Origin of the sequence: Polaromonas sp., assembly GCF_029945925.1 — a bacterium.
Lineage (GTDB): Bacteria > Pseudomonadota > Gammaproteobacteria > Burkholderiales > Burkholderiaceae_C > Polaromonas.
Genome location: NZ_JAQSDN010000062.1, coordinates 55937 through 111666 on the forward strand (window position 1 = coordinate 55937; position 55730 = coordinate 111666).

Consider the following 55730-nt stretch of genomic DNA (forward strand, 5'->3'; position numbering starts at 1 on the left):
TCAACCCGAATGACCCTTCCTCCTGGCCGGCGTTTCCTCGTTTTCTCCTGTATGTGTTTGTGACCGTCGCCGTAGTGGTTGCGCTGTGGTTTGTATGGCTCAGCGATTCTGACGAGGAACTCAAGGCAGAACAGGCCAAGGAAGTGCAGCTGAGGGAAGATTTCAGGAAGAAGCTGGCGCAAGCGGTCAACCTGGAAGCCCTGAAAAAGCAGCGTGAGCAGGTCCAGCAGTACGTGACCCAATTGGAGAAACAACTACCCAGCAAGGCCGAAATGGATGCTTTGCTATCAGACATCAACCAGGCCGGATTGGGCCGAAGTCTGCAGTTTGAGCTGTTTCGGCCCGGACAGGTCAGCGTCAAGGAGTATTACGCGGAGCTGCCGATTGCGATCAAGGTGTCTGGGCGTTATCACGATATCGGGGCTTTTGCAGCCGATATTGCCAATCTGTCGCGCATTGTGACACTCAACAACATGACGATTGCTCCGGTCAAGGACGGAATGATGAGCATGGACACGACCGCCAAGACATTCCGCTACCTCGATCCTGAAGAAGTTGCCTTGCAGCGTAAAGCGGCGCCCGCGAAAGGCCCCAAAAAATGAAGCGGACAGCTATCCAAAAGACGTTCATGCTGGTGTCCATAGCCGTGGTCGGCCTGAGTCTGACGGCCTGCAGTTCTTCCGAGCAAGAGGAATTACAGCAGTGGATGGCCGAGCAACGCAATCTGACAAAGCCCAGGATCGAACCCTTGCCTGAGCCCACCAGGTTTTCGCCGCAGGCTTATACCCAGGAGGGCGCTGTCGAGCCGTTCAGCCCCCAGAAATTGACCCAGGCGCTGAACCGCGACTCCAATCGGGCGACTGCCAATGCAGCCCTGATTGCGCCTGAGTTGAGCCGTCGCAAGGAGCCGCTGGAAGCGATGCCGCTCGATGCGGTCGCAATGGTGGGCAGCCTGACAAAGCAGGGGCAGCCGGTGGCGCTGGTGCGGGTGGACAACCTGCTTTACCAGGTGCGCGTTGGCAACTACCTGGGCCAGAACTACGGGCGCATAACGAAAATTTCTGAGACTGAGGTCGCCCTGCGGGAAATTGTGCAGGACGCTGCAGGCGAATGGTTAGAGCGGACAGCGACTTTACAGCTTCAAGAGGGGTCAAAATGAACAAGAATGCATGGACGATGCAGGCAGTCTCGGCACGGGGTGCATGGTCGCGGATATCGGCTGGCCTGGCCATCGGTACGGCATGGGTGACGCTCGCGTTGGCAGCGCAAGCATGGGCCCAGGCGCCCAATGCGATCGAGGCAGTGTCGGGTTCCGTCCAGGGAGGCTCCGAAGTCATTCGTATCGACCTGAAAGAAGCGTTGACCGCAGTTCCCACTGGCTTCACGATCCAGACGCCCGCGCGGATTGCGCTCGATTTCCCCGGTGTCAGCAATTCCATGGGCCGCTCGGCTCTTGAACTGAATCTGGGCAATCTGCGTTCTGCCAACGTGGTCCAGGCGGGTGAAAGAACGCGCGTTGTCCTCAATCTCAAGGCTTCGACGGCCTACACGGCGCAGATTCAGGGGAAATCCCTGCTGATCACGCTGGACCCGGTGGCCGTTGCCACGCCCTCACCCGTCGTTGCACCTGTGTTTGCCGAAAATCGCAACCGAGACACCTTGCCGCTGAAAGACATCGATTTCCGGCGGGGGACGGACGCTTCGGGCCGGATTGTGGTCGATCTTGCCAATAACCAGGTGGGCGTCGACATCCGACAGCAGGGGCAGACCCTGGTGGTGGAATTCCTGAAAACCGCCTTGCCCGAAGGCTTGCGTCGCCGGCTGGACGTGTCCGACTTCGGCACGCCGGTTCAAAGCGTGACCACTTCCCAGCTGGGTGACAAGGTCCGCATGGTTGTTGAACCCAAAGGTTCGTGGGAACACAGCGCTTATCAGAGCGACAACCAGTTTGTGCTGGAAGTCCGGCAGCAAAAAGTGGACGAATCCAAGCTGTCGCAGGGGCCCGGCTACACCGGTGAAAAACTGTCCCTGAACTTCCAGAATATCGAGACACGGTCCCTGCTGCAAGTCATTGCCGACTTCACCAATTTCAATATCGTCACCTCCGACAGTGTGTCGGGGGCCGTGACCCTGCGCCTCAAGGATGTGCCATGGGATCAGGCTCTGGACATTATTTTGCAGGCCAAAGGCCTGGGGATGCGGAAAACAGGCAATGTGTTGCTGATTGCACCCAAGGACGAACTGGCCGCGAAAGACAAGCTCGATCTGGAGTCGCGCAATGCGATCCAGTCCCTGGAGTCGGTACGCACGCAATCTTTCCAGATCAACTATGCGAAAGCAGCGGATATCGGTGCCCAGATCACGGCGGGCGGCACCGGTCCGACCAGTGCCCGCATCCTGTCCAATCGCGGCAGTGCGATTGCCGAGGCCAGAACGAACCAGCTGTTTGTGACCGACATTCCCTCCAAGCTGGAACAAGTGCAGAGCTTCATTGCGAAAATAGATATTCCCGTGCGGCAGGTCCTGATTGAGGCGCGCATTGTGGAAGCCTCGGATACATTTGGGAAATCATTGGGTGTTCGACTAGGTGGGCGGCCGTTTTCGCTCAACGGCGCAAGTAATGCGTCGTTCGGCCCGACTTACATCAATCCAGGTACCACACCCGGAGCTCCGGTTCAGGGCGTGAACTACGGAACTACTACAGGCGACTTTCTAAACCTTCCCGGGGTCGGCCAAAACGGATTCAGTGCTGCTACCTTTGCAGTTTCACTCTTTTCGTCGGGCGCCACTCGGTTGCTCAATCTTGAAATTTCAGCCATGGAAGCCGATGGCAAAGGCAAGATTGTGTCGAGCCCGCGCATCGTGACGGCCGACCAGGTCAAGGCCCTGATCGAGCAAGGTACCGAGTTGCCTTACCAGCAAGCGACCTCCAGCGGCGCAACCTCCATCGCCTTCCGCAAGGCCAACCTGAAACTGGAAGTGACCCCGCAAATCACGCCTGAAGGAAACATCATCCTGAATGTTGACGTGAACAAGGACAGTGTGGGCAGGTCGACGACCAACGGTTTTGCGATCGATACCAAACACATACAGACCCAGGTGCTGGTTGAAAACGGCGGCACGGTGGTAATTGGCGGTATTTTTGAGCAGAACGAGCGTGAGGACGTAACCAAGGTTCCCTTGCTGGGCGATCTGCCTGGGGTGGGCAACCTGTTTAAGACCAAGACGCGGACGGCCAACAAGTCCGAGTTGCTGGTCTTTATCTCGCCCAAAATGATTTCCAACGGCGCGGCCCTGCGCTGAGCGTTGGCTGCGCGACGCGAAGCTGGAATGGCCTTCCGGCTCGTCTTGCGGGCTGGCGGTTCTCCGAGGGCTACGGTGTCTGCGAGCCCTGTTCAGGCCCTGTCCGCGGCAGAGATGTTCAACAACACCTTCTTTCTTATTTGTTTGTTGCCGTGATTCACTCTGACAGGAGAAGCTGATGAGCGGGCCTGCTCATGTAGCACTGGTCGGTCTTCCCGGATCCGGCAAGTCGACCATCGGACGTCAACTGGCCCGACGTCTCGGCCGACCATTCATCGACACCGACCATGTCATCGAGCAGCGCGTCGGTTTGTCCATTCGCGAGTTTTTTGAGCGGGAGGGCGAGGAGTCCTTTCGTGACCTTGAACAAAGCGTGATCGACGAATTGACGTTGGGGGAGCCCTGCGTGTTATCGACGGGTGGCGGGGCGGTGTTGCGGCCGGCCAATCGCCAGCATTTGAAGCAGCGTACTCAGGCGATTTACCTGCACTCGGCGCCCGAAGAGGTTTTTCGCCGGCTGCGGCACGACCGGAATCGGCCACTGTTGCAGGTGCCTGACCCGCTGGCGCGCTTGCGCGAGCTGTATACGCTGCGTGACCCGCTGTACCGCGAAAGCGCCCGATTTGTGGTGGAAACGGGGCGGCCTTCGGTGGCGACGCTGGTCAACATGGTGGTGACCCAGCTTGAACTGGCGGGTGTTCTTCCCGCGTCTGACGCCTGACACGCGATCTGCTGAAGACGCCAGCCCGATTCAATGCGCTAAGGCGGCGGAAGCGCCGTGATGCGGGCCACAGAGCGCCGTACGGGCCGGCAGAGCCTCTACACTTGTGTCATGGCTTCAAATTCTCCCCCGGCGACGCAGCAGGTTTTCATTGACCTGGGCGAGCGCAGCTACCCCATCACCATTGGTGCCGGCCTGCTGGGTGACCCCGGCGCTTACCTGAATCTGCCGGCCGCAAGCACCGCGCTGATTGTGTCGAATGACACGGTGGCCCCTCTTTATGCCCGCTCCTTGCAGCTGGCACTGCAGGTGCATTATAAAAAAGTGCTGCAAGTGATTCTGCCCGATGGTGAGGCTCACAAGGACTGGCCCACCCTGCAACTGATTTTCGATGCCCTGCTGGCCAACGGCTGTGACCGCAAGACCGTGCTTTTTGCCCTGGGCGGCGGCGTGGTGGGCGACATGACGGGATTTGCGGCAGCTTGCTACATGCGCGGTGTGCCGTTTGTGCAGGTACCCACCACCTTGCTGGCGCAAGTGGATTCTTCGGTTGGTGGGAAAACGGCCATCAATCACCCGCTGGGAAAAAACATGGTGGGCGCGTTTTACCAGCCGGAGCGCGTGATCTGCGACCTGGACGTGCTCCAGACCTTGCCCCCGCGCGAGTTGAGCGCCGGACTTGCGGAGATCATCAAGTACGGGCCGATTGCCGACATGGCTTTTCTTGACTGGATCGAGGTAAACATCGGGGCCCTGCTCGCGCGTGAACCGGCGGCGCTGGCACACGCCGTCCGGCGCAGCTGCGAGATCAAGGCCGCGGTGGTGGGGCAGGATGAACGTGAGGCCGGGCTGCGCGCCATCCTGAATTTCGGACACACCTTCGGACATGCGATCGAGTCGGGGCTGGGTTACGGCCAATGGCTGCATGGCGAAGGTGTGGGCTGCGGCATGGTGATGGCTGCCCGGCTCTCGCAAAGGCTGGGTCTCGTCGACGTGGCGTTTGTTGATCGCCTGCGTGTGCTTGTCCAACGCGCCGGGCTGCCGGTGGTCGGCCCCAGGCTGTCTGCCACCGACAACGCGGGGCGCTATCTGGAACTGATGCGTGTGGATAAAAAGGCGGAAGCTGGTGAAATCAGATTTGTCGTGATCAACGGCCCCGGCCACGCCACTGTGCGCAGTGCGCCGGATGCACTGGTGCGCGAGGTGATCGACGCATGCTGCGAATGAATGCTTCACCGATTGATTGCTATCAAAATAATAGCTATCTGCGCACGTATTAAAAGGGCTGAAGCCCGATTGGATGCTTGATTCATGACTGCACTGGCTCCCTATGCCTGCGATCCGGCCCAGTCGCGTGGCCGTCGCTACCCCGAGCCCGCTGCGCCGACCCGTTCGGCCTTCCAGCGCGACCGCGACCGGATTGTGCATTCCACAGCATTTCGCCGCCTGGTCTACAAGACCCAGGTATTTTTGAACCATGAAGGCGATTTGTTCCGTACCCGCCTGACCCATTCGCTCGAAGTCGCGCAGCTTGGCCGTTCCATCGCCCGCACGCTGCAATTGAACGAAGACCTGGTCGAAGCCATCGCGCTGGCTCATGATCTCGGCCACACGCCGTTTGGCCACGCCGGTCAGGATGCGCTCAATATCTGCCTGAAAAGACACAACCCGGACAGCGCCGGCTTCGAACACAACCTGCAAAGCCTGCGTGTGGTGGACACGCTCGAGGAACGTTACCCGGATTACGACGGGCTGAACCTTTCCTTTGAAACCCGGGAAGGCATTCTCAAGCATTGCTCCCGCCGCAACGCCCGGCGGATGGAAGGGCGCGAACCCGGCGGCGTGGCGCAGCGCTTCCTGGAATCCTCCGGCGACGGCCCGCACGCGCAGCAGCCCAGCCTTGAGGCCCAGCTTGCCAATCTCGCCGATGAGATCGCCTACAACGCCCATGACATTGACGATGGCGTGCGCTCCGGTCTGCTCAGCCTGGAGCAGCTCATGGAGGTCGACTTGTTTGAGGCGTACCACCGGGAAACGCTCGCCAGGTACCCAGGTTTGCTGGGACGGCGATTGTTGTTTGAAACCATACGCCGCATGCTCAGTGCCCAGGTTTACGACGTGATGGACGCCACGGGCGCCGCCTTGCGGGCTGCGATGCCGGCCGATGTGCAGGCTGTGCGCCAGCATCCGCCGCTGGTCTGCTTCAGTGATGAAATGGCCATGAAGTCCTCGTCCCTCAAGCGTTTCCTGCTGCAAAATTTATACCGCCATCCGCAGGTGGTCGAGACCACACAGACGGCCCAGCAGGTGGTGCGCGACCTGTTTGCCGCTTACATGGCCGATCCGGCGCAGATGCCGCAGGCGCACAGCGACAGGTTCGACCAACTGGGCAGCAGGCCGTCCGGCAGTGCAAGACACCAGGCCAGGCCCGAGCGCGTGGTGGCCGACTACATCGCCGGCATGACAGACCGGTTTGCCGCCAAGGAACACGAGCGCCTGAACGGACGCGTGGTGTTTCCTGTTTGAGGACCGTTCATCCCGCGAGCCTGGTGATCGCCGCCGGCGTGGTGGCGGCGCTGCATGTGGGCAAGCTGCCGCCAGCGTTGCCGGCGCTGCAGCAGGTGCTGGGTGTGTCCCTGGTACAGGCGGGTTTTCTACTGGCGCTGTTTCAGCTCGCCGGGATGACGCTGGGTCTGCCGGCCGGGTTGCTGATTCAGCGCTACGGTCCGCGGCGCAGCATGCTCGCCGGCTTGCTGGTGCTCGGCCTGGCCAGCGCCCTGGGCGGTGCAGCGCAGGGTACGGCCTGGCTGCTTGCAAGCCGCGTCTTTGAAGGACTGGGGTTTTTATGTGTGGTTTTGCCCGCGCCGGGGCTGCTGCGTGCACTGGTGCCCGCCGGGTGTTTGAGCCGCGCGCTGGGTGCATGGGGGGCCTACATGCCGCTGGGCGCAGCACTGGCCATGCTCGTGGGGCCGTGGGTGATGGCGCAGGCCGATGTCGACTGGGGATGGCGAATTTTGTGGTGGCTCCTGTCCGCCTTGTCCGTTTTGCTCGCCATCGTGTTGTATCGCAGCGTCCCTGCGGACCAGCCTCTGGGAGAGAAGCCATCGCGAACCCCATCCCCTGCGGCGGCGCTTTTTTCCGGTAGCCGTGGCCTTCTAAGCCTGACGCTGCGTTCACGCGGGGTCTGGCTGGTGGCTCTGTGCTTTTCAATGTATTCAGGGCAGTGGCTGGCTGTAGTCGGATTTTTGCCGTCGATTTATGCTCAGGCCGGATTGCCCCCCGGCGTCGCCGCCTGGCTCACCGCACTGGCGGCGGCCGTCAACATCATCGGCAACCTCGCGGCTGGCCGCTTGCTGCACCTGCGTGTCCCTCCGCTGGCCTTGCTTGTTGCAGGGTTTGCCGCCATGGGCGGGGGTGCCTTGCTGGCCTTTGGGGTGGATGCCAGCCCCTGGGTACGGTATCTGGCGGTGCTGGCTTTCTCAATGCTGGGGGGTCTGATCCCGGGGACGCTGTTCAGCCTCGCGGTTCGTCTGGCACCGAGCATGGCCACTGTGCCCACCACAGTGGGCTGGATGCAGCAATGGTCGGCCTTTGGCCAGTTCTGTGGACCGCCGCTGGTGGCGTGGGTGGCTGGTCTGGCGGGACACTGGCAGCTGACCTGGACGGTGACCGGTGCCTGCGCGCTGGCCGGCATGGGGCTGGCCTGGCAGATTCACGGCCTGCTGGAGCGCGCGCCCTAAGTTCGTACCGGCATCGACTCCCCGGCCCGCCACTGCGAAGTGGTCATGCCATGCGCCGTGGCTTTGCCGGGTTTACCCATGGCCGGGGACTCGCCCTTGCATAGCCTTATGACGTGTTGGCATTCTCCAACCGCCTTTTTCCATTCTGAACGTGGTCCGCTAAGCGAAGCACGCCGAATCGATAAGTGCATCCAGGCAGGCGGGTTCCCCTATGATGGCGTTGAACCACAGCGCACATTGTCATGGCCCGCCTTCCCCGTCTGAGCCTTCCCGGCTACCCGCACCACGTCATCCTGCGCGGCAACAACCGGCAGGCCATTTTTTCGTGTCCCGCCGATTACCAGACCTTGCTGGACCTGATTGAGGAACACGCCAGAAAATCAGGCGTCGCCGTGCATGCCTATGTGCTGATGAGCAACCACGTTCATTTGCTGGTCACGCCGGAGGCCGCCGATTCCCTGCCACGCATGATGCAGGCCGTGGGCAGGCGGTATGTGCGCTATTTCAACGACAGGCAGGGGCGATCGGGCACCCTGTGGGAGGGGCGCTACCGCTCCACGCCGATCCAGACAGAGGCCTATCTGCTGGCCTGCATGGCCTATATCGATCTCAATCCGGTGCGGGCGGGGCTGGTCGCCGAGGCGCGCGACTACCCCTGGTCCAGCCACGGCCACTACGTCGGAATGCGCAGCGACAGACTGGTAACGCCACATCCCCTGTTCTGGACTTTGGGGAACACACCTTTTGCGCGCGAAGCCGCCTACGCCGACATGGTGCGCGTGGGTGTGTCCGCCAGTCAGCAGGCAGCACTGACAGAATCGGCCCTGAGCGGCTGGGCGCTGGGGAATGCTGATTTCCTGGCGGACCTGCAAAAACGCACGGAACGCCGGCTCGTCAAAACGCGGGTTGGACGCCCGGCGCGAAAACCAGACAGCCCCTGAGCGGCCTTCCACTCTGGCGCTGTCAAGTTGATCATCGTCTTTAATCTGTCCCTATTTAAAACCATCAGATGTCGTAATTGTTTTAATTAGAATCTGACCCCAATTTTTCCGCTTGGCATTGTTGTTGCACTGCACTATGCTGTCGTTCCTTGCGACCCATTACGAAACTTGGGGGACAGGCTGGTGTGCAACGCGCACTCCGGCGCTGTTCTCCCTTACCGACCAGGAGTAAGCCATGACCACGGCTGCTGAAATCACGCATTTTGAACAAAACGGTCTTTACAGCCCGGCCAACGAGCATGACGCTTGCGGCGTCGGCTTTGTGGCCCACATCAAGGGTCACAAAAGCCATGCCATCGTGCAGCAGGGCCTGAAGATTCTCGAGAACCTGGACCATCGTGGCGCGGTGGGCGCTGACAAACTGATGGGCGACGGCGCCGGCATCCTGATCCAGCTGCCGGATGCGCTTTACCGTGAGGAGATGGCCAGGCAGGGCGTCAATCTTCCGCCTCCGGGCGAATACGGCGTGGGCATGGTGTTCCTGCCCAAAGAGCATGCCTCGCGGCTGGCCTGCGAACAGGCACTCGAGCGTGCTGTGCGCATGGAGGGCCAGGTGCTGCTGGGCTGGCGCGATGTGCCCGTCAATCGCGAGATGCCGATGTCGCCGACGGTGCGCGAGAAAGAACCCATCTTGCGCCAGATTTTCATTGGCCGCGGCAATGATGTGATCGTGCAGGACGCGCTGGAGCGCAAGCTCTACGTGATCCGCAAGACCGCCAGTGCCGCGATCCAGCGCCTGAAGCTCACCCACAGCAAGGAATATTACGTCCCCAGCATGTCCAGCCGCACCGTGGTCTACAAGGGCCTGCTGCTGGCCGACCAGGTGGGCACCTATTACCTGGACCTGCAGGATCCGCGATGCGTGTCCGCGCTGGGCCTGGTGCACCAGCGGTTTTCGACCAACACCTTTCCCGAGTGGCCGCTGGCCCACCCCTACCGTTATGTCGCCCACAACGGAGAGATCAACACCGTCAAGGGCAACTACAACTGGATGAAGGCGCGCGAAGGCGTGATGTCCTCGCCGGTGCTGGGCGCCGACCTGCAAAAGCTCTACCCGATCAGCTTTTCCGACCAGTCCGACACTGCGACCTTCGACAACTGCCTCGAGTTGCTGACCATGGCCGGTTACCCGATCAGCCAGGCCGTGATGATGATGATTCCCGAGCCCTGGGAGCAGCACACCACCATGGACGAGCGCCGCAAGGCCTTCTATGAGTACCACGCCGCCATGCTGGAGCCCTGGGATGGTCCGGCGTCCATCGTGTTCACCGACGGGCGCCAGATCGGCGCGACGCTGGACCGCAATGGCTTGCGTCCATCCCGTTATTGCGTGACCGACGACGACCTGGTCATCATGGCGTCCGAATCGGGCGTGCTCCCGATTCCGGAAAACAAGATCGTGCGCAAATGGCGCCTGCAGCCAGGCAAGATGTTCCTGATCGACCTGGAACAGGGACGCATGATCGACGATGAAGAGATCAAGGCCACGCTGGCCCACAGCAAGCCCTACAAACAATGGATTGAAAACCTGCGCATCCGGCTCGATGATGTGCAGGCGACGACGGTGCCTGCGCCGACGGACGGCCTGAAGATGGGTTCCGACGAAGCGAGCGCGACCTCGGCGTCGAGCTCCGGCCTGACCGAGTCGCACGCCTTGCTGGACCGTCAGCAGGCCTTCGGTTACACCCAGGAAGACATCAAGTTCCTGATGTCGCCCATGGCCGTCAATGGCGAGGAAGGCACCGGCTCCATGGGCAACGACAGCCCGTTGGCCGTGCTGTCCAACAAGAACAAGCCGCTGTACAACTACTTCAAGCAGCTGTTCGCGCAGGTCACCAACCCGCCCATCGACCCGATTCGCGAGGCGATTGTGATGTCGCTGGTGTCCTTTGTGGGCCCCAAGCCCAACCTGCTCGATATCAACCAGGTCAACCCGCCGATGCGGCTGGAAGTCGGGCAGCCGGTGCTCAATGTCGCCGACATGCGCAAGCTGCGCGACATCGAAACGCACACCCAGGGAAAATTCAAAAGCTATACGCTGGACATCACCTATCCGCTGGCCTGGGGCCACGAAGGGGTTGAAGCCAAGCTCGCCTCGCTGTGTGCGGAAGCGGTCGACGCGATCAAGAGCGGCAAGAACATCCTGATCGTCAGCGACCGTGGCATCAGCCCGACCCAGGTCGCGATTCCGGCCTTGCTCGCGTTGTCGGCCATTCACCAGCACCTGGTCAAGGAGGGCCTGCGCACGACGGCAGGTCTGGTGGTCGAAACCGGCTCGGCCCGTGAAGTCCATCATTTTGCCGTGCTCGCCGGTTATGGCGCGGAAGCCGTGCACCCGTATCTGGCGATGGAAACGCTGGTCGAACTCGCCAGGGATTTGCCCGGGGACCTGAGTGCCGACAAGGCGATCTACAACTACACCAAGGCGGTTGGCAAGGGCCTGTCCAAGATCATGTCCAAGATGGGCGTGTCCACCTACATGAGTTATTGCGGTGCCCAGCTGTTCGAGGCGATCGGCCTGAACCGTGCCACCATCGACAAGTTCTTTACCGGTACTGCCAGCCAGGTCGAAGGCATGGGCGTGTTTGAAATCGCCGAAGAAGCGCTGCGCATGCACAAGGCCGCATTCGGCAATGATCCGGTGCTGGCCAACATGCTGGACGCTGGCGGCGAGTACGCCTGGCGCGTGCGTGGTGAAGACCATATGTGGACACCGGATGCGATTGCCAAGCTGCAGCATTCGACACGTTCGAACAACTGGAACACCTACAAGGAATACGCCCAGCTGATCAACGACCAGAACCGCCGCCACATGACCCTGCGTGGCCTGTTCGAGTTCAGGATCGATCCGTCCAGAGCCATCCCGATCGACGAGGTCGAGCCGGCCAGGGAAATCGTCAAGCGCTTCGCCACCGGCGCGATGTCGCTGGGTTCCATCAGCACCGAGGCGCATGCCACGCTGGCCGTGGCCATGAACCGCATCGGCGGCAAGAGCAATACCGGGGAGGGCGGCGAAGATCCGAACCGCTACCGTCAAGAGCTCAAGGGCATCCCGATCAAAAAGGGCGAGACGCTCAAGAGCGTGATTGGCGAAAGCGTGGTTGAGGTTGACCTGCCGCTACAGGACGGGGATTCACTGCGTTCGCGCATCAAACAGGTGGCTTCGGGACGTTTCGGCGTCACGGCCGAATACCTGGTGTCGGCCGACCAGATCCAGATCAAGATGGCGCAGGGTGCCAAGCCGGGTGAGGGTGGCCAGTTGCCGGGCGGCAAGGTCAGCGAGTACATCGGCCAGCTGCGTTACTCCGTGCCGGGTGTGGGCCTGATCTCGCCTCCGCCGCACCACGACATTTATTCCATCGAGGATCTGGCGCAACTGATTCATGACCTGAAAAACGTCAATCCGCGCGCCAGCATCAGCGTCAAGCTGGTCAGCGAGGTCGGGGTCGGCACCATTGCCGCCGGTGTGGCGAAAGCCAAGTCCGACCACGTGGTGATCGCCGGCCACGACGGCGGCACCGGCGCATCGCCCTGGTCCTCGATCAAGCATGCGGGCTCGCCTTGGGAAATCGGCCTGGCCGAAACCCAGCAGACGCTGGTGCTCAACCGCCTGCGCGGCCGCATCCGGGTGCAGGCCGACGGCCAGATGAAAACCGGCCGCGACGTGGTGATTGGTGCCTTGCTCGGCGCCGACGAGTTCGGTTTCGCGACCGCACCGCTGGTGGTCGAAGGCTGCATCATGATGCGCAAGTGCCACCTGAACACCTGCCCGGTGGGTGTGGCCACACAGGACCCGGTGCTGCGCCAGAAATTCAGCGGCAAGCCCGAACATGTCGTCAACTACTTCTTCTTTGTCGCCGAAGAGGCGCGCCAGCTGATGGCACAACTGGGCATACGCACCTTCGACGAGCTGATCGGTCGCGCCGACCTGCTCGACACCCAAAAGGGCATCGAACACTGGAAGGCCGGCGGGCTGGACTTCTCGCGCCTGTTCTACCAGCCCAACGTGCCGGCCGATGTGCCGCGCAAACATGTCATGGAGCAGGACCACGCGCTGGAAAAAGCGCTGGACGTGCGCCTGATCGAGAAATCGAAAGCAGCTCTCGAAAAGGGTGAAAAAGTCCAGTTCATCGAGGTGGCACGCAACGTCAATCGCACCGTCGGCGCGATGTTGTCCGGCGAGCTGACGCGGCGTCACCCGGAGGGCCTGCCGGACGACACCTTGCGCATCCAGCTCGAGGGAACGGGCGGCCAGTCTTTCGGCGCTTTCCTGGCCAAAGGCATCACCATGTACCTGATCGGCGATGCCAACGATTACACCGGCAAGGGCCTGTCAGGTGGGCGCATCGTGGTGCGGCCCAGCATCGATTTCCGGGGTGACGCGGTCAAGAACACCATCGTCGGCAACACCGTGCTTTATGGCGCGACCACCGGCGAAGCCTTCTTCAGCGGCGTGGCCGGCGAACGTTTTGCGGTGCGCCTGTCGGGCGCCACGGCGGTCGTCGAGGGCACGGGTGACCACGGCTGCGAATACATGACCGGCGGCACCGTGGTGGTGCTTGGAAAAACCGGGCGCAACTTCGCAGCCGGCATGAGCGGTGGCGTGGCTTACGTGTACGACGAGGACGGCCAGTTTGCCAAGCGCTGCAACACGGCCATGGTGTCGCTGGAGAAAGTCCAGCCTGCTGCCCAGCAGGAGGCCGGGTCCGACCACGCCTTGTGGCACGGCGGCAAGACCGATGAAGCGCAACTGAAGAAGCTGCTGGAAGACCACAACCGCTGGACCGGCAGCAAGCGTGCCCGCGAGTTGCTGGACAACTGGGCGGAAGCGCGCGGCAAGTTCGTCAAGGTGTTCCCGTTGGAATACAAGCGGGCACTCGGCGAAATGGCGGCCAGGAAGCTCACCGCAGCCGCACCCGCCAAAGCGGCGTCCAACCCGGCCGGCGAAAAAGCCGCCAAAGCCGCAGCCTAAACAAGAAGTATCTGGAGTAGCCTCATGGGAAAAGTCACCGGTTTCATGGAATACGAGCGCATCGAGGAAGGCTACAAGCCTGTGCCCGAGCGGCTGAAAAACTACAAGGAGTTTGTGATCGGGCTCGACGATGCGCAGGCCAACAAACAGGCCGCGCGTTGCATGGACTGCGGCACGCCGTTTTGCAACAGCGGCTGCCCCGTCAACAACATCATTCCGGATTTCAATGACATGGTGTTTCGGGGCAACTGGAAAAGTGCGATGGACACCCTGCACAGCACCAACAACTTCCCGGAGTTCACGGGCCGGATTTGCCCCGCACCCTGCGAGGCAGCCTGCACGCTCAACGTGAACGACGACGCGGTGGGCATCAAGTCCATCGAACACGCCATCATCGATCGCGCCTGGGCCGAGGGCTGGGTCCAGCCCCAGCCGCCTGCCCATCGGACCGGGAAAAAGGTGGCCGTGGTGGGTTCGGGCCCTGCGGGCATGGCTGCGGCACAGCAACTGGCGCGGGCCGGCCACGATGTGACGCTGTTCGAGAAAAACGACCGCATCGGCGGCCTGCTGCGTTACGGCATTCCCGACTTCAAGATGGAAAAAACCCATATTGATCGCCGTGTGACGCAAATGCAGGCCGAAGGCGTGGCCTTTCGTACCGGCGTCATGGTCGGAAGGGCGAAAGACGCGCTGGGCAAGGACTCGAAAGTCATCAACTGGGCCAAGGAAACCATCACGCCCGAACAGCTGCAGAAGGATTTTGACGCCATCGTGCTGTCAGGGGGTGCAGAGCAGTCGCGTGACCTGCCCGTTCCGGGTCGGGAACTCGCCGGCATCCATTTCGCGATGGAATTCCTGCCGCAGCAGAACAAGGTCAACGCCGGCGACAAGGTCAAGGACCAGTTGCGCGCCGATGGCAAACACGTGATCGTGATCGGCGGCGGTGACACCGGCTCGGATTGTGTCGGCACGAGCAATCGTCATGGCGCGGCCAGTGTCACGCAGTTCGAACTGCTGCCGCAACCTCCTGAAGAAGAAAACCGCCCCATGACCTGGCCCTACTGGCCCATCAAGCTGCGCACCAGTTCCAGCCATGAAGAGGGCTGCGAGCGTGAGTTCGCCATTTCCACCAAGGAATTCATCGGCGACAAGGGCAAGGTCACCGGTCTGAAAACAGTGCGCGTTGAGTGGAAAGACGGCAAGATGCAGGAAGTGCCAGGCTCCGAGCAGTTGCTGAAAGCCGACCTGGTGCTTCTGGCCATGGGTTTTGTGGCGCCGGTTGCACCGGTGCTGGACGCCTTTGGGGTCGAGAAAGATGCACGCGGGAACGCCAAGGCGACTACCGACTTCACGGGCGGTTATGCCACCAATGTCCCCAAGGTCTTTGCGGCGGGCGACATGCGGCGTGGCCAGAGTCTGGTGGTCTGGGCGATTCGCGAGGGTCGCCAGGTGGCCCGCTCGGTCGACGAGTTCCTGATGGGCTTCAGCGACCTGCCGCGCTGACAGCTGCAGCCCCTCGCGGATGCCCGCGAGGGTGCCTTGCCTCGACCTGTCGCGCGAAACAGCAAACTTTCCTCCATTTTTTTTGCAGGCAGCAGGAAAATCAGGTTGCCAGGCTGAGTTGGGCATCTTTTCCAGGCGATTCCTGTGAAAAATGAACGATTCCGAACGCCCGCGCGGGTCAGAGTAATCCCTTATGATCAATAAGCCGGATAACCGGCTTTTGTCTTTTTATGGCCTCCTCTTCCAATTCATCCCTTGTCGAACTGCGTCACCTTACCTTTGGTTACGGTGAGCGGGTCATCCTGGACGACATTTCCCTGTCGGTACCGCGCGGCAAGGTGACGGCATTGATGGGGGCTTCCGGTGGCGGTAAAACGACCATTTTGCGGCTCATTGGTGGTCAGATTCGTGCCCAGTCCGGCGAATTGCTGTTCGATGACCAGGATGTCACCCGGATGGATCAGGAGCAGATCTATGCGGCGCGCCGTCGCATGGGCATGCTTTTCCAGTTCGGAGCCCTGTTTGCCGACCTGAGCGTTTACGAGAATGTGGCATTTCCGCTGCACGAACACACCGACCTGCCCGAAGCCCTGATTCGCGACATTGTGCTCATGAAGCTCAACGCGGTCGGCCTGCGCGGCGCGCGCGATCTCATGCCCAGTGAGGTGTCCGGCGGCATGGCGCGGCGTATCGCACTTGCCCGCGCCATCGCGCTGGACCCGGAGCTGGTGATGTATGACGAGCCTTTTTCCGGCCTGGACCCGATCTCACTGGGAACAGCGGCGCGGCTGATCCGTCACTTGAACGACGCCATGGGTCTGACCAGTATTTTTGTCTCGCACGAGCTCGAGCAGACGTTTGCCGTGGCCGACCATGTGATCATCCTGGCCAACGGAAAAATTGCGACCGAGGGTACGCCCGAACAAGTCCGGCAAAGCACCGATCCGCTGGTGTACCAGTATGTCAACGCCCTGCCGGACGGCCCGGTTCAGTTCCACTATCCCGGCCTGTCGGTTGAGGAAGATTTTGGCCCCGGCCCCACGCCCGTTGCCCGGCAGCCAGGAGCCGCAGCATGAGCTGGTACAAACCTTCGGATGTCGGCTTTGCCACCCGCAGCAAACTCGCCAACCTGGGTCTGGGCGCGCGCCTATTCTTTCGGCTTCTTCTCTCTCTGCCTTCGACTTTCCGTCGTTTTGGCCTGGTGCGCGACCAGATCCATTTCCTGGGCAACTATTCGCTGGTCATCATTGCGGTGTCCGGCCTGTTTGTCGGCTTCGTGTTCGGCCTGCAGGGTTATTACACGCTGCAGCGGTTTGGCTCGTCGGATGCGCTGGGCTTGCTCGTGACCCTGACCCTGGTGCGCGAACTCGGGCCGGTGGTGACAGCCTTGTTGTTCGCGGGGCGGGCCGGCACCTCACTGACCGCAGAAATCGGCCTCATGAAGGCCGGCGAGCAGATCAGCGTCATGGAAATGATGGCTATCGATCCGGTGCAGCGCATCCTGGCGCCACGCTTCTGGGCCGGCGTGATTGTCATGCCCCTGCTGGCTGCCGTGTTCAGCGCGATGGGCGTGATCGGCGGGTGGGCCGTTGGTGTGGTCATGATCGGGGTCGATGCAGGGTCTTTCTGGAGCCAGATTCAAGGGGGGGTCGATGTCTGGAAAGATGTGGGCAACGGTGTGATCAAGAGTGTTGTTTTCGGCTTTACCGTCACCTTCATCGCCCTGTTGCAGGGGTTTGAGGCGCAACCCACGCCGGAAGGCGTGGCCAGCGCCACGACGCGCACGGTGGTGGTGGCGTCCCTGTCGGTTCTGGGTCTGGATTTCATCCTGACCGCGATGATGTTTACCTGAGGAGGGTGTTGTGCAACGCTCAAAAAATGATGTGTGGGTTGGTCTTTTTGTCATGATCGGCGCTGTGGCCATCCTGTTTCTGGCGCTGCAGGCCGCCAATCTGCTGAACCTGAGTTTTCAGTCCACCTACCGGGTCACGGCCAAATTTGACAACGTCGGCGGCCTCAAACCCAAGGGCGCGGTGCGCAGCGGCGGTGTGGTGGTCGGTCGCGTGGAGTCGCTGGTGTTTGACGACAAATCTTTCCAGGCGCGGGTCACGCTGGCCATGGAGAGTCGTTATGCTTTCCCCAAGGACAGTTCGCTGAAGATCCTCACCAGTGGTTTGCTCGGTGAGCAGTACATCGGCATTGAAGCAGGATCGGACGACAAGAACCTGGTGGCGGGCGACACCATCTCCAGCACGCAATCAGCGGTTGTGCTGGAAAATCTCATCGGCCAGTTTTTGTACAGCAAGGCGGCGGACAGCAGTACTGGCTCGGTGACTGCACCGCCGACAGGGAGTAACGAAAAAAAATGAAACCACGAATCACAATGAACCGGACCGGTCTGTGGGCTGGACTGCTGGCGCTAGCATTGCTGCAAGGCTGCGCCGTCGGCTCCAACCCGCGCGACCCGTTCGAGCCCTTCAACCGCAGCGTGACCCGTTTCAACGACGGCCTCGACGAAGCCATCGTCAAGCCGGTGGCGCAGGTTTACCAGGATACGGTGCCCTCGCCGGTGCGCACTGGCGTCAACAACTTCTTCGGCAACCTGTCGGACGCCTGGTCTTTCGTCAACAACGTGCTCCAGGCCAAGCCGCAAGCGGCCGTCGACAGCTTCATGCGTGTCAGCGTCAACACGCTGATCGGCCTGGGCGGCGTGCTGGACTGGGCCACGCCCATGGGGATAGAGCGTCATCGTGAGGATTTCGGCAAGACGCTGGGTCGCTGGGGTGTGGCCACCGGCCCCTACCTGGTGCTGCCGGTGCTGGGCCCCTCCACGGTTCGCGATGCGGCCGCACGTGTGGTCGACGCCAAAGGCGACCTGGTGTTGCAGATCGACAATGTGCCTGTCCGCAATTCGCTGTATGTCCTGCGCGCGGTAGACCTTCGCGCCAGCCTGCTGCGTGCCGGGGAGGTGCTTGATCAGGCGGCCCTGGACAAATACAGTTTCACGCGCGACGCCTACCTGCAGCGCCGCGGTGTGGTGATAGACACCAACGGCGATACCGAGGAGCGGTATGACCTGCCAGAATCGCCTTCGCCGGCACCGGCGAAGTAAAGAACACTTACACGCAGTGCCATAACTTCACTGAACCGCGTGAACCAAAGCCGGAAAACGCTGTCAAATCAAGGACTTGCCTGTCAGTTGTGCCAAAGGGACATCCGCCCGGCCCGGCAGGCCTGTGTTCCGAACCGAAAGAAAGCCATGAATCGTCGAATTTTTAGCCATGTCGTGGGGGCCTGCCTCGCAGGTGTTCTGCTGGCTGCCGGCCCTGTCGCAGGTGCCGTCGAAGAGGCGCCGGACGCGCTGATCAAGCGTACCTCCACCGAAGTGCTGGACATCATCAAGGCCGACAAGGCCATCCAGGCCGGCGACACCGGGAAGGTCATTGCGCTGGTCGATGGCAAGGTCATGCCCCATGTGAATTTCACGCGCATGACGGCTGCGACCGTGGGCCGGAACTGGCGCCAGGCCACCCCCGAGCAGCAAAAGCGCCTGCAGGAAGAGTTCAAGACTTTGCTGGTTCGCACCTATTCCGGGGCGCTGGCCCAGGTCAAGGATCAGACCGTCAGCGTCAAGCCGCTGCGGGCCGCGCCAACGGACAACGAGGTGATCGTGCGTACCGAGGTGATAGGTCGCAGCGAACCGATCCAGCTGGATTATCGCATGGAAAAAACGCCCACGGGCTGGAAAATCTACGACCTGAACGTCCTGGGCATCTGGATGGTGGAAACCTACCGTACCCAGTTCGCGCAGGAAATCTCGGCCAAGGGTGTGGATGGGCTGATCGCCGCACTGTCCCAGCGCAACAAGTCGAACGCGGGCGAGAAAAAGTCCTGAACGGAAAAGCTGCCGTGCTGACGCTTCCTCCTGTCCTGACCCATGCCGTGGCGGCTGGTTTTGCCCGCGGCCTGAAGCCCGAGCTGTTTGCCGCCGGGCCCGCGGAGGTGGTGGCCGACGCCGGTGCGCTGCAGCAGTTTGACTCCTCTGCGCTGGCGGTCCTGTTGGAGTGCCGCCGCCATGCGCTGGCCGCAGGCAGGCACTTTTCGGTGCGCGGAGCCCCGGCGCGACTGCGGGAGCTGGCCGAGCTGTATGGCGTTGCGGAGTTGATTCCGCCAGCAGCGGTTGCCGCGGCCTGAACCTTAAGGCCTGAAGGCGGGCGGGTTCGGGGTTTTTGGCCCCGCTTGGGTGCAGGGCTGGGGGCATTTGCGCTGCCGGGCCGGAAGAAACAGGCGCCAGCCCTTAAAATAGCGCGCTCATGCCCGCCATCTCATTCCAGTCCGTCTCCAAAATCTACCCATCGACACGCAGCCAGACTGGTCCCGGCGTCCGGGCGCTGGACAATGTCAGCTTTGATATCCAGCAGGGCGAGTTTTTCGGCCTGCTGGGCCCCAACGGCGCCGGCAAAACCTCGCTGATCAGCATTCTGGCGGGCCTCTCGCGGGCCAGCAGAGGCCGCGTGCTGGTGCATGGCAGCGATGTGGTGAGCGACTACGCCGCGGCCCGCCGCAAGCTCGGCATCGTGCCGCAGGAGCTCGTGTTTGATCCCTTTTTCACGGTGCGTGAGGCGCTGCGCATTCAATCCGGCTATTTCGGCGTCAAAAACAACGATGGCTGGATAGACGAGTTGCTGCTCAGTCTGGGGCTGGCCGACAAGGCGGACGCCAATATGCGGCAGCTGTCGGGCGGCATGAAGCGCCGCGTGCTGGTGGCGCAGGCGCTGGTGCACAAACCCCAGGTCATCGTGCTGGACGAACCCACCGCCGGCGTGGATGTGGAGCTGCGTCAGACACTCTGGCAGTTTGTCGCCAAACTCAACAAGCAGGGCAGCACCGTGCTGCTGACGACGCACTACCTCGAAGAGGCCGAGGCGCTGTGCAGCCGGATTGCCATGCTCAAGCAGGGCCGCATGGTGGCGTTGGCCACCACTTCCGAGTTGCTCAAGACGGCCTCCTCGAATGTGCTCAGGTTCAAGATCGACAGCGAACTGCCGAAGGCGCTGGCCGACAAGGCCCGCATCACCGGCCGCATCGTGCAACTGCCCGCGCACAATGCCAACGAGATCGAGCACTACCTCAGCGCGATCCGCGAGGCCGGCCTGGTGGCCGAGGACGTCGAGATTCGCAAGGCTGACCTCGAAGACGTCTTTCTCGAGGTGATGGCCGAGAAAATCGGGGTGACCGCATGACCGGCTGGCAAACGCTTTTCTACAAGGAAGTGCTGCGCTTCTGGAAAGTTGGCTTCCAGACCGTCGGCGCGCCCATACTCACCGCCGTCATGTACATGCTGATTTTTGGCCATGTGCTGCAGGACCATGTGAAGGTTTACGACACGGTCGGCTACACGGCCTTTCTGGTGCCTGGCCTGGTCATGATGAGCGTGCTGCAGAACGCTTTTGCCAACAGTTCCTCTTCGCTGATCCAGAGCAAGATCATGGGCAGCCTGGTGTTTGTGCTGCTCAGCCCGCTGTCGCACTGGCACTGGTTTTTCGCCTATGTCGGCTCTTCCATCGTCCGCGGCCTGGCGGTCGGCCTGGGTGTGTTCGTGGTCACCGTGTATTTCGGCCAACCCAGCTTTGTTGCGCCTCTCTGGATCATCGTGTTTGCGGTGCTCGGTGCGGCGCTGCTCGGCTCCCTGGGGCTGATCGCCGGCCTGTGGGCTGAAAAATTCGACCAGATGGCGGTATTCCAGAATTTTGTGATCATGCCCATGACTTTCCTGAGCGGCGTTTTTTACTCCATCCATTCGCTGCCGCCGTTCTGGCAGACCGTCAGCCACCTGAACCCGTTTTTCTACATGATCGACGGTTTCCGTTACGGCTTTTTCGGCGTCAGCGACGTGTCCCCCTGGCTGAGTCTGGCCATCGTGGGCAGCGCGTTGCTGGTGGTCAGCGGCATCGCTGTGAATTTGCTTCGCATCGGCTACAAAATCAGGCACTAGAAATATGGCCCCCACGCTTGTCACTTCGTGTACTGCGCTGCCCCCCGAGGGGGCGCTTCGCCTGCGGACCGGCGGAGCCGGATCCGCGGCCCCTGCTTGAATGAATACAACTCCAGCGTAACCAATAAAACATGACCAGCGAAGAACTCCAAACCATCATTGCCGCAGGCCTGCCTTGCGAACACATCGAGCTCACCGGCGACGGCCGGCATTGGTATGCCACCATCGTGTCTGCCGCTTTTGAAGGCCAGCGCCTGATCCAGCGTCACCAGCGTGTGTACGCCACGCTGGGCGGGCGCATGCAGACGGACGAGGTGCATGCCCTGTCCATGAAAACCTACACACCGGCCGAGTGGGCCGCCAGCGGCGCGGAAGAATAAACAGACCTATGGACAAACTACTCATCAGGGGCGGCCGGTCGCTTGCCGGCACCGTCGATATCTCGGGCGCCAAAAACGCCGCACTGCCGGAACTGTGCGCAGCTTTGCTGACGGCAGACACCGTGACACTTGAAAATGTGCCGCGCCTGCAGGACGTGGCCACCATGCTCAAGCTGATCCGAAACATGGGGGTGACGGCCGACCGCAGCGACAGCGTGCCTGGCAGCGTGGTCATCAACGCAGGCGCCCTGAGCTCTCCAGAAGCGCCGTACGAGCTGGTCAAGACCATGCGCGCGTCGGTGCTCGCGCTGGGCCCGCTGCTGGCGCGTTTTGGCGAGGCCACGGTGTCGCTGCCCGGCGGCTGCGCCATCGGCTCGCGGCCGGTGGACCAGCACATCAAGGGCATGCAGGCCATGGGCGCCGACATCGTGGTCGAACACGGCTACATGATTGCCAAACTGCCGGCCGGACCCAACGGCCAACGCGGGCGCCTGAAGGGTTGCAGCATCCTGACCGACATGGTCACGGTCACCGGCACCGAAAATTTCCTCATGGCAGCCACCCTGGCCGAAGGTGAAACCATTCTCGAAAATGCGGCGCAGGAGCCAGAGATCGGCGACCTGGCCGAGATGCTGATCAAGATGGGCGCGAAGATTGAAGGCCATGGCAGCAGCCGCATCCGCATCCAGGGTGTGGAGCGCCTGCACGGCTGCACCCATCAGGTGGTGGCCGACCGCATCGAGACCGGCACCTTTCTGTGTGCCGTGGCGGCTACCGGCGGCGACGTGGTGCTGCGCCACGGCCGCGCCGAGCACCTTGAGGCTGTGATCGACAAGCTGCGTGATGCCGGCGCCGTGATCACTGCGGGTGACGGTTTTATCCGTGTCCAGGCCGCGGGCCGCATGCAGGCGCAGTCCTTCCGGACCACCGAGTACCCGGGTTTTCCGACCGACATGCAGGCCCAGTTCATGGCGCTCAATGCGATTGCCGAGGGACCGAGCAAGGTGACGGAAACGATTTTTGAAAACCGTTTCATGCACGTCAACGAGATGGTGCGCCTGGGCGCGAAGATCGAGATCGACGGCAAGTTCGCCATCATCGAAGGGGTGGAAAAGCTTTCCGGCGCGACCGTGATGGCGACCGACCTGCGCGCGTCGGCCAGCCTGGTGATCGCCGGCCTGGTGGCCGAGGGCGAAACGCTGATTGACCGCATCTACCACCTGGACCGCGGCTATGACCAGATGGAAGCCAAGCTGCGCGGCATAGGCGCGGACATTGAAAGAATCAAGTCATGATCACGCTCGCTCTGTCCAAGGGCCGCATCTTCGACGAGACCCTGCCGCTGCTGAAAGCCGCCGGCATCGAAGTGCTGGAAGACCCGGAAAAATCGCGCAAGCTGATCATAGGCACCAACCGGCCCGACGTGCGGGTGGTGCTGGTGCGCGCCACCGACGTGCCTACCTATGTGCAGTATGGCGGCGCCGACATCGGCGTGACCGGCAAGGACACCCTGATCGAACACGGCGGCCAGGGCCTGTACCAGCCGCTGGACCTGCAGATCGCCAAATGCCGCATGAGTGTGGCGGTGCGTGCCGGTTTCGACTATGAAGCGGCAGTGAAACAGGGCTCGCGCCTGAAGGTGGCGACCAAGTTCGTCAGCATCGCGCGCGATTTTTTCGCCACCAAGGGCGTGCACGTGGACCTGATCAAGCTCTACGGCAGCATGGAGCTGGCGCCGCTGACCGGCCTGGCCGACGCGATTGTCGACCTGGTCAGCAGCGGCAACACGCTCAAGGCCAACCACCTGGTCGAGGTCGAGCGCATCATGGACATCAGCTCGCATCTGGTGGTCAACCAGGTCGCGCTCAAGCTCAAGCAGGCGCCGATACGCGCCATCATCGATGCTTTTTCGTCGGCCATCGCCCGGCCTGTTACTTGAAAATGCTATGAATTTAGTAGCTACTCCCGCCCGCCTGTCAACGGTTGAGGTCACTTTTGAGGCCCAATTCACGGCGCGCCTGCACTGGTCGGCCGACACCGACGCGGCGATCGAGCAGCGCGTGGCCGACATCCTGGCCGATGTGCAGCAGCGCGGCGATGCGGCCGTGCTCGAATACACCGCCCGTTTTGACGGGCTGACGGCAGCTTCGATGGATGCGCTGGAACTCACACAAGCCGAACTCAAGGCCGCTTTCGACACGATTCCCGCAGCGCAGCGCGAAGCGTTGCAAGCCGCCGCGCGCCGCGTGCGCAGCTACCACGAGGCGCAGAAAAAGGCCAATGGCGAGAGCTGGAGCTACCGCGACGAAGACGGCAGCCTGCTCGGCCAGAAGGTCACGCCGCTGGACCGCGTCGGCATTTACGTCCCGGGCGGCAAGGCGGCCTACCCGTCTTCGGTGCTGATGAACGCCATTCCCGCCCATGTGGCCGGTGTCGGCGAAATCATCATGGTGGTGCCCACGCCGAAAGGCGAAAAAAACGCGCTGGTGCTGGCTGCCGCCTATGTGGCCGGCGTCACACGCGCCTTCACCATCGGCGGCGCGCAAGCGGTGGCGGCGCTGGCCTACGGCACGCAGACCGTGCCCAAGGTCGACAAGATCACCGGCCCGGGCAACGCCTATGTGGCCAGCGCCAAGAAGCGTGTCTTTGGCACGGTGGGCATCGACATGATCGCCGGCCCCAGCGAAATCCTGGTGCTGGCCGACGGCAGCACGCCGGCCGACTGGGTGGCGATGGACCTGTTCAGCCAGGCCGAGCACGACGAACTCGCGCAAAGCATCCTGCTGTGCCCGGATGCGGCTTATATCGATGCGGTGCAGGAGGCCATCAACCGCCTCTTGCCCGGCATGCCGCGTGCGGAGATCATCGCCAAGTCCCTCACCGGCCGCGGCGCCCTGATCCACACCCGCAGCATGGAAGAGGCTTGCGCCATCAGCAACCGCATTGCGCCCGAACACCTGGAAGTCTCCAGCCGCGACCCGCACAAGTGGGAACCCCTGCTCAAACACGCCGGTGCCATCTTCCTGGGCGCCTACACCAGCGAATCGCTGGGTGACTACTGCGCCGGCCCCAACCACGTGTTGCCGACCAGCGGTACCGCGCGTTTCTCCAGTCCGCTGGGCGTGTACGACTTCCAGAAACGCTCCAGCATCATCGAAGTCAGCGAAGCCGGCGCGCAGACGCTGGGCAAGATTGCTGCCGAGCTGGCGTATGGCGAGGGGCTGCAGGCGCACGCCCGTGCTGCCGAAATGAGAATGAAAAAACAATGAACGATGTTGCTCCTGCGCTGAAAAAACTGATCCGCCAGGACGTCCAGTCCATGCACGCCTACGCCATTCAAGATTCGGCCGGCATGATCAAGCTCGATGCGATGGAAAACCCGCACCGCCTGCCACCGGCGCTGCAGGCGCACTTGGGCCAGCGCCTGGGCGCACTGGCCCTGAACCGCTACCCGGACGGCCGTGTCAACGACTTGCGCCAGGCGCTGGCCGGCTACGCGCAGATGCCCGAAGGTTTCGACCTCATGCTGGGCAACGGCTCCGACGAGCTGATCTCGCTGCTCGCCATGGCCTGCGACGTGCCCGGCGCTTCCATCCTCGCGCCGCTGCCCGGTTTTGTGATGTACGCGATGAGTGCGCAGTTGCAGGGGCTGAAGTTCATCGGTGTGCCCTTGACGCCCGACTTCGAGCTGGACGAGGCCGCCATGCTGGCAGCCATTGCAGAGCTTCAACCCTCCATCATCTACATCGCCTACCCGAACAACCCGACGGCCAACCTCTGGGACGACGCGGTGATTGAAAAAATCATTGCCGCGGCGCCCGGCCTGGTGGTGATCGACGAGGCCTACCAGCCGTTTTCGAGCAAAAGCTACATCGACCGCATCGGCAGACACAGCCACGTGCTGCTGATGCGCACGCTGAGCAAGTTCGGCCTGGCCGGCGTGCGGATTGGCTACATGATGGGCCCGAAAGCCCTGATCGCCGAGATCGACAAGGTGCGCCCGCCCTACAACATCAGCGTACTCAATTACGAGTGCGCACTGTTTGCGCTCGAACATGCCGACGTGTTTGCGGCCCAAGCCCAGGAAATACGGGCGCAGCGCGCTATTCTTTTCGAAGCGCTGCAGGTTATGGCGGGTGTCCGGACCTGGAAAAGCGATGCCAACATGATCCTGGTGCGGGTGCCCGATGCCCAGAAAACCTTCGAGAGCATGCGGGCACGCAAGGTACTGGTCAAAAACGTTTCTAAAATGCATCCATTGCTGGCCAACTGCCTGCGCCTGACCGTTGGCACCGCCGACGACAATGTGCGGATGCTGGCAGCCCTCAAAGAATCCCTATGACCACCCCCACCGCCATGGCACCCCTTGCCCCGAGAACGGCTGAAGTTTCGCGCAACACCGCCGAAACCCAGATCACCGTCAAGCTCAACCTCGACGGCACCGGTCAGGCCAGCCTGTCCACGGGCATCGGCTTTTTCGACCACATGCTGGACCAGATCGCGCGGCATGGCCTGATTGATCTGGACATCCAGGCCAAGGGCGACCTGCACATCGACGGCCACCACACGGTGGAAGACGTGGGCATCACCCTGGGGCAGGCCGTGGCCCAGGCGGTCGGCGACAAGAAGGGCCTGCGCCGCTACGGCCACGCATATGTGCCGCTGGACGAAGCGCTGTCGCGCGTGGTCATCGACTTTTCGGGCCGGCCCGGGCTGGACATGCATGTGCCTTTCAAGAGCGGCATGATCGGCGCCTTCGACAGCCAGCTGGCCTATGAGTTCTTCCAGGGCTTTGCGAACCATGCCTTTGTGACCCTGCACATTGACAACCTCAAGGGTGACAACGCGCACCACCAGGCCGAAACCGTCTTCAAGGCCTTTGCCCGTGCCCTGCGCATGGCGCTGGAGATCGACCCCCGGTCGGCGGGCGTGATTCCCTCGACCAAAGGCTCGCTGTAGGCTGAATTTTTTATATGTTTTTGCCCTCCAGCCCAAGCTGTACTTGCGCAGACAGCTATAAAAACAGTAGCAAACTTCCGTCCTGATGGCCAAATTCAAGAAAATTGCGGTGGTGGACTACGGCATGGGCAACCTGCGCTCGGTGTCGCAGGCGGTCCAGCACGTGACGGCCGACAGTGGTTTCGAGGTGGTCGTGACCTCCAGCGCGCAGGATGTGCTGGACGCCGACCGCATCGTCCTGCCCGGCCAGGGCGCGATTGCCGACTGCATGCACGAGCTGCAGGCCGCGGGCATGCTGGAGGCCGTGCTGCAGGCGGCCGCCAGCAAGCCGCTGTTCGGCGTCTGTGTCGGCATGCAGATGCTGCTGGACCACAGCGCGGAAGGGCGGGGCAGCGAAGGCACGCGCGGCCTGGGCCTGATTCCGGGCGAGGTGCTCAAGTTTGACCTGGCCGGGCGGCTGCAGCCCGACGGCAGCCGCTACAAGGTGCCGCAAATGGGCTGGAACCAGGTGTACCAATCGGTGCCGGCCCATCCCTTGTGGGCAGGCATACCGGATGGATCCTGGTTTTATTTCGTGCACAGCTTTTACGCGCGCCCGTCGGATGCGCGCCACACCGCGGGCGAGGCCGACTACGGCGCGCGCTTTACGGCGGCGGTTGCGCGCGATAATATTTTTGCCACCCAGTTTCACCCCGAAAAAAGCGCAGACCAGGGACTGGCCCTGTACCGCAACTTCCTGCACTGGAATCCCTGATTCGTTACCCGGCCTGCCAGCCCCCAGTCCCCGTTCATCCCTGCCGCACCGCTTTCCTCACCTCTCACTTTCATCCACCGTTGCCTCATTGCCCATGCTACTCATCCCCGCGATTGACTTGAAAGACGGCCATTGTGTGCGCCTCAAACAGGGCGACATGGACCAGTCCACCATCTTCAGCGAAGACCCGGCCGCCATGGCGCGCAGCTGGGTCGACAAGGGCGCGCGCCGCCTGCACCTGGTGGACCTGAACGGCGCCTTTGCCGGCAAACCCAAAAATGAAGCGGCCATCCGCAAGATCCTGCTGGAGGTCGGCAGCGAAATCGACGTGCAGCTGGGCGGCGGCATCCGCGACCTGGACACCATCGAGCGTTACCTCGACTCCGGCCTGCGCTACGTGATCATCGGCACGGCGGCGGTGAAAAACCCCGGCTTCCTGCAGGACGCCTGCACGGCTTTTGGCGGCCACATCATCGTCGGGCTCGATGCCAAGGACGGCAAGGTCGCCACCGACGGCTGGAGCAAGATGACCGGCCATGAAGTGGTGGACCTCGGCAAGAAATTCCAGGACTACGGCGTCGAATCCATCATTTACACCGACATCGGCCGCGACGGCATGCTCACCGGCATCAACATCGAGGCCACCGTCAAGCTGGCCCAGGCGCTGACGATTCCCGTGATCGCCTCGGGTGGCCTGTCCAACATGGCCGACATCGAGGCGCTGTGCGCGGTCGAGGACGAAGGCGTCGAAGGTGTGATTTGCGGCCGCTCGATTTACAGCGGTGACCTGGACTTTGCCGCAGCGCAGACCCGCGCTGATGAATTAAACGGATGAGCGCAACCGTGACGAGTGATAGTTCTGCATACCAGCCAGGTCCGCGGAACCGGCTTTGCCGGGCCGCAGGCGCAGCGGCCCCTTTTTCGGTGAAAGGGGCAGGGAGTCGCCGCAGGCTCGGAGTGAGCGACCGTGGGGGCGCATGTTAGCCAAACGAATCATTCCTTGTCTTGATGTGACCGGCGGCCGCGTCGTCAAGGGTGTCAACTTTGTCGAGCTGCGCGACGCCGGCGACCCGGTGGAAATTGCCGCGCGCTACAACGAACAGGGCGCCGACGAGCTGACCTTTCTGGACATCACGGCCACCAGCGACGGGCGCGACCTGATCCTGCACATCATCGAAGCGGTGGCCTCGCAGGTGTTCATTCCGCTGACGGTGGGTGGCGGGGTGCGCACCGTGGATGACGTGCGGCGGTTGCTCAATGCCGGGGCCGACAAGACCAGCTTCAATTCGGCCGCGTTGGCCAATCCGCAGGTGATCGAAGACGCCTCCGGCAAATACGGCGCACAGTGCATCGTGGTGGCCATCGACGCCAAACGCCGCTCCGACGAGGAAGCGCTGACGCGCGGTCCTGGCTGGGACGTCTACAGCCATGGCGGGCGAAAAAACACCGGGCTGGACGCCGTGGCCTGGGCGACCGAGATGGCGCGGCGCGGCGCCGGCGAAATCCTGCTGACCAGCATGGACCGCGACGGCACCAAGTCCGGCTTCGACCTGGCCCTGACCCGCGCCGTCAGCGACGCGGTCAGCGTGCCGGTGATCGCCTCCGGCGGTGTTGGCAACCTCGACCACCTGGCCGACGGCATCCAGATCGGCGGCGCCGATGCCGTGCTGGCCGCCAGCATTTTCCATTACGGCGAATACACGGTGCAGCAGGCCAAGCAGCACATGGCCGCCCGCGGCATCCCCGTACGACTCTAGTTTCAAGCTTTTTAGGCCCCTAGCCCATATCTGACGGGCGCAAACAGCTATCGATTTGATAGTGATGCCTGCAGTCGGCGGTGCTGGTCTCCATTCCAGCCGGGGCCGCGTAACCGGCTCTGCCGGGCCGCAGGCGCAGCGGCCCCGAGGGGCTGGAGCCTGCGGCTCCAAACCTGCTTGAGCAGGTTTGGACAGGCGACAGAAGCGAAGCCTCTGGCGAGCGGCGGCCTGCAAGGCCTCGCGCCGTACACGAAGTGACAAGCGTGGGGGCGTAGATGGGCGGCGATAATACTTCCATGAACTGGTTAGACGACATCCAATGGGACGACAAGGGCCTGATCCCTGTCATCACGCAAGAGGCATCGAGCGGCGACGTGCTGATGTTCGCCTGGATGAACCGCGAGGCGCTGCAAAAAACCGCAGAACTCGGCCAGGCCGTGTATTTCAGCCGCTCACGCGGGCGCCTGTGGCACAAGGGCGAAGAGTCCGGTCACCTGCAGACCGTGCACGAGATCCGGCTGGACTGCGACAACGACGTGATTTTGCTGAAGGTGACGCAGCTCGGCCACGAACCCGGCATCGCCTGCCACACCGGGCGTCACAGCTGCTTTTTCAGCGTTTACAAAGGCGGGCAGTGGGTGGTGACCGAGCCGGTCCTCAAAGACCCGACAACCATTTACAAGTAAGCCATGACTTCCAACGATTCCCTGCAGCGCCTCGCGCAAATCATCGAAAGCCGCAAGCCGGCCCGCGGCGGCGACCCGCAAACCAGCTATGTGGCGCGTCTGCTGCACAAGGGCCCGGACGCCTTCCTGAAGAAAATCGGCGAAGAGGCCACGGAGACGGTGATGGCCGCCAAGGACATGGACCACGGCGGCGCCACACCCGAACTCAGCGCCAGGCTGGTCGGTGAAGTCGCCGACCTGTGGTTTCACAGCCTGATCGCACTGGCGCATTACGGCTTGTCGCCGGCCGACGTGATTGCCGAGCTGGAGCGCCGCGAAGGCACCAGCGGCATCGAGGAAAAAGCCCTGCGCAAGGTGCAGGCCCGCGAGGCGACTGAAAAATAAGACGAAGCACGAAAGGGCATCCATGAGCGAGACCGACCTGGCAGAATTCGACACCAAAAACCCCAACGACCGCATCGTCATGCATGTGCTCTATGGCCTGCACACGCTGGCCTGGTTCAGCGGCGGCGTTTTTGCGGTGATCGCGCTGATCATCAACTACATCCGGCGTGGCGAAGAGTCCGACGCGCTGTACATCGACCACCACAACTACATGATCCAGACCTTCTGGTGGACGCTGATGTGGCTGGTCCTGCTGTCGCCGCTGTGGCTGCTGCTGGTCCTGCCGGGCGCCATCGCCTATGGCATCGTCTGGCTCTGGTACCTGTACCGCTGCGTGCGCGGCTGGATGCGTTTCAACAGCCACCGGCCTGCCCGCAGCGTGCCATCCCTCTGACCCCCTTTTCCCCGCAAGAGCCTGCCATGAGCCAGCCCAGCCCCCACGCCCCCGACAACTGCATTTTCTGCAAGATTGCCGCCGGCCAGATTCCCAGCCGCAAGGTGTATGAAGACGAGGAGATTTTCGTTTTCCACGACATCCACCCCTGGGCGCCGGTGCATTTCCTGATGATCCCGAAGGCGCACATTCCCTCGCTGGCGCAGGTCGGGCCTGAACACGCGGCTTTGCTGGGCCGCATGATGGTGCTGGCCCCGCAGCTCGCGGTGGCGCAGGGTTGCAACCCCTACCCCGAAGGCGGTTTCCGCATGGTGAGCAACACCGGCGCGGAGGGCGGCCAGGAAGTGCACCACCTGCACATCCATGTGATGGGCGGCCCCCGGCCCTGGTTAAAGGGTTGACCCCCACGGTTGCTCGCTTCGCGTAGCGCCCTGCCCCCGAGGGGGCCGCTGCGCCTGCGGGCCGGCAAAGCCGGACCCGCGGCCCCGGTTGCGTTAAAGAAAAGCCCTTCGTTCGTTGGAAGGGTAAATGCCCACTTGCAGCCGACGGACCGGGCCCCAATTAAGGCAGGTGTGTTGTCAGGGTGGTCAATGCGGGTCATTCCGGTCCATCCCCCTGACAAGCCCTTTAGAATGGGCACAATGTTGTGCAAGCTTGCAATTAAAGTTTAGGAGAGAACCATGGGCTCATTTTCCATTTGGCACTGGCTGATCGTGCTGTTGATCGTCGTGATGGTGTTCGGCACCAAAAAGCTCAAGAACATGGGCGGCGACCTCGGTGGCGCCGTCAAGGGCTTCAAGGACGGCATGAAAGAAGGCGGTCAGAGCACTGCGGACGACAAGGACGCACCTGCCGGCCAGGTCAGCCACGCCCAGGCCGCCGACAAAGCCACGATCGACGTGGAAGCCAAGCAGAAGTCTTGAAAAATATGGGCCCCCACGCTTGCCACTGCGTGTGCTGCGCTGCCCCCCGAGGGGGCTGGCCTTGCTTGGGGCGGCCCGGCGCTGCGGCCGCCGGCCTTCACGTATCCCACTTCGCGTGGTGTGCCGACCGTGACCTGATCCCGAATGATTGATCTCGGCATTTCGAAAATCGCGCTGATAGGCGCTGTGGCCCTGATCGTGATCGGCCCGGAAAAACTGCCGCGCCTGGCGCGCACGGTGGGCACGCTGCTGGGCAAGGCGCAGCGTTATGTGGCCGACGTCAAGCAGGAAGTCAACCGCTCGATGGAGCTCGACGAGCTCAAGAAAATGAAGGAAACGATGGAAGGCGCCGCGCGCGACGTCGAAAACTCCATCCAGACCAACGCCAGTGATTTCGAAAAATCCTGGGCTGAAACCACCGGCACGGCCGCCAGCGACGAGTTGCCCGGCATGATCAGTTTCCCCGAGTACAAACACCCAAAAAAGAACTGGCGCCTCAAACAGGGCGCCACGCCGCAGTGGTACAAGGCCCGCTCCGGCACGCGCACGCGCGCGCAGTCCGGCGCCGCGCGTGTGGCGCGTTATCGCCCCCGTTCCGGCCCTTCCTCCGGGCGCAATGCCTGATTTTTCCTGATCCTTCTTTCCCCGCGCACTTTCCGGCGCCACCCAATCAGCGCAAACACCCCACATGAGCGACCCCAACACCGACAAGCCCGACGAACTCGCGGGCACCGAGCAGCCTTTCGTGCAGCACCTGATGGAGCTGCGCGACCGGATGATCAAGGTGGTCATCGCGATTGGTGTCTGTGCCGCGCTGCTGGCGCTTTACCCCGGCCCCGGCGCGCTGTACGACCTGCTCGCGGCGCCGCTGGTCGCGGCCCTGCCCAAGGGCGCCACGCTGATCGCCACCAACGTGATCTCGCCGTTTGTGGTGCCGATCAAGATTCTTTTCATGGCCGCTTTCATGATTGCGCTACCGGTGGTGCTGTACCAGGTCTGGGCCTTTGTGGCGCCGGGTCTGTATTCGCACGAGAAAAAGCTGGTGATGCCGCTGGTCATCTCCAGCACCTTGCTGTTTTTTATCGGCGTGGCCTTTTCCTACTATTTTGTGTTCGGCCAGGTGTTCAGCTTCATCCAGAGCTTTGCCCCCAAGTCGATCACCGCCGCACCGGATATCGAGGAATACCTCAACTTCGTGCTCGGCATGTTCCTGGCGTTCGGCCTGGCGTTTGAAGTGCCGATCGCGGTGATCCTGCTGGTGCGCATGGGTGTGCTCACCGTGGCGCAGTTGCGCGAATACCGCGGTTACTTCTGGGTGATCGCCGCGATTGCCACGGCGCTGGTCACGCCGCCCGACGCGGGCTCGATGATCATCTTGCTGCTGGTGGTCGGCAGTCTGTACGAAGTCGGCATTGTGGCCGCGCAGATGTTCGCCAAACACACCAAAAAGCCCGACACCGACAGCGACACCGAAGCCGCCAAGTCTTAAGCAAAAAAGGCCTGCAGCCCTTGTCTACAGGGCGCAGGCAGCTCTTAAATTGATAGCGTTCTGGGCGTTTTAACGCTGGATTTTCGGCCGCTGCCGGGTGCCCGGAACCACGGCGATTTCCGTTTTCTTGTCCTTGCGCAGGACCCCCAGCGGTGCCGCCACGCCAGGCTTGAGGCCCGCCACCGCGCTCAGCAGTTCGGTCACGGTGCGGACCGGCTTGCCTGCCACGGTGGTGATCACGTCGCCCGGCACGATGCCGGCCTGCGCGGCCGGGCCGTTTTGCAGCACACCGGTGATGATCACGCCGCCTGCGCCCAGTGCCTCGGGCTTGATGCCAAAGGTCTCGGCCACCTCGGGGCTCAGGTCCTGCGGCTCCACGCCTATCCAGCCGCGCGTGACCTGCCCGTCCTTCACGATGCTTTCGAGCACCTGCTTGCCGGTGGACACCGGAATGGCAAAACCGATGCCCATGGAGCCGCCCGAACGCGAATAAATCGCGGTGTTGATGCCCAGTAGCCGGCCCTGGGTGTCGACCAGCGCGCCGCCCGAATTGCCCGGGTTGATGGCGGCGTCGGTCTGGATGAAGTTCTCGAAGGTGTTGATGCCCAGCTGGTTGCGGCCCAGCGCGCTGACAATGCCGCTGGTGACCGTCTGGCCGACGCCGAAGGGGTTGCCGATGGCCAGCACCGGGTCGCCGACCTGCAGGGTGTCCGAGCTGCCCAGCACGATGACCGGCAGCTTGTCGAGTTCGATTTTCAGGATCGCCAGGTCGGTTTCAGGGTCGGTGCCTATGATTTTGGCCTTGGCCTTGCGCGTGTCGTTGAGGATGACTTCGATGTCGTCCGCGCCTTCGACCACATGGTTGTTGGTCAGGATGTAACCGTTGGGGCTGACGATCACGCCGCTGCCCAGCCCGACCTGCGGCTCGTTTAACCCCCCCTGGTCGCCAAAAAAGAACTTGAACCAGGGGTCGTCCATGTTCGGGTTGCGCGCTGCCGCCTTGCTGGTGTTGATGCTGACCACCGCCGCTGAAGCCGACCTGGCCGCCGCGGCAAAGCTGCCGGCCGGTGCCGGGGCGCCCGGCAGGCCTGCCGGCGCTTCGATCACCGCCACCGCGCCCATGCCCGGCCGGTTTAGCCACTGGGGCTTGAGCGTGGCCACAACAAAATAGGCGGCCAGGAAAACCGTCACGGTTTGGGAAAACAGAAGCCAGAATTTGCGCATGGTGGGTCCAGAAGGAAACGGCCGTGAAGACAGAAAACAGAAAAGCAGAACAGAAAGACAGAAAAAAGGCGGCTGGGCAGGAAAGTTGGGGGCCGGCAGGGAATTACCAAGAGTTGCGATTTTCCCCCACTTTGCACGCGCGCGGCCGTCCCGCGGTCCGTGTCCTGCGCCCCCCGTCGGGAGGAGCCATAATTTGCAGCAGCCCTGCGTCCGTGTAACCGCTCCGGTTCCAGGCAAAAACACAAGGAATCCGCCATGAAAGCTGCCAGCGTCCTCGCCACCATCGGTCATACACCGCACATCCGGATCAACCGGCTGTTTGGGGCGGCCTGCCAGACCCACCAGATCTACATCAAGTCCGAACGCAGCAACCCGGGCGGCTCCATCAAGGACCGCATCGCGCTGTCCATGGTCGAAGCGGCCGAGCAATCCGGCGCGCTCCAGCCCGGCGGCACCATCATCGAGCCGACCTCGGGCAACACCGGCGTGGGCCTGGCCATGGTGGCCGCCGTCAAGGGTTACACACTGGTGCTGGTGATGCCCGACAGCATGAGCACCGAGCGGCGCCGCCTGATGCTGGCCTACGGCGCCAGTTTCGAGCTGACACCGCGCGAAAAAGGCATGAACGGCGCGATTGCCCGCGCCAAGGAGCTGGTATCGCAGACCCCCGGCGCCTGGATGCCGCAGCAGTTTGAAAACCCGGCCAATATCGACATCCACGTGCGCACCACCGCCGAAGAGATCCTGGCGGACTTCCCCGACGGCGTGGACTACCTGATCACCGGCGTTGGCACCGGCGGCCACCTGAGCGGCGTGGCGCAGGTACTCAAGGGCAAATTTCCGGACACCAAGGTCTATGCAGTGGAGCCCTCGGCCTCACCGGTGATCAGCGGCGGCAAACCCTCGCCGCACCCGATCCAGGGCATAGGCGCGGGCTTCATTCCGGCCAACCTGAAAACCAGCCTGCTGGACGGCGTGATCCAGGTCGAAGGCGATGCCGCCAAGGACTATGCCCGCCGCAGCGCGACCGAAGAGGGCCTGCTGGTCGGCATTTCCTCAGGCGCCACGCTGGCCGCCATTGCCCAGAAGCTGCCGGAGATTCCTGCCGGCAGCACGGTGCTGGGTTTCAACTACGACACCGGTGAGCGTTACCTGTCGATCGAGGGCTTCCTGCCCCAATGACCCCCACGCTTGTCGCTGCGCGTACTACGCTGCCCCCCGAGGGGGCCGCTGCGCCTGCGGCCCGGCAAAGCCGGTTCCGCGGCCCCGGCTGGAAAAGAAAGGTGGGATGCCCATGAGTTCTGACAGCTCCGCGATTGCGCCGCGCGCCCTGTTGCTGGGCGCTTTTGACCAGTTGCTGCAGCCCGAAGGTTTCAAGGACTATGGGCCGAACGGCCTGCAGGTCGAGGGCAAGGCGGAGGTGCGCAAGATCGTCTCCGGCGTGACTGCCAGCCTGGCGCTGATCGAGGCGGCCGTCGCCGCCCAGGCCGATGCGATTTTTGTGCACCACGGCCTGTTCTGGCGCGGCCAGGACGGCCGGGTCACCGGCTGGATGAAGCAACGGCTGGCGCTGCTGCTGGCCCACGACATCAACCTCTACGCCTACCACCTGCCGCTGGACGCCCACCCCGAACTCGGCAACAACGCCCAGCTGGGTCTGCAGCTCGGGCTGACGGCCGACCGCTATTTCGGCGAGAACAAGCTGGGTTTCCTGGGCGGGCGCAGCGGCACCAGCGAAGGCTTTGACAGCGCCGACAGCCTGGCGTCCCATGTCAAAAATGCATTAAATCGTCCCGTAACCCTTGTTGGACGGGCGCCGGTAGCTATTAAAAACATAGCGTGGTGCAGCGGTGGCGCGCAGGGCTACTTCGAGGACGCGATTGCCGCCGGGGCCGACGCCTTTATCACCGGCGAGATCTCCGAGCCGCAGGCGCATTACGCCCGCGAGATGGGCGTGGCCTTCATTGCCTGCGGCCACCATGCGTCCGAGCGTTACGGCGCGCCCGCGGTGGCGGCGCACGTGGCCGCGCAGTTCGGGCTGGTGCACGAGTTCATCGACATCGACAACCCGGCCTGAGAGGCTGTCAGGCCGGCGTCTTGCGGGGCCGGGCGCCGTGGCCGTTGTTGCGTGCATGGTGCGGCCGCCCCGAGCGCATGGCGTGCCAGCTCACGCCGAGCTGGGCATTTTCCACCGGTACGGCCTGGCGGGTGATTTCGTCGAGCAGCGCGGCGCGCGAGCGCATGCCGCGTGCGGCCGCGGCCATCTCCTCGGCCTCGTGCAGCAGCTGGGCCACGTCCCTGCCCGCACCCGTCAGATGGACCATGCCGACGCTGATGTCGGCGCTGATCCTGATGCGTTCGCCGTTCAGCGCGCTGATCTCCAGCGGCCGCCGCAGGCTGGAGGCCACGCGTAATCCCATGGTGCGTATCCAGCCGGGCGAATGCAGGCTTTCGATCAGAACCACAAAACAGCGGTCGTAATAACGCCCCGCGGGGTTGACGACACCGGTGTGGCGCTGCATGCGCCGCGCCAGCTGCGCGTAAATCTCGTTCAGGCCGTGCTGGCCCACCTGGTCCAGCAGCCGCTCGGGCTCGAACACCCGCACCGCCATGATTGCGCCGTCGCGCCGGGTGCGCGCCAGCCGGCGCTGCGCACGCAGGATTTTCTGCACCAGCACGACACTGCTGTAAAGCTGGGTGGTGGGGTCGCGCCGCGACTGGCCGGCATGGCGGATTTCCAGGTCCTGGTGGTTGCGCAGCCACAGGGTGACGGCGATCACCGAGGCGCTGAGCAAGCAAGCAGGGCCATGCCGGACTGCAGCAGGACCGAGGGCCGGCTGGTGTTGAGTACCAGCCAGTACAGGCCGAGCTGCAGCGGAAGGGTCAGCAGGCAGCCGGCGGCCAGCCCCCAGGCCAGCCGGTCGCCCTGTTGCGCCGTGCGCACGGCCAGCCACAGCGTCACCGACAGGGCCAGAACGGCCAGCGCCGCCGATGCGGGCAGTTGCCAGCCTGGCGCGAGCAGCAGGCACAGCGGCCCGCCCGCCAGGCACAGGGTGCTGACACTGCGAAAACTCAGGTCGGTGAGCCGGTCGCGCCTGGCCGCCGACAGCCACTGGCCCGCACCGTATGTGCCCAGTCCCCCGCACAGGGGCCCGATCAGCACCTGGGCGGTATGCAGCCAGGACACATCGGGGCTAGGCAGCATGGCTGCCGGAAGACCGCTGAGCAGCGTGAAAAACAGCCAGCAGGCCGTCAGGTAAACCAGGCTCTGCACACTGGCGCGGCTTCGGCTGATGAACGCGTCTGCCGCGCCGAGCAGGACCACCAGGCCAATCGATCCTGCGGCGGCGCTCCAGATGATGGTTTCGGCCGTGTTCATGCCGCCTTGCGCCGCGGCGCGGGAGCGCCGTAGGGCGTTTGCGCGAGAATACCGGCAGGATGCATGTCTTCGCTTTCCCCTGTTCAGTGGCCTTGCCGGCTGCCCAGCCGCCAAGTGAGCCGGCAAGCAGCTTGGGGACGCCGTGCGGCGCCATGCAAACCATTATGGGACGTACAGACCGCCAGGGGAAGACATGCAGGACCTGAGAAACCGGCCACTGGCCATCACCATGGGCGATCCGGCCGGGATCGGGCCGGAAATCATTGCCAAGGCCTTCCGCGACGCGCCAGCCGAACTGGCCGGCTGCGTGGTGGTGGGGGATGTCGCCACCTTGCGCCGCGCCGCGCAGCTGGTGGGTGGCGGCCCGGCCCGGGCAGCACCCGTGGCCCTGCTCGACGCGGCCAGCCACTGGCAGGCGGTGCCGCCGCGCTGCATTCCTGTGCTACAAAAATGTGAGCTGCCTGCGCCCGTGCCTTTTGGGAAAGTCAGTGCTTTGGCCGGCAAGGCGGCGGCGGACTGCATTGTCTGGGCGGCCCGGGCGACCCTGGCTGGCGAGTGCGCGGCGATGGTCACCGCGCCTATTCACAAGGAGGCGCTGGCCGCCGCCGGCGCGGCGTTTGCGCGTTTCCCCGGTCATACCGAACTGCTGCAGGCCGAAGCCGCGGCTTTTCTCGGCAAGGACGTGTCCGCGTTGCCGGTACGCATGATGCTGGCCAATGATGAGCTCAAGACCGTGCTGGTCAGCATTCACCTGTCCCTGCGCGAGGCGATAGCCGCTGTGACTTTCGACAACGTGTTGCAGACCCTGCGTATCACGCACCAGGCGGTGCGCAGCGCCTCGGGCGGCAGGGCGCGCATTGCGGTGGCCGGGCTGAACCCGCATGCGGGCGAGGGCGGCCTGTTTGGCCGCGAAGAGGTGGACATCATCGCGCCGGCGATCGTCAGGGCCCGGGAAGAGGGCCTGGATGTGAGCGGTCCCTTCGCCCCTGACACCGTGTTCATGAGGGCCCGCGCCAAAGCCGGGCAGGGCGGCGAGTTTGACGTGGTGGTGGCGATGTACCACGACCAGGGCCTGATCCCGGTCAAGTACCTGGGGGTGGAGCAGGGCGTCAATGTCACGTTGGGCTTGCCGCTGGTGCGCACCAGCCCGGACCACGGCACGGCGTTTGACATCGCCGGCAGCGGTAGGGCCGACGCGTCCAGCCTGCTGGCGGCCATTCGCATGGCGCGAAAACTGGCCGCCTTAAGAGGATAAAACGCCTGTGGTCCAACAGGGACGGGCGCCAACAGCTATCAAATCAATATCAAAAGCCATGACTTTTCAAGCAGGGGCCGCGTGTCCGGCTTTGCCGGCGCGCAGGCGCCGCCCCTGGAAGGGGGAAGGCGCTACACGCAGTGAGCGACCGACAGGGTGAACTTACCTCTTCAGGCTGTCGCGGATCTCGCGCAGCAGTACGACGTCTTCGGGCGTGGCAGCGGGCGCAGCCGGGGTTTCCTTTTTCAGGCGATTGATCTGCTTGATCATCAGGAAGATGATGAACGCCAGGATGGCGAAGTTGACCGCCACCGTGATGAAGTTGCCGTAGGCAAACACCGGAACGCCGGCTTTCTTCAGCGCGTCGAGCGTCATGGCCGTGCCCGCGGGCACGCTGCCCAGGACTACAAAAAGATTCGAGAAGTCGAGCTTGCCAATCACCGCCCCCACCAGCGGCAGGATCAGGTCGCTGACCACCGAGTCCACAATCTTGGCGAAAGCGGCGCCTATGATCACGCCCACAGCCAGATCAATGACATTGCCCTTGACGGCAAATTCCTTGAATTCCTTCATCAATCCCATGGGGCACTCCTTGCGTGGTGGGTAAACACCTGCCATTGTGCCCATGCGGCAGGGGCAGGGCGTAACGATGCCGCTTCGGACGGCGGCAACGCTGCGGTCCTGCCGATGTCGCAGCCGCGCTGTCGGAATGGGTCTCGCGGCTTGAAAATGCCATTCGCGCTCCGTTACAATCCCGGGTTGACCCCCATAAGCCCTCTTTCAAGTTTTTCAAGCCCTGTTCTTGTAGGACATCCATGACCCAAGCAAGCCTTAACGTGCCGCCCGGCGCACCGATTGACAAAGACAAAAGAAACTGGATCGTGACCACCTGCGCCGTCGGCGGTGCCGGTGTGGCCGCTGTCGCCGTGCCCTTCGTCAGCACCTTCCAGCCTTCCGAGCGTGCAAAAGCCGCCGGTGCTTCGGTCGAAGTCGATATTTCAACCATGAAGCCGGGCGAGAAGCTCACGGTGGAATGGCGCGGCAAGCCGGTCTGGATCGTCAGGCGCACGCCCGAGCAGTTGGCTGGCCTGGCCAAGCTGGACCCGCAGCTGGCCGACCCGAAGTCCGAGCGCAAGCCCGGCGAACTCACACCCGAGTACGCCCGCAACGAAAACCGCTCCATCAAACCCGAATATTTTGTGGCTGTCGGCATCTGCACACACCTGGGCTGCTCGCCCAGCGACAAGTTCACCCCTGGTGCACAGCCATCGCTGCCGGATGACTGGGCGGGCGGTTTTCTGTGCGCCTGCCACGGTTCGACCTTCGACATCGCCGGCCGCGTCTACAAAAACAAGCCGGCACCGGACAACCTCGAAGTGCCGCCTCACATGTACCTGTCAGATGCCAAGCTGCTGATTGGTGAGGACAAAAAAGCCTGAAGCTTTGCTGGACAACCCGCTGGCGCCGCGTGGCGCCCGCCAAGTCCCCCATCGAGTAGCAAATAGGACCCCTTATGGCTGAATTCAAAGAAATTTCCCCCGATGCGCCGGCTGCCGCCAGGTTGATGAACTGGGTCGACAACCGCTTCCCGGCCAGCAAGCTCTACAAAGAGCACATGAGCGAATACTACGCACCAAAGAACTTCAACTTCTGGTACGTGTTCGGCTCGCTGGCGCTGCTCGTGCTCGTCATCCAGATCGTCACCGGCATTTTCCTGACCATGCATTACAAGCCCGATGCCGCGCTGGCGTTTGGCTCGGTTGAATACATCATGCGCGACGTGCCTTGGGGCTGGCTGATCCGCTACATGCACTCGACAGGCGCGTCGGCATTTTTTGTCGTGGTCTATCTGCACATGTTCCGCGGCCTGATCTACGGCAGCTACCGCAAGCCGCGCGAGTTGATCTGGATTTTCGGCTGCGCGATTTTCCTGGCGCTGATGGCCGAGGCCTTCATGGGTTACCTGCTGCCCTGGGGCCAGATGAGCTACTGGGGCGCCCAGGTGATCGTCAACCTGTTTGCCGCCATTCCCTTCATCGGTCCCGATCTGGCCCTGTTGATCCGCGGCGACTACGTGGTCGGCGACGCCACGCTGAACCGCTTTTTCGCCTTCCACGTGATCGCCGTGCCGCTGGTGCTGCTGGGCCTGGTGGTCGCGCACCTGATCGCGCTGCATGAAGTCGGCTCCAACAACCCCGACGGTGTGGAAATCAAGGCGAAAAAAGACGCCGCCGGCAAGCCGCTCGATGGCATTCCTTTCCATCCCTACTACACGGTGCACGACATCTTTGCGGTCAGCGTGTTTCTGATGATCTTCTCGGCCATCATCTTCTTTGCCCCCGAGGCTGGCGGTTATTTTCTCGAGTACAACAACTTCATCCCGGCCGACCCGCTGAAGACGCCGCTGCACATCGCCCCGGTCTGGTATTTCACGCCCTACTACTCGATGCTGCGCGCCATCACCAGCGAGATGATGTACGCGCTGATCGCCTGTGTGCTGGCGGGTGCGGTGCTGGGTGTGCTCAAGGCAAAAATCGCCACGCTGTTCAAGCTGGTGATTGTTGGCGCCGCCGTGGTGCTGATAGGCGCGATGCTGATGATCGACGCCAAGTTCTGGGGCGTGGTTGTCATGGGTGGCGCGGTCATCATCCTGTTTTTCCTGCCCTGGCTGGACAACAGTGCCGCCAAATCGATCCGTTACCGGCCCACCTGGCATTCGTGGCTGTACGGCATTTTTGTCGTCAACTTCCTGGTGCTTGGTTACCTCGGCATCAACCCGCCTTCACTGATCAACGAGCGCGTCTCGCAGGTCGGAACGCTGTTTTATTTCGGCTTCTTCCTGCTGATGCCCTGGTGGAGCCGCCTGGGTACTTTCAGGCCGGTTCCTGACCGCGTGACTTTTGCTGCCCATTGAGCCGGAGACTCCTGACATGATGAAGACACTGAAACAACTGGCTCTGGGTTTTGCCGTCATGCTGGCGCTGGCCGGTACGGGCGCGCACGCGGCGACCACGGGCATTGCCTGGGACAAGGCGCCCAACAAGACCAACGACCTGGGCGCGCTGCAAAACGGCGCCAAGCTGTTCGTCAACTACTGCCTGAACTGCCACTCCGCCGCGTTCATGCGCTACAACCGCCTGCGCGACATCGGGCTGACCGAGCAGCAGATCAAGGACAACCTGCTGTTCGCCACCGACAAGGTGGGCGAGACCATGAAGGCCTCGATCGACCCGAAGCAGGCCAAGGACTGGTTTGGCGCGAACCCGCCTGACCTGACCGTGATCGCGCGTTCGCGCGCCGGCGCGGGCGGCTCGGGTGCGGACTACCTCTACACCTATCTGCGCACCTATTACCGCGACGACACCACTGCCACCGGCTGGAACAACCTGGCGTTCCCCACTGTGGCCATGCCGCATGTGTTGTGGGAACTGTCCGGCGAGCGCAAACCGCTGTACGAGGAAAAGGAAGAGCACGGCCACAAGGTGGCGATCTTCAAGGGTTGGCAGCAAGTGACGCCTGGCACCATGACGAACCTCCAGTACGACCAGGCCATGGGCGACCTGGTTGGCTATATGCAGTGGATGGCTGAGCCTGCACAGAATACCCGCGTCAGGGTCGGTGCCTGGGTGCTGCTGTTTCTCCTGGGTCTGACTTTCGTTGCCTGGCGCCTGAACGCGGCATTCTGGAAAGACATCAAGTAATTTTTTTCGCCGGGGCTGGCTTCCCGGCACCTTCTGGAGTGGATGCCGTCAACGGTTCCACTCCTTTGCATTTAGGAGTTCCGAACCATGATGGTCCTTTATTCAGGCACGACCTGCCCGTTTTCGCATCGCTGCCGTTTTGTGCTGTTTGAAAAGGGTATGGACTTCGAAATCCGCGACGTGGACTTGTACAACAAGCCCGAAGACATCAATGTCATGAATCCCTACGGCCAGGTGCCGATTCTGGTCGAGCGCGACCTGATTCTGTACGAGTCGAACATCATCAACGAGTACATCGACGAGCGTTTCCCGCATCCGCAACTGATGCCCGGCGACCCGGTCGACCGTGCGCGGGTTCGCCTGTTTCTGCTCAACTTCGAGAAAGAACTGTTTGTCCACGTCAGCACGCTGGAAGCACGCGCTTCCAAAGGCAACGAAAAGGCGCTCGAAAAGGCCCGCTCGCACATCCGTGACCGCCTGACGCAGCTGGCGCCCGTGTTCCTGAAAAACAAGTTCATGCTGGGTGACAACTTCTCCATGCTCGACGTGGCGATTGCCCCGTTGCTCTGGCGCCTGGACTATTACGACATCGATCTGTCGAAAAATGCCGCACCCCTGCTCAAATATGCGGAGCGCATCTTCTCGCGTCCGGCTTACATCGAGGCGCTGACGCCGTCCGAGAAGGTCATGAGAAAGTAATGGCCCCCACGCTTGTCGCTTCGCGTACTGCGCTGCCCCCCGGGGGGGCGCTGCGCCTGCGGCCCGGCAAAGCCGGTTCCGCGGCCCCTGCTTGTGAAGAGGGGGCCCGCAGGCTGTCTTGGACCTGGCTTGGCTGATTTCATGAACGCCCTGGACTCCACCTCCACACGCCCCTACCTGATACGGGCTCTGTACGACTGGTGTACCGACAACGGGCTCACGCCTTATGTGGCGGTGGCTGTGGACGAGACCGTGCAGGTGCCGCGTGAATACGTCAAGAACAACGAGATCGTGCTCAACATCAGTTTTGATGCGACGAGCTCGCTCAAGCTGGGCAATGACTTCATCGAGTTCAAGGCGCGTTTTGCCGGGAGTGCCCGCGAGATCATGGTGCCGATTGGCCGTGTGATTGCCATTTACGCCCGCGAGAACGGGCAGGGAATGGCGTTTCCGCTGGCGACAGGGCCGTCGGAGGGTGTTTCCCCGTCATCGGTTCAGGCGGACGCGCCGCCTGCCGCAACGGAGGTGGACCCGTCTCCGACCTCGGAAGCGAAGATCGTACAATTGGTTCCAGCCAACAATTCCTCTTCGGCCTCTTCGGCCTCTTCGGCCTCTTCGGCGCGCGACGATGATCCGGAACCGCCCGAACCACCCCAGCCGCAACAAGGCAAGCGCCCTTCACTCAAGCGCGTCAAGTAAAATAGAGTTTGTGCCGCTTTAGCTCAGTTGGTAGAGCAACCGCCTTGTAAGCGGTAGGTCGTCAGTTCGAATCCGACAAGCGGCACCATTCACCTCCATCCTGTCCCGGCCAAGTGCCGGCGGACAGCGTTCACTCCCGGTTTGATAGCAGTCCGGCCAGCGCAGGCTGGCCTTGGCCGAGAGCGGGTCAGGCTGGCTACTACTTTCGGCTGATTAGTATCTTCAACCGAATTGAGGTAACCTTCCAACCTTTATCGATCAGGCGGGACTGGATCAGTGGCAGCAACTGGCGTACTTTGGCCGCAGCGGCATTGCTGCTGACCAGCAGGCACCATGCCCCGTCTTCGATCGGCCCGGCCTGAATCGCGGGGCGCAAGGCTTCAGGAATCAGTGACTCCACAGCCTTGAGCCTGTCGCTGGATTCCTGGACAAGCCCGGCCAGCCGCGCCAGCGATGGCGAGTTCTCGACAGCCTGGCTGAAAGTGACGGCCTGGTGACGGCGGGGGCTGGAGTTCAAGGTTATCAGGCTCTGATTTTGAAGGAGACGACTACGTGCATTTGATTATCACGGATGCTTGGCTGGCGCAAAGCCGTGCCATTTATCTGAGCGGGACCAAGCTGGTGGTGGCGGGGTTTGTCGCGGCACTGGCATTGATGCTGGTGGCCGCGGGCATGTACCACTGGGTTTTCCTCAAGGGCGCGCGCGAGGGCTGGCCGGTGATCGGTGCCCTCGTCAAACTGGTGGTCAAGGACGAGTTCGAACAACGGGACCGCTTCATGCGGGAAAACCTCGACGCCATGGCCAAACGCCTGGGCGAAATGCAGGCCAAGATGATGCAGCTCGAATCGCTCGGTGAGCGGGTCTCGGGCCTGGCAGGTGTCAGTTCCAGCGAGATCAGGACCCAGCCCGGGCGCGGCGGCGCGCTGGTGGAAGGACGCTCGCTGAGCATGGAAGAGCTGCAGGCGACCCTGGCCGACCTCGACAAATTGACAGACCAGCGCGTGGACCTGATGACAGTGATGGAGTCCAGGCTGTTTGACCAGAAGATCAAGAAAATGATGGTGCCCACCCAGCAGCCGGTGGCGGCCGGCGTGCTCGGCTCTGCTTTCGGCTGGCGGATTGACCCGCTGAACGGTCGCTCCGCACTGCACACCGGGCTGGATTTCCCGGCCGAACCCGGCACGTCGATTCTGGCTGCGGCAGGTGGCGTTGTGGTCACGCAGGAATACCACCCGGCTTACGGCAACATGGTCGAAATCGACCACGGCAACGACCTGGTGTCCCGTTATGGCCATGCGTCCAGGGTGATGGTCAAAAAGGGCGACCTGATCAAGCGGGGGCAGAAAATTGCCGAGGTTGGGACAACCGGGCGCTCGACCGGGCCGCATCTGCATTTTGAAGTGTTGGTGCAGGGCGTGTTCCAGGATCCCCAGAAATTCCTGACGGCAGGCCAGAAACTGCCCGCGCCGATGGCGCTCGCCACTGTCCCGCCGGCCCAGGGACCGTCGGTTCAGGCGGTCCGGCCGAAGTAAGGGCGCGGCAGAGGTAAAATCGGCGCTTCGCGCGCAGTTGAAACCAGCTGGCAGCGCCCCTACCTAAGTCGATACTCAATAAGGATTTCGGCCGCACTGCCCGCTCATGGGAGCTGTCAGCGCGGCCTCGCATTTATGGCTTCCAATATCCTGACCAAAATCTTCGGCAGCCGCAACGACCGCCTGCTCAGAACCTACCGTAAATCCATCGAGCAAATCAATGCACTGGAAGCACCACTGGAAGCCCTCGATGATGAGCAGCTGCGTGCCAAGACCCGGGAATTCATAGACCGCCTGGCCAAGGGCGAGACCCTGGACGAGATCCTCCCCGAAGCCTTTGCCGTGGTCCGGGAAGGCAGCAAGCGTGTCATGAAGATGCGCCACTTCGACGTGCAGATGCTGGGTGGCATGTCGCTGCACAACGGCAAGATTTCCGAGATGGGAACCGGCGAGGGCAAAACCCTGACGGCGACGCTGCCGGTCTACCTCAATGCGCTGACCGGCAAGGGCGTGCATGTGGTCACGGTCAACGACTACCTCGCCAACCGCGACGCCCGCTGGATGGGCAAGCTCTACAACTTCCTGGGCCTGACGGTCGGCATCAACCTGCCGAACATGCAGCGCCCCGAGAAGCAGGAAGCCTACCGCGCCGACATCACCTACGGCACGAACAATGAATTCGGTTTCGACTACCTGCGCGACAACATGGTCTACGAAGTGGCCGACCGTGTTCAGCGCGGACTGAACTACGCCATCGTCGACGAGGTGGACTCGATCCTGATCGACGAAGCCCGCACGCCGCTGATCATCAGCGGCCAGGCCGAAGACCATACCGAAATGTACCTGGCCATCAACAAGGTGGTTCCCCTGCTGACGCGCCAGGAAGGCGAGGCCGACCCGCGTACCGGCGAGGGCATCATCAAGCCCGGCGATTTCACGCTCGATGAAAAGACCCACCAGGTGTTCCTGACCGAGCAGGGCCACGAAAACGCCGAACGCATCCTGTTCAGCCTGGGCCTGATTCCCGAAGGCGCCACGCTGTACGACCCGGCAAACATCTCGCTGATGCACCACCTGTACGCGGCCCTGCGTGCCAACCACCTCTACCACCGCGACCAGCACTATGTGGTGCAGGACGGCGAGATCGTGATCGTCGACGAGTTCACCGGCCGCCTGATGTCGGGCCGGCGCTGGAGCGAGGGCCTGCACCAGGCCGTCGAGGCGAAAGAGGGTGTGGAGATCCAGGCCGAGAACCAGACCCTGGCATCGATCACCTTCCAGAATTACTTCCGCCTGTACGGCAAGCTGGCCGGCATGACCGGAACGGCCGACACCGAGGCCTACGAGTTCCAGGAAATCTACGGACTCGAGACCACGGTGATCCCGCCGAACCGACCGAGCCGGCGCGAGGACCAGCTCGATCGCGTGTACAAGACCACGCGTGAAAAATACGAGGCGGCCATCAAGGACATCCGCGAATGCCACGAACGCGGCCAGCCGGTGCTGGTGGGCACCACGTCGATCGAAAACTCGGAAATCATCGACCAGCTGCTGGACAAGGAGAAATTGCCGCACCAGGTGCTCAACGCCAAGCAGCATGCACGCGAAGCCGACATCGTGGCCCAGGCCGGACGTCCCGGCATGATCACGATCGCCACCAACATGGCCGGCCGCGGCACGGACATTGTGCTTGGCGGCAACGTGGAAAAACTTGTTGAGGCGGTCGAGGCGGACGAGTCGCTGGACGCCGGGGCCAAAGCGGTGGAAATCGCCCGCCTGCGCGCCCAGTGGGCGCAGGACCACGAGCAGGTTAAGGCGCTCGGCGGCCTGCGCATCATTGCCACGGAGCGGCATGAGTCCCGCCGCATCGACAACCAGCTGCGCGGCCGCTCGGGCCGCCAGGGTGACCCCGGCTCCTCGCGTTTTTACCTGAGCCTGGACGACACGCTGATGCGCATTTTTGCCGGCGACCGGGTCCGCGCCATCATGGAACGGCTCAAGATGCCGGACGGCGAGGCCATCGAGGCCGGCATCGTGACACGCAGCATCGAGTCCGCCCAGCGCAAGGTGGAGGCGCGCAACTTCGACATCCGCAAGCAGTTGCTGGAATACGATGACGTCGCCAACGACCAGCGCAAGGTGATTTACCAGCAGCGCAACGACATCATGGACGCGGCCAGCCTGGAAGGGCAGATCGCCTCCCTGCGCGAGGGTTGTTTTACCGACCTGGTGCGCCAGTACATCCCGACCGAAAGCGTGGAAGAGCAGTGGGACATTGCGACCCTGGAGAAAGTGCTGAGCGACGAATGGCAGCTCGAGATCTCCCTGCACGACGAGGTCCAGGCAGCCACCGCCATCACCGACGAAGACCTGCTGGGAAAAGTGATTGCCGCCGCCAACGCGGCTTTTGCCGACAAGGTTGAAAAAATCGGCGCGGAAAACTTCACCCAGTTCGAGCGCATCGTGCTGCTGCAGAGCATTGACTCGCACTGGCGCGAGCACCTGAGTTCGCTCGACTACCTGCGCCAGGGCATCCACCTGCGCGGTTACGCCCAGAAGCAGCCCAAGCAGGAGTACAAGCGCGAGGCCTTCGAGCTGTTCGGCCAGTTGCTCGACAGCGTGAAAAATGAAGTCACCAAGCTGCTCATGACGGTCCAGGTCCAGTCGGGCGAACAGCTCGGCCAGGCCGCCGAGGAAATGGAAGACCGCGCGGAGCGGATCGCCAACGTGACCTACACGGCGCCGACCGAAACCGGCGAAGTGGAAACCACGGTGGATGAGGAATCGCTGCGCTACAAGCAGGCCTTGCCGGCCGGCGCTGTGCCACGCGTGGGCCGCAACGATCCGTGCCCTTGCGGCTCGGGAAAAAAATACAAACTCTGCCACGGAAAACTCAATTGAGTTCCGTCCGTCGGCCTGCTTCTGGAGCCAAGACAACATGCCCGTGAACCTGCTTGCCACGCCTGCCGACCAGCTCCATCCCGTGCCCGGCGTGCGCTGGGGCATTGCCGAGGCGGGCATACGCAAGGCCGGCCGCAAGGACCTGTCGGTGCTGCTGCTCGATGAGGGCGCCTCGGTGGGGGCGGTGTTTACGCAAAACCGCTTTTGCGCCGCACCGGTGCAGATTTGCCGCGAGCACCTCGCCCGAAACGGCGGTCAGAGCCTGGGCATACGCGCGATGCTGATCAACACCGGCAACGCCAATGCCGGCACCGGCGCGGACGGCCTGAGCCGGGCGCACGCCAGCTGCATTGCGCTGGCGCGTGAGCTCAATGTGGCCCCGGAGCAGATCCTGCCGTTTTCCACCGGTGTGATCATGGAGCCTCTGCCCCATGAGCGAATTGCCGCAGGCCTGCCCGCTGCACTGGCCGATGCAAAAGCCGACAACTGGGGCAGGGCCGCCGAGGCCATCATGACCACGGACACCGTGGCCAAGGCGTTTTCCAGCCGCATCACCCTGGGCGGCGTGCCCGTGACCATCACCGGCATCAGCAAGGGCGCCGGCATGATACGGCCCAACATGGCCACCATGCTGGGCTTTGTGGCGACCGACGCCTGTGTGGCGCAGGGCCTGATGGCGCAGCTCGCCACCGAACTGGCCGAGGGCTCTTTCAACCGCATTACGGTTGATGGAGACACCTCCACCAACGACTCGTTTGTCGTGATTGCGAGCAACCAGGCCAGGCATGCCCCTGTCACTTCGCTGGACAGCCCCGACGGCCAGGCCCTGAAGTCGGCCATGCTGGACATCGCGAAAAAGCTGGCGCAGGCGATTGTGCGCGACGGCGAGGGCGCGACCAAGTTCATCACCATCAGCGTCGAAGGCGGCAAGACCGCTGCCGAGTGCCGCCAGGTGGCCTACGCGATTGCGCATTCGCCGCTGGTCAAGACAGCCTTTTTTGCGAGCGACCCCAACCTCGGCCGCATCCTGGCCGCGGTCGGTTATGCCGGTATCGCCGATCTGGACCAGACCCAAATCGACCTCTACCTCGACGATGTGCTGGTGGCCCAACACGGCGGTCGCCATGCCGCTTATGTCGAGGCCGACGGCCAGCGCGTGATGAAACAAAGCGAAATCACCGTGCGTGTGTTGCTGGGCCGCGGCACGGCGGCCGATACGGTGTGGACCTGTGACCTGTCCTACGACTACGTCAAGATCAACGCCGACTACCGCAGTTGAGCCTCTGCTTTTTCTTCGTACCTGACCGACCATGAACGAGCAATTTGAACGCCTGATGGCGCGTGCGGAATCCCTGCTTGCGCGGATCGAATCCGTGCTGCCGCAACCCCTGTCCGCGCCCGACTGGAGCCAGGCGATCGCCTGGCGCTACCGCAAGCGCAGTTCGGGCCACGGCTCGCTGGAGCCGGTGCGCCACATCGGCAGCATGAGCCTCACGGACCTCAAGGAAATCGACGGCCAGAAGGAAAAGATCCGGCGCAACACCGAGCAGTTCGTGATCGGCAAGCCCGCCAACAATGTGCTGCTGACCGGCGCCCGCGGCACCGGCAAGTCCTCGCTGATCAAGGCCTGCCTCAACGCCTATTCGGCGCGCGGCCTGCGCCTGATCGAGGTCGACAAGACCGACCTGACCGATCTGCCCGATATCGTCGACGTGGTCTCCGGCCTGAGCGAAAAATTCATCGTGTTCTGCGACGACCTGAGTTTTGAGGAAGGCGAACCGGGCTACAAGGCGCTCAAGTCCATCCTCGACGGCTCCATCGCTGCGGCCACGCCGAATGTGCTGATTTACGCGACCAGCAACCGGCGCCACCTGCTGCCCGAGTACATGACGGAAAACCTGACCTACTCCCGCAGTGAAGACGGCGAGGTGCATCCCGGCGAAGTGGTCGAGGAAAAGATTTCGCTGTCCGAACGCTTCGGGCTGTGGGTCAGCTTCTACCCGTTCAGCCAGGACGAATACCTGATCATCGTCGCGCAGTGGCTGTCGTCATTCGGCGTCAGCCCGGACGCAATCACCGCGGCCCAACCGGCATCGCTGGTCTGGGCGCTGGAGCGCGGTTCACGCAGCGGCCGCGTGGCCTACCAGTTCGCGCGCGACTACGCCGGCCGTGACAGTGACCAGCGGCCCACCGCCGCACCGGCCATCGCCGCGTACGAGCGACCCGGCGCTGCGGCTGCGGCGTCCGATCCCGGCGACGCGGCGGCTGATCACGCGACATGAGTGTGCTGATCGCCGACGGCGAGCGCCCGCGCGAGGGCGGCGCTGACCGCCAGGTGGTGGATGTCGCAGTGGGTGTGTTGCTGCGGCCGAACGGTGACTTCCTGCTGACCTCCCGGCCCCCGGGCAAGGTCTATGAACACTACTGGGAGTTTCCCGGCGGCAAGCTGGAGCCCGGCGAGACGGTGGAGCAGGCTTTGCGCCGCGAATTGCAGGAAGAAATCGGCATCACCATAGGCGCCGTCCAGCCCTGGCAAATCGAGCTGGTGGACTACCCGCATGCGCTGGTGCGGCTGCATTTCTGCAAGGTGTTCGACTGGACGGGCGAGCTGCAGATGCACGAGGGCCAGCAGTTTGCCTGGCAGCGCCTGCCGGTGGCGGTCCAGCCGGTGTTGCCGGGCACGCTGCCGGTGTTGTCCTGGTTCGCAGCCGAACGCCAGTTTGCCGGCGCTACGCACGCCGCAGGTTGACTGGTGCGTGTACAGGTGGCCTTGAGGTGCTCTGTTATTGATAGCTGTCTGCGCTTGTCCAGTAAGGGCTGAAGGCACTTTTGGCTTGAAATCCGGCTTGCTGTCTGGTCGCTGGCCTCAGGCCGTGAGTTCCCACTGTTTTCTCGCACCGAGCACCGCTTCCGGGTAGGCCGCCTTGCCGCGCGAACCGTTGTAGCGGCCCAGGCCCAGGAACAGGTCGCCTTTTTCCCGGTCCAGGTAATGCCGCAGGATCACGCAGCCAAAACGCAGGTTGGTCTGCATGTGAAACAGCTTGCCGGCATCGCCGTCGCCAATGACCCGGGTCCAGAAAGGCATGACCTGCATGTAACCCCGGGCGCCGACACGGCTGACCGCAAATTTACGGAAGTTGCTTTCGACCTGGATCAGGCCCAGCACCAGCGCCACGTCCAGGCCGGCGCGCTTGCTTTCGTACCAGACCGTCTGCAGGAATTCCTTACGGATCTGCCACTCCGGTTTTTTCTTCCAGAGCCGGTCGCTCATGGCACCCAGCCAGCGCAGGTAGGCGAGGCGGCTTTCGGTGTCGCGAAATTCGGGCACCGGCGGCGCCTGGCTGGCGATGGCTGAACTCAGCGCCGTGCGAACCGAGTCGATCAGGGGTTCTTCGATCTGTGCGCCGGCCAGTGATTGCTCCGAAAAAAGGAGCGCTCCCCCCAGAACGGAAAAGGACTGAAGGCACTTTCTTCTTGAAAGCCCGGCAGCCAGCGGAGGGGCGGCTGCAGCGGGTGTCTGGGGCGACAGGAAGAAGTTGGACAGCCTCATTGAGCTCAGAGGGCCAGTTTTCCCTTGAGGAAGTTGAAGGCGTCGGCAAGGTCGATCTTGCTCGATGCCGCGTCGCGGCGATGCTGGTATTCCAGCTGGCCGTCTTTCAGGCCGCGGTCGCCGATGGTGACGCGGTGCGGCACCCCGATGAGTTCCCAGTCGGCAAACATGGCCCCAGGCCGTTCGCCCCGGTCGTCCAGGATCACGTCCACGCCGGCCGCGACCAGCTCGTCATGAAGCTTTTCCGCCGCCGCTTTCACCTCGGGAAAGCGGTCCGGGCTGATGGGACAGAGCACCACGGTAAAAGGCGCAATCGCGTCCGGCCAGATGATGCCGCGCTCGTCATGGTTCTGCTCGATCGCCGCTGCCGGCAGGCGCGTGATGCCGATGCCGTAGCAGCCCATTTCGAGGAACTGCGGCTTGCCGTTTTCGTCGAGAAAGGTTGCGTTCATCGCCTGGCTGTATTTGGTGCCGAGGTAGAACACATGGCCCACTTCGATGCCGCGCTCAATCGCCAGCACGCCCTTGCCGTCGGGGGAGGCGTCACCCGCGACCACATTGCGGATGTCGGCGATCAGGTCGGGCTCGGGCAGGTCGCGGCCCCAGTTGACGCCGGTGATGTGGAAGTCTGCTTCGTTGGCGCCGCAGATCCAGTCGCTCATCACCGCCACCTCCCGGTCGGCCACGATGTTGAGCGGCTTCTTCAAGCCCACCGGTCCGAGGTAACCCGGCTTGCAGCCAAAGTGCTCGTCAATTTCCTCTCCGGTGGCAAAGCGGAAACCCGCATTGAGCCCCGGCAGCTTGCCGAGCTTGACCTCGTTCATGTCGTGGTCGCCGCGCAACAGCAGCAGCCAGACCTGGGTCTTGACCACTTCGTCGTAATCGTTGAGCTCATCGGTGGCCAGCACCAGCGACTTGACGGTGCGTGCCAGCGGCAGCCCCAGCAGTTCGGCCACGTCGGCGCAGGTGGCCTTGCCCGGCGTCGGTGTCCTGGTCATGGCCTGTGAGGCTGCCGCGCGTGCACCTTGGGGCGCCAGCGCTTCGGCCTTTTCCATGTTGGCGGCGTAGCTGCTCTCCGGGCAGTAGACGATGGCGTCTTCGCCGGTGGCGGCAATCACCTGGAACTCTTCACTGAGGTCGCCGCCAATCGCGCCGCTGTCGGCCGCGACGGCGCGGTAGGTCAGGCCGAAGCGGTCAAAAATCCGGCGGTAAGCCTGCGCCATGACCTGGTAGCTGGCCTTGGCGGCGGTCTGGTCGCGGTCAAAGCTGTAGGCGTCCTTCATGATGAACTCGCGCCCGCGCATCAGGCCAAAGCGTGGCCGGCGTTCGTCGCGGAATTTCGTCTGGATCTGGTACAGGTTTTTCGGCAACTGCTTGTAGCTCTTGATGTCCTGGCGCATCACGTCGGTGATGACTTCCTCGCTGGTCGGCTGCACCACAAAGTCGCGGCCATGGCGGTCCTTGATGCGCAGCAGTTCCGGCCCCATGGAGGCAAACCGGCCGGTTTCCTGCCAGAGCTCGGCCGGCTGGATCACCGGCATGCTCATTTCCACCGCGCCGGCGCGGTTCATTTCCTCGCGCACGATGGCTTCCACCTTGTGGATCACGCGCAGGCCCATGGGCATGTAGTTGTAGATGCCGGCGCCCAGTTTCTTGATCATGCCCGCGCGCATCATCAGCTGGTGGCTTACCACCTCGGCGTCGGCGGGCGCTTCCTTGAGGGTGGAAATGAAGAACTGGGAGGCTTTCATGGATGGTTTTTCCGGGCTTCGTGAGGTTTTTGGGACTGCCGCCCCGGCGTGCGCTTGGCTCTGAGCATTCTGCTGTGCATAATGGACTCAGTTTAAAAAATTGAGGTTTGATTATGCTTGACCGGGACGGCTTTCGGCCCAACGTCGGCATCATCTTGCTCAACCAGAGAAGTCAGGTATTTTGGGGCAAGCGTATCCGTACCCACTCGTGGCAGTTTCCGCAGGGTGGCATTGATCGGGGCGAAAATCCCGAGCAGGCCATGTTCCGCGAACTGCACGAAGAAGTGGGGCTGATGCCGCAACATGTGCAGTTGCTTGCCCGGACCCGTGACTGGTTGCGCTATGAGGTGCCTGACCGGTTTATCCGCCGCGATGCGCGCGGACACTACAAAGGCCAGAAACAGATCTGGTTTCTCCTCCAGCTGGTCGGTCACGACTGGGACCTGAACCTGCGCGCAACCGACCATCCGGAGTTCGACGCCTGGCGCTGGAACGACTACTGGGTTCCGCTGGACGTCGTTGTGGAATTCAAGCGCGGCGTCTATGAAATGGCGCTGACCGAGCTGTCGCGTTTTGTGCCGCGTTTTGAAAACCGCTTCGAACCGCGGCCCGACCACCGCAACCGCTATTTGCGTGGCGGCATGCGCCACCGCGATCCGGCCGATGCCGGTCCGGGCGACCCGGGTCTTCAGGGGCTGCGCGGTGCCGGCTTGCCCGGCGCATCTTTCGAGTTGCCTCCCGGCGCAACGTTTGAGCCCGATCCCCAAACCAGCTTCATGGCTGCTTCCAGAAAAGACAAGCATGACATTTAAATCCTGGGGTGCGGCATGTTTGCTGGGCCTTTCCCTGGCGGCCTGGGCGCAGCCCCATGTCAATACCGATCCCCTCGACTGGAAAGAAGGCGAGGTGCCGGCGCCACCGGCTTTCGACACGCGAAAACTTCTGACTTTTGAAGTGGCGGGTTCCTCGCTGGTTTTTGGTGTGGATCCGGCCACCTTGCGCATATCGGACGACGGAATTGTCCGTTACGTGATGGTTGCCAGCAGCGCCAGCGGCGCGCGCAATGTGTTTTACGAAGGCCTGCGCTGCGTCAGCGGGGAGCTCAAGACCTATGCCCGCTACACCCCGGAAGGCGCCTGGGTCAAGGTGAACCAGCCGCAGTGGCGCTCGCTTTTCGGCAGCGCATCGACGCGGCACGCACTGCAGCTGGCCAGGGCAGGGGCCTGCAACAACGCTGCGCCGCCGGCCTCGGTCGAAGAAATGGTCCGCCTGCTCAAAACCCAGGGGCTCAGGCCGTAAGCACCAGGTTGGTCCGGTGGATCATTTCGGCTTCACCGGTGTAACCGAGCAGCTTTTCAAATTCTGAAGAGGGTTTGCGGCAGATCAGCCGGGCCTCCGCGCTGGAATAGTTGGCCAGCCCCCGGGCGACTTCGGCGCCGTCGCCGTCGCGGATGGCAATCACATCCCCCCGGGAAAACTCGCCCTGCACGGTGGTCATGCCGATGGGCAGCAGGCTTTTGCCCTCGTCGCGCACCTTGACGGCTGCGCCGGCGTCCACCGTCACCGCGCCACGTAGCTGCAGGTGGTCGGCGATCCATTGCTTGCGGGCCTGGTTCTTCCCCGTCTGGGCAACAAGCAGCGTGCCGATGGCTTCGCCTTGTGTCAGGCGGATCAGGGCATTCGGTTCACGGCCCCACGCAATCACGGTGGAGGCGCCGGACCCGGCCGCGCGTTTGGCCGCCAGAATTTTCGTGATCATGCCGCCCTTGCCGATGCTGGAGCCGGCGCCGCCCGCCATGGCTTCCAGCGCCGGATCACCGGCTTGGGCCTCATGGACAAACCGCGCAGACGCATCCTTGCGCGGGTCGGCGGTGTACAGGCCCTTCTGGTCGGTCAGGATGATCAGCGCATCGGCATCGACCAGGTTGGCGACCAGGGCGCCCAGCGTGTCGTTGTCGCCGAACTTGATTTCGTCGTTGACCACGGTGTCGTTTTCATTGATCACCGGCACCACACCGAGCTGCAGCAAGGTCAGCAGGGTGGATCGGGCATTGAGATAACGTTCGCGATCGGCCAG

At 62.8% G+C, this 55730-nt stretch carries 57 protein-coding genes and 1 tRNA gene (2 of these 58 running past the window's edge); 50 read left to right on the forward strand and 8 right to left on the reverse strand.

Features of this window, described 5'->3' with window-relative positions; all coding sequences use genetic code 11:
- The 34 genes from PSV40_RS20670 to tatC all read left to right on the forward strand — a co-directional run.
- Window positions 1–602, forward strand: partial view of a type 4a pilus biogenesis protein PilO gene (locus tag PSV40_RS20670; protein WP_300541434.1) — the 3' portion only. 73 nt of this gene lie to the left of the window's left edge; 602 of the gene's 675 nt are visible here — the last part of the coding sequence; its start codon lies beyond the left edge, outside the window; the stop codon is at window positions 600–602.
- Window positions 603–628: 26 nt separating this feature from the next.
- Entirely contained in the window at window positions 629–1159 is a 531-nt protein-coding gene (locus PSV40_RS20675; protein ID WP_300541436.1) for a pilus assembly protein PilP, read from the forward strand.
- Window positions 1156–3303 carry a type IV pilus secretin PilQ gene (locus PSV40_RS20680; RefSeq protein ID WP_300541439.1) on the forward strand — a complete coding sequence of 716 codons (2148 nt, stop codon included), beginning with the start codon at window positions 1156–1158 and terminating at the stop codon, window positions 3301–3303. Before PSV40_RS20675 ends, PSV40_RS20680 begins: the two co-directional genes overlap by 4 nt.
- Before the next feature lie 178 nt (window positions 3304–3481).
- A complete protein-coding gene (locus PSV40_RS20685) occupies window positions 3482–4024 on the forward strand; it encodes a shikimate kinase (protein ID WP_300541441.1) in 543 nt (180 codons plus the stop codon).
- 111 nt (window positions 4025–4135) lie between these two features.
- Window positions 4136–5251 (forward strand): 3-dehydroquinate synthase, encoded by a 1116-nt coding sequence (gene aroB, locus PSV40_RS20690; RefSeq protein ID WP_300541443.1) that lies wholly within the window; start codon window positions 4136–4138, stop codon window positions 5249–5251.
- 84 nt (window positions 5252–5335) lie between these two features.
- Window positions 5336–6550, forward strand: coding sequence for a deoxyguanosinetriphosphate triphosphohydrolase (locus tag PSV40_RS20695; protein ID WP_300541445.1), 1215 nt, complete (start codon window positions 5336–5338; stop codon window positions 6548–6550).
- Complete coding sequence (locus tag PSV40_RS20700; protein ID WP_300541446.1) at window positions 6547–7764, forward strand: MFS transporter; 1218 nt, start codon at window positions 6547–6549, stop codon at window positions 7762–7764. The genes PSV40_RS20695 and PSV40_RS20700 overlap by 4 nt, the downstream gene beginning before the upstream one ends.
- Window positions 7765–8006: 242 nt before the next feature.
- Entirely contained in the window at window positions 8007–8705 is a 699-nt protein-coding gene (locus PSV40_RS20705) for a transposase (protein WP_300541448.1), read from the forward strand.
- Between the two features lie 235 nt (window positions 8706–8940).
- Window positions 8941–13737, forward strand: a complete 4797-nt coding sequence (locus tag PSV40_RS20710) for a glutamate synthase-related protein (protein WP_300541450.1) — start codon at window positions 8941–8943, stop codon at window positions 13735–13737.
- 24 nt (window positions 13738–13761) lie between these two features.
- A complete protein-coding gene (locus tag PSV40_RS20715) occupies window positions 13762–15240 on the forward strand; it encodes a glutamate synthase subunit beta (protein WP_300541452.1) in 1479 nt (492 codons plus the stop codon).
- Window positions 15241–15470: 230 nt separating this feature from the next.
- Window positions 15471–16316, forward strand: coding sequence for an ABC transporter ATP-binding protein (locus tag PSV40_RS20720; protein WP_300541454.1), 846 nt, complete (start codon window positions 15471–15473; stop codon window positions 16314–16316).
- Entirely contained in the window at window positions 16313–17092 is a 780-nt protein-coding gene (gene mlaE / locus PSV40_RS20725; protein WP_300541456.1) for a lipid asymmetry maintenance ABC transporter permease subunit MlaE, read from the forward strand. The genes PSV40_RS20720 and mlaE overlap by 4 nt, the downstream gene beginning before the upstream one ends.
- Window positions 17093–17102: 10 nt before the next feature.
- A complete protein-coding gene (gene mlaD / locus PSV40_RS20730) occupies window positions 17103–17609 on the forward strand; it encodes an outer membrane lipid asymmetry maintenance protein MlaD (RefSeq protein WP_300541458.1) in 507 nt (168 codons plus the stop codon).
- Window positions 17606–18352: a VacJ family lipoprotein gene (locus PSV40_RS20735; protein ID WP_300541460.1), complete on the forward strand. Its 747-nt coding sequence runs from the start codon at window positions 17606–17608 to the stop codon at window positions 18350–18352. Before mlaD ends, PSV40_RS20735 begins: the two co-directional genes overlap by 4 nt.
- A gap of 147 nt (window positions 18353–18499) precedes the next feature.
- On the forward strand, window positions 18500–19135 hold the full coding sequence (locus PSV40_RS20740) for a phospholipid-binding protein MlaC (RefSeq protein ID WP_300541462.1): 636 nt from the start codon (window positions 18500–18502) through the stop codon (window positions 19133–19135).
- A 14-nt stretch (window positions 19136–19149) separates the two neighbouring features.
- A complete protein-coding gene (locus tag PSV40_RS20745; RefSeq protein WP_300541464.1) occupies window positions 19150–19434 on the forward strand; it encodes an STAS domain-containing protein in 285 nt (94 codons plus the stop codon).
- 119 nt (window positions 19435–19553) lie between these two features.
- Window positions 19554–20483 (forward strand): ABC transporter ATP-binding protein, encoded by a 930-nt coding sequence (locus tag PSV40_RS20750; RefSeq protein ID WP_300541466.1) that lies wholly within the window; start codon window positions 19554–19556, stop codon window positions 20481–20483.
- Window positions 20480–21235 carry an ABC transporter permease gene (locus tag PSV40_RS20755; RefSeq protein WP_300541468.1) on the forward strand — a complete coding sequence of 252 codons (756 nt, stop codon included), beginning with the start codon at window positions 20480–20482 and terminating at the stop codon, window positions 21233–21235. Before PSV40_RS20750 ends, PSV40_RS20755 begins: the two co-directional genes overlap by 4 nt.
- Window positions 21236–21366: 131 nt before the next feature.
- Window positions 21367–21615, forward strand: coding sequence for a BolA family protein (locus PSV40_RS20760; protein ID WP_300541470.1), 249 nt, complete (start codon window positions 21367–21369; stop codon window positions 21613–21615).
- An 8-nt stretch (window positions 21616–21623) separates the two neighbouring features.
- Complete coding sequence (gene murA, locus PSV40_RS20765) at window positions 21624–22910, forward strand: UDP-N-acetylglucosamine 1-carboxyvinyltransferase (protein ID WP_300541472.1); 1287 nt, start codon at window positions 21624–21626, stop codon at window positions 22908–22910.
- The gene (hisG, locus tag PSV40_RS20770; protein WP_300541474.1) at window positions 22907–23554 is read left to right on the forward strand and encodes an ATP phosphoribosyltransferase; all 648 of its coding nucleotides are present in this window, start codon (window positions 22907–22909) and stop codon (window positions 23552–23554) included. Before murA ends, hisG begins: the two co-directional genes overlap by 4 nt.
- A 7-nt stretch (window positions 23555–23561) precedes the next feature.
- Window positions 23562–24884, forward strand: coding sequence for a histidinol dehydrogenase (gene hisD / locus PSV40_RS20775; RefSeq protein WP_300541476.1), 1323 nt, complete (start codon window positions 23562–23564; stop codon window positions 24882–24884).
- Window positions 24881–25957, forward strand: a complete 1077-nt coding sequence (hisC, locus tag PSV40_RS20780; RefSeq protein ID WP_300541478.1) for a histidinol-phosphate transaminase — start codon at window positions 24881–24883, stop codon at window positions 25955–25957. Before hisD ends, hisC begins: the two co-directional genes overlap by 4 nt.
- Window positions 25954–26574, forward strand: a complete 621-nt coding sequence (hisB, locus tag PSV40_RS20785; protein WP_300541480.1) for an imidazoleglycerol-phosphate dehydratase HisB — start codon at window positions 25954–25956, stop codon at window positions 26572–26574. The genes hisC and hisB overlap by 4 nt, the downstream gene beginning before the upstream one ends.
- A gap of 85 nt (window positions 26575–26659) precedes the next feature.
- Entirely contained in the window at window positions 26660–27328 is a 669-nt protein-coding gene (gene hisH, locus PSV40_RS20790; RefSeq protein WP_300541482.1) for an imidazole glycerol phosphate synthase subunit HisH, read from the forward strand.
- Between the two features lie 94 nt (window positions 27329–27422).
- Window positions 27423–28163 (forward strand): 1-(5-phosphoribosyl)-5-[(5-phosphoribosylamino)methylideneamino]imidazole-4-carboxamide isomerase, encoded by a 741-nt coding sequence (hisA, locus tag PSV40_RS20795; RefSeq protein WP_300541484.1) that lies wholly within the window; start codon window positions 27423–27425, stop codon window positions 28161–28163.
- 142 nt (window positions 28164–28305) lie between these two features.
- Window positions 28306–29085 (forward strand): imidazole glycerol phosphate synthase subunit HisF, encoded by a 780-nt coding sequence (gene hisF, locus PSV40_RS20800; protein ID WP_300541486.1) that lies wholly within the window; start codon window positions 28306–28308, stop codon window positions 29083–29085.
- Window positions 29086–29381: 296 nt separating this feature from the next.
- Window positions 29382–29771: a phosphoribosyl-AMP cyclohydrolase gene (hisI, locus tag PSV40_RS20805; RefSeq protein ID WP_300541488.1), complete on the forward strand. Its 390-nt coding sequence runs from the start codon at window positions 29382–29384 to the stop codon at window positions 29769–29771.
- 3 nt (window positions 29772–29774) lie between these two features.
- Entirely contained in the window at window positions 29775–30155 is a 381-nt protein-coding gene (locus PSV40_RS20810) for a phosphoribosyl-ATP diphosphatase (RefSeq protein ID WP_300541490.1), read from the forward strand.
- A gap of 22 nt (window positions 30156–30177) precedes the next feature.
- Window positions 30178–30549, forward strand: coding sequence for a hypothetical protein (locus tag PSV40_RS20815; protein WP_300541492.1), 372 nt, complete (start codon window positions 30178–30180; stop codon window positions 30547–30549).
- Between the two features lie 26 nt (window positions 30550–30575).
- Window positions 30576–30950, forward strand: coding sequence for a histidine triad nucleotide-binding protein (locus PSV40_RS20820; RefSeq protein ID WP_300541494.1), 375 nt, complete (start codon window positions 30576–30578; stop codon window positions 30948–30950).
- A gap of 279 nt (window positions 30951–31229) precedes the next feature.
- The gene (gene tatA, locus PSV40_RS20825) at window positions 31230–31472 is read left to right on the forward strand and encodes a Sec-independent protein translocase subunit TatA (protein ID WP_300541496.1); all 243 of its coding nucleotides are present in this window, start codon (window positions 31230–31232) and stop codon (window positions 31470–31472) included.
- A gap of 144 nt (window positions 31473–31616) precedes the next feature.
- Entirely contained in the window at window positions 31617–32096 is a 480-nt protein-coding gene (tatB, locus tag PSV40_RS20830) for a Sec-independent protein translocase protein TatB (RefSeq protein WP_300541498.1), read from the forward strand.
- Window positions 32097–32160: 64 nt separating this feature from the next.
- Window positions 32161–32961 carry a twin-arginine translocase subunit TatC gene (gene tatC / locus PSV40_RS20835; RefSeq protein WP_300541500.1) on the forward strand — a complete coding sequence of 267 codons (801 nt, stop codon included), beginning with the start codon at window positions 32161–32163 and terminating at the stop codon, window positions 32959–32961.
- Window positions 32962–33030: 69 nt separating this feature from the next.
- On the opposite strand, the gene PSV40_RS20840 is transcribed toward tatC, so the two are convergent.
- On the reverse strand, window positions 33031–34185 hold the full coding sequence (locus tag PSV40_RS20840) for a trypsin-like peptidase domain-containing protein (protein ID WP_300541502.1): 1155 nt from the start codon (window positions 34183–34185) through the stop codon (window positions 33031–33033).
- A gap of 255 nt (window positions 34186–34440) precedes the next feature.
- Here PSV40_RS20840 and cysK point away from each other — a divergent pair, with 255 nt between their 5' ends.
- Window positions 34441–35367 carry a cysteine synthase A gene (gene cysK, locus PSV40_RS20845; protein WP_300541504.1) on the forward strand — a complete coding sequence of 309 codons (927 nt, stop codon included), beginning with the start codon at window positions 34441–34443 and terminating at the stop codon, window positions 35365–35367.
- Window positions 35368–35479: 112 nt separating this feature from the next.
- On the forward strand, window positions 35480–36262 hold the full coding sequence (locus PSV40_RS20850; RefSeq protein ID WP_300541506.1) for a Nif3-like dinuclear metal center hexameric protein: 783 nt from the start codon (window positions 35480–35482) through the stop codon (window positions 36260–36262).
- A 7-nt stretch (window positions 36263–36269) separates the two neighbouring features.
- Here PSV40_RS20850 and PSV40_RS20855 read toward each other — a convergent pair whose 3' ends face one another.
- Together PSV40_RS20855 and PSV40_RS20860 are read right to left on the reverse strand one after the other, a co-directional pair.
- Window positions 36270–36980, reverse strand: coding sequence for a GGDEF domain-containing protein (locus PSV40_RS20855; protein WP_300541508.1), 711 nt, complete (start codon window positions 36978–36980; stop codon window positions 36270–36272).
- A complete protein-coding gene (locus PSV40_RS20860) occupies window positions 36962–37564 on the reverse strand; it encodes a hypothetical protein (RefSeq protein WP_300541510.1) in 603 nt (200 codons plus the stop codon). The genes PSV40_RS20855 and PSV40_RS20860 overlap by 19 nt, the downstream gene beginning before the upstream one ends.
- Window positions 37565–37757: 193 nt before the next feature.
- On the opposite strand from PSV40_RS20860, the gene pdxA reads away from it, so the two are divergent.
- Window positions 37758–38819: a 4-hydroxythreonine-4-phosphate dehydrogenase PdxA gene (gene pdxA / locus PSV40_RS20865; RefSeq protein WP_300541512.1), complete on the forward strand. Its 1062-nt coding sequence runs from the start codon at window positions 37758–37760 to the stop codon at window positions 38817–38819.
- 162 nt (window positions 38820–38981) lie between these two features.
- On the opposite strand, the gene mscL is transcribed toward pdxA, so the two are convergent.
- The gene (gene mscL, locus PSV40_RS20870; protein ID WP_300541514.1) at window positions 38982–39401 is read right to left on the reverse strand and encodes a large conductance mechanosensitive channel protein MscL; all 420 of its coding nucleotides are present in this window, start codon (window positions 39399–39401) and stop codon (window positions 38982–38984) included.
- Between the two features lie 233 nt (window positions 39402–39634).
- Between mscL and petA the strand changes: the two genes are divergently transcribed.
- The 6 genes from petA to PSV40_RS20900 all read left to right on the forward strand — a co-directional run bounded on the left by petA (window position 39635) and on the right by PSV40_RS20900 (window position 44006).
- Entirely contained in the window at window positions 39635–40258 is a 624-nt protein-coding gene (petA, locus tag PSV40_RS20875; RefSeq protein WP_096699600.1) for a ubiquinol-cytochrome c reductase iron-sulfur subunit, read from the forward strand.
- A 74-nt stretch (window positions 40259–40332) separates the two neighbouring features.
- Window positions 40333–41733, forward strand: a complete 1401-nt coding sequence (locus PSV40_RS20880; RefSeq protein WP_300541516.1) for a cytochrome b — start codon at window positions 40333–40335, stop codon at window positions 41731–41733.
- Window positions 41734–41791: 58 nt separating this feature from the next.
- A complete protein-coding gene (locus tag PSV40_RS20885) occupies window positions 41792–42520 on the forward strand; it encodes a cytochrome c1 (protein WP_300541575.1) in 729 nt (242 codons plus the stop codon).
- A gap of 87 nt (window positions 42521–42607) precedes the next feature.
- Window positions 42608–43219, forward strand: coding sequence for a glutathione S-transferase N-terminal domain-containing protein (locus PSV40_RS20890; protein WP_096667159.1), 612 nt, complete (start codon window positions 42608–42610; stop codon window positions 43217–43219).
- Between the two features lie 141 nt (window positions 43220–43360).
- Window positions 43361–43918: a ClpXP protease specificity-enhancing factor gene (locus PSV40_RS20895; protein ID WP_300541518.1), complete on the forward strand. Its 558-nt coding sequence runs from the start codon at window positions 43361–43363 to the stop codon at window positions 43916–43918.
- A gap of 12 nt (window positions 43919–43930) precedes the next feature.
- A tRNA-Thr gene (locus tag PSV40_RS20900) sits at window positions 43931–44006 on the forward strand.
- Between the two features lie 111 nt (window positions 44007–44117).
- On the opposite strand, the gene PSV40_RS20905 is transcribed toward PSV40_RS20900, so the two are convergent.
- Complete coding sequence (locus PSV40_RS20905) at window positions 44118–44435, reverse strand: hypothetical protein (protein WP_300541519.1); 318 nt, start codon at window positions 44433–44435, stop codon at window positions 44118–44120.
- A gap of 35 nt (window positions 44436–44470) precedes the next feature.
- Here PSV40_RS20905 and PSV40_RS20910 point away from each other — a divergent pair, with 35 nt between their 5' ends.
- The 5 genes from PSV40_RS20910 (at window position 44471) to PSV40_RS20930 (ending at window position 51101) form a co-directional block, all read left to right on the forward strand.
- The gene (locus tag PSV40_RS20910; protein WP_300541521.1) at window positions 44471–45451 is read left to right on the forward strand and encodes a M23 family metallopeptidase; all 981 of its coding nucleotides are present in this window, start codon (window positions 44471–44473) and stop codon (window positions 45449–45451) included.
- Between the two features lie 135 nt (window positions 45452–45586).
- Window positions 45587–48352: a preprotein translocase subunit SecA gene (gene secA / locus PSV40_RS20915; RefSeq protein ID WP_300541523.1), complete on the forward strand. Its 2766-nt coding sequence runs from the start codon at window positions 45587–45589 to the stop codon at window positions 48350–48352.
- 37 nt (window positions 48353–48389) lie between these two features.
- A complete protein-coding gene (gene argJ / locus PSV40_RS20920; protein WP_300541525.1) occupies window positions 48390–49631 on the forward strand; it encodes a bifunctional glutamate N-acetyltransferase/amino-acid acetyltransferase ArgJ in 1242 nt (413 codons plus the stop codon).
- Between the two features lie 31 nt (window positions 49632–49662).
- Window positions 49663–50634: an ATP-binding protein gene (locus PSV40_RS20925; RefSeq protein WP_300541527.1), complete on the forward strand. Its 972-nt coding sequence runs from the start codon at window positions 49663–49665 to the stop codon at window positions 50632–50634.
- Complete coding sequence (locus PSV40_RS20930) at window positions 50631–51101, forward strand: NUDIX domain-containing protein (protein WP_300541529.1); 471 nt, start codon at window positions 50631–50633, stop codon at window positions 51099–51101. Before PSV40_RS20925 ends, PSV40_RS20930 begins: the two co-directional genes overlap by 4 nt.
- A gap of 117 nt (window positions 51102–51218) precedes the next feature.
- On the opposite strand, the gene PSV40_RS20935 is transcribed toward PSV40_RS20930, so the two are convergent.
- A complete protein-coding gene (locus tag PSV40_RS20935; RefSeq protein ID WP_300541531.1) occupies window positions 51219–51902 on the reverse strand; it encodes a lytic transglycosylase domain-containing protein in 684 nt (227 codons plus the stop codon).
- Window positions 51903–51907: 5 nt separating this feature from the next.
- Window positions 51908–53653 carry a proline--tRNA ligase gene (locus PSV40_RS20940; protein WP_300541533.1) on the reverse strand — a complete coding sequence of 582 codons (1746 nt, stop codon included), beginning with the start codon at window positions 53651–53653 and terminating at the stop codon, window positions 51908–51910.
- Between the two features lie 113 nt (window positions 53654–53766).
- Here PSV40_RS20940 and PSV40_RS20945 point away from each other — a divergent pair, with 113 nt between their 5' ends.
- Both PSV40_RS20945 and PSV40_RS20950 read left to right on the forward strand, forming a co-directional pair.
- Entirely contained in the window at window positions 53767–54465 is a 699-nt protein-coding gene (locus tag PSV40_RS20945) for an RNA pyrophosphohydrolase (RefSeq protein WP_300541577.1), read from the forward strand.
- Window positions 54455–54952, forward strand: coding sequence for a CNP1-like family protein (locus PSV40_RS20950; protein WP_300541535.1), 498 nt, complete (start codon window positions 54455–54457; stop codon window positions 54950–54952). The genes PSV40_RS20945 and PSV40_RS20950 overlap by 11 nt, the downstream gene beginning before the upstream one ends.
- On the opposite strand, the gene proB is transcribed toward PSV40_RS20950, so the two are convergent.
- A protein-coding gene (proB, locus tag PSV40_RS20955; protein WP_300541537.1) for a glutamate 5-kinase crosses the window boundary here: on the reverse strand, window positions 54942–55730 show its 3' portion. It continues 348 nt past the right edge of the window; only the last 789 of its 1137 coding nucleotides appear in the window; the start codon falls outside the window, past its right edge — the gene reads right to left on this strand; it ends in the stop codon at window positions 54942–54944. The genes PSV40_RS20950 and proB overlap by 11 nt on opposite strands.

Bases quoted from the DNA above. Each gene is read 5' to 3' on its own strand.
- PSV40_RS20675 (WP_300541436.1), top strand. From the start codon at position 629: ATGCTGGTGTCCATAGCCGTGGTCGGCCTGAGTCTGACGGCCTGCAGT.
- PSV40_RS20680 (WP_300541439.1), top strand. From the start codon at position 1,156: ATGAACAAGAATGCATGGACGATGCAGGCAGTCTCGGCACGGGGTGCA.
- PSV40_RS20685 (WP_300541441.1), top strand. From the start codon at position 3,482: ATGAGCGGGCCTGCTCATGTAGCACTGGTCGGTCTTCCCGGATCCGGC.
- aroB (WP_300541443.1), top strand. From the start codon at position 4,136: ATGGCTTCAAATTCTCCCCCGGCGACGCAGCAGGTTTTCATTGACCTG.
- PSV40_RS20695 (WP_300541445.1), top strand. From the start codon at position 5,336: ATGACTGCACTGGCTCCCTATGCCTGCGATCCGGCCCAGTCGCGTGGC.
- PSV40_RS20705 (WP_300541448.1), top strand. From the start codon at position 8,007: ATGGCCCGCCTTCCCCGTCTGAGCCTTCCCGGCTACCCGCACCACGTC.
- PSV40_RS20710 (WP_300541450.1), top strand. From the start codon at position 8,941: ATGACCACGGCTGCTGAAATCACGCATTTTGAACAAAACGGTCTTTAC.
- PSV40_RS20715 (WP_300541452.1), top strand. From the start codon at position 13,762: ATGGGAAAAGTCACCGGTTTCATGGAATACGAGCGCATCGAGGAAGGC.
- PSV40_RS20720 (WP_300541454.1), top strand. From the start codon at position 15,471: ATGGCCTCCTCTTCCAATTCATCCCTTGTCGAACTGCGTCACCTTACC.
- mlaE (WP_300541456.1), top strand. From the start codon at position 16,313: ATGAGCTGGTACAAACCTTCGGATGTCGGCTTTGCCACCCGCAGCAAA.
- PSV40_RS20735 (WP_300541460.1), top strand. From the start codon at position 17,606: ATGAAACCACGAATCACAATGAACCGGACCGGTCTGTGGGCTGGACTG.
- PSV40_RS20740 (WP_300541462.1), top strand. From the start codon at position 18,500: ATGAATCGTCGAATTTTTAGCCATGTCGTGGGGGCCTGCCTCGCAGGT.
- PSV40_RS20750 (WP_300541466.1), top strand. From the start codon at position 19,554: ATGCCCGCCATCTCATTCCAGTCCGTCTCCAAAATCTACCCATCGACA.
- PSV40_RS20755 (WP_300541468.1), top strand. From the start codon at position 20,480: ATGACCGGCTGGCAAACGCTTTTCTACAAGGAAGTGCTGCGCTTCTGG.
- PSV40_RS20760 (WP_300541470.1), top strand. From the start codon at position 21,367: ATGACCAGCGAAGAACTCCAAACCATCATTGCCGCAGGCCTGCCTTGC.
- murA (WP_300541472.1), top strand. From the start codon at position 21,624: ATGGACAAACTACTCATCAGGGGCGGCCGGTCGCTTGCCGGCACCGTC.
- hisG (WP_300541474.1), top strand. From the start codon at position 22,907: ATGATCACGCTCGCTCTGTCCAAGGGCCGCATCTTCGACGAGACCCTG.
- hisD (WP_300541476.1), top strand. From the start codon at position 23,562: ATGAATTTAGTAGCTACTCCCGCCCGCCTGTCAACGGTTGAGGTCACT.
- hisC (WP_300541478.1), top strand. From the start codon at position 24,881: ATGAACGATGTTGCTCCTGCGCTGAAAAAACTGATCCGCCAGGACGTC.
- hisB (WP_300541480.1), top strand. From the start codon at position 25,954: ATGACCACCCCCACCGCCATGGCACCCCTTGCCCCGAGAACGGCTGAA.
- hisH (WP_300541482.1), top strand. From the start codon at position 26,660: ATGGCCAAATTCAAGAAAATTGCGGTGGTGGACTACGGCATGGGCAAC.
- hisA (WP_300541484.1), top strand. From the start codon at position 27,423: ATGCTACTCATCCCCGCGATTGACTTGAAAGACGGCCATTGTGTGCGC.
- hisF (WP_300541486.1), top strand. From the start codon at position 28,306: ATGTTAGCCAAACGAATCATTCCTTGTCTTGATGTGACCGGCGGCCGC.
- hisI (WP_300541488.1), top strand. From the start codon at position 29,382: ATGAACTGGTTAGACGACATCCAATGGGACGACAAGGGCCTGATCCCT.
- PSV40_RS20810 (WP_300541490.1), top strand. From the start codon at position 29,775: ATGACTTCCAACGATTCCCTGCAGCGCCTCGCGCAAATCATCGAAAGC.
- PSV40_RS20815 (WP_300541492.1), top strand. From the start codon at position 30,178: ATGAGCGAGACCGACCTGGCAGAATTCGACACCAAAAACCCCAACGAC.
- PSV40_RS20820 (WP_300541494.1), top strand. From the start codon at position 30,576: ATGAGCCAGCCCAGCCCCCACGCCCCCGACAACTGCATTTTCTGCAAG.
- tatA (WP_300541496.1), top strand. From the start codon at position 31,230: ATGGGCTCATTTTCCATTTGGCACTGGCTGATCGTGCTGTTGATCGTC.
- tatB (WP_300541498.1), top strand. From the start codon at position 31,617: ATGATTGATCTCGGCATTTCGAAAATCGCGCTGATAGGCGCTGTGGCC.
- tatC (WP_300541500.1), top strand. From the start codon at position 32,161: ATGAGCGACCCCAACACCGACAAGCCCGACGAACTCGCGGGCACCGAG.
- PSV40_RS20840 (WP_300541502.1), bottom strand. From the start codon at position 34,185: ATGCGCAAATTCTGGCTTCTGTTTTCCCAAACCGTGACGGTTTTCCTG.
- cysK (WP_300541504.1), top strand. From the start codon at position 34,441: ATGAAAGCTGCCAGCGTCCTCGCCACCATCGGTCATACACCGCACATC.
- PSV40_RS20850 (WP_300541506.1), top strand. From the start codon at position 35,480: ATGAGTTCTGACAGCTCCGCGATTGCGCCGCGCGCCCTGTTGCTGGGC.
- PSV40_RS20860 (WP_300541510.1), bottom strand. From the start codon at position 37,564: ATGAACACGGCCGAAACCATCATCTGGAGCGCCGCCGCAGGATCGATT.
- pdxA (WP_300541512.1), top strand. From the start codon at position 37,758: ATGCAGGACCTGAGAAACCGGCCACTGGCCATCACCATGGGCGATCCG.
- mscL (WP_300541514.1), bottom strand. From the start codon at position 39,401: ATGGGATTGATGAAGGAATTCAAGGAATTTGCCGTCAAGGGCAATGTC.
- petA (WP_096699600.1), top strand. From the start codon at position 39,635: ATGACCCAAGCAAGCCTTAACGTGCCGCCCGGCGCACCGATTGACAAA.
- PSV40_RS20880 (WP_300541516.1), top strand. From the start codon at position 40,333: ATGGCTGAATTCAAAGAAATTTCCCCCGATGCGCCGGCTGCCGCCAGG.
- PSV40_RS20885 (WP_300541575.1), top strand. From the start codon at position 41,792: ATGCTGGCGCTGGCCGGTACGGGCGCGCACGCGGCGACCACGGGCATT.
- PSV40_RS20890 (WP_096667159.1), top strand. From the start codon at position 42,608: ATGATGGTCCTTTATTCAGGCACGACCTGCCCGTTTTCGCATCGCTGC.
- PSV40_RS20895 (WP_300541518.1), top strand. From the start codon at position 43,361: ATGAACGCCCTGGACTCCACCTCCACACGCCCCTACCTGATACGGGCT.
- secA (WP_300541523.1), top strand. From the start codon at position 45,587: ATGGCTTCCAATATCCTGACCAAAATCTTCGGCAGCCGCAACGACCGC.
- argJ (WP_300541525.1), top strand. From the start codon at position 48,390: ATGCCCGTGAACCTGCTTGCCACGCCTGCCGACCAGCTCCATCCCGTG.
- PSV40_RS20925 (WP_300541527.1), top strand. From the start codon at position 49,663: ATGAACGAGCAATTTGAACGCCTGATGGCGCGTGCGGAATCCCTGCTT.
- PSV40_RS20930 (WP_300541529.1), top strand. From the start codon at position 50,631: ATGAGTGTGCTGATCGCCGACGGCGAGCGCCCGCGCGAGGGCGGCGCT.
- PSV40_RS20935 (WP_300541531.1), bottom strand. From the start codon at position 51,902: ATGAGGCTGTCCAACTTCTTCCTGTCGCCCCAGACACCCGCTGCAGCC.
- PSV40_RS20940 (WP_300541533.1), bottom strand. From the start codon at position 53,653: ATGAAAGCCTCCCAGTTCTTCATTTCCACCCTCAAGGAAGCGCCCGCC.
- PSV40_RS20945 (WP_300541577.1), top strand. From the start codon at position 53,767: ATGCTTGACCGGGACGGCTTTCGGCCCAACGTCGGCATCATCTTGCTC.
- PSV40_RS20950 (WP_300541535.1), top strand. From the start codon at position 54,455: ATGACATTTAAATCCTGGGGTGCGGCATGTTTGCTGGGCCTTTCCCTG.